General features: G+C 56.9%; 47 protein-coding genes (2 of these 47 running past the window's edge). 31 read left to right on the top strand and 16 right to left on the bottom strand.

Annotated features, from left to right (window positions below; translation table 11 throughout):
* Positions 1 to 1168, bottom strand: the beginning of a protein-coding gene (locus tag AAGD24_RS19785; RefSeq protein ID WP_273622700.1) for a YncE family protein. The gene continues 1751 nt to the left of window position 1, outside the view; 1168 of the gene's 2919 nt are visible here — the first part of the coding sequence; it begins with the start codon at positions 1166 to 1168; the stop codon falls past the left edge of the window.
* A 285-nt stretch (positions 1169 to 1453) separates the two neighbouring features.
* Between AAGD24_RS19785 and AAGD24_RS19780 the strand changes: the two genes are divergently transcribed.
* From AAGD24_RS19780 to ahpF, 4 genes are all read left to right on the top strand, one after another.
* On the top strand, positions 1454 to 2203 hold the full coding sequence (locus AAGD24_RS19780) for an NAD(P)H-dependent oxidoreductase (RefSeq protein ID WP_036211652.1): 750 nt from the start codon (positions 1454 to 1456) through the stop codon (positions 2201 to 2203).
* 66 nt (positions 2204 to 2269) lie between these two features.
* Complete coding sequence (locus AAGD24_RS19775) at positions 2270 to 3376, top strand: histone deacetylase (protein WP_036211650.1); 1107 nt, start codon at positions 2270 to 2272, stop codon at positions 3374 to 3376.
* A gap of 147 nt (positions 3377 to 3523) precedes the next feature.
* Positions 3524 to 4087, top strand: a complete 564-nt coding sequence (gene ahpC / locus AAGD24_RS19770) for an alkyl hydroperoxide reductase subunit C (protein WP_007153032.1) — start codon at positions 3524 to 3526, stop codon at positions 4085 to 4087.
* Between the two features lie 221 nt (positions 4088 to 4308).
* Entirely contained in the window at positions 4309 to 5901 is a 1593-nt protein-coding gene (gene ahpF / locus AAGD24_RS19765; RefSeq protein ID WP_136633369.1) for an alkyl hydroperoxide reductase subunit F, read from the top strand.
* Between the two features lie 124 nt (positions 5902 to 6025).
* On the opposite strand, the gene AAGD24_RS19760 is transcribed toward ahpF, so the two are convergent.
* Both AAGD24_RS19760 and AAGD24_RS19755 read right to left on the bottom strand, forming a co-directional pair.
* Positions 6026 to 7777 carry a hybrid sensor histidine kinase/response regulator gene (locus tag AAGD24_RS19760; RefSeq protein WP_228210604.1) on the bottom strand — a complete coding sequence of 584 codons (1752 nt, stop codon included), beginning with the start codon at positions 7775 to 7777 and terminating at the stop codon, positions 6026 to 6028.
* 20 nt (positions 7778 to 7797) lie between these two features.
* Positions 7798 to 8427: a response regulator transcription factor gene (locus AAGD24_RS19755; protein ID WP_075194613.1), complete on the bottom strand. Its 630-nt coding sequence runs from the start codon at positions 8425 to 8427 to the stop codon at positions 7798 to 7800.
* Between the two features lie 256 nt (positions 8428 to 8683).
* Between AAGD24_RS19755 and AAGD24_RS19750 the strand changes: the two genes are divergently transcribed.
* The 7 genes from AAGD24_RS19750 to AAGD24_RS19720 all read left to right on the top strand — a co-directional run bounded on the left by AAGD24_RS19750 (position 8684) and on the right by AAGD24_RS19720 (position 20123).
* The gene (locus AAGD24_RS19750; protein WP_091643988.1) at positions 8684 to 13852 is read left to right on the top strand and encodes a hypothetical protein; all 5169 of its coding nucleotides are present in this window, start codon (positions 8684 to 8686) and stop codon (positions 13850 to 13852) included.
* Positions 13853 to 14041: 189 nt separating this feature from the next.
* Entirely contained in the window at positions 14042 to 14650 is a 609-nt protein-coding gene (gene betI / locus AAGD24_RS19745; RefSeq protein WP_199446786.1) for a transcriptional regulator BetI, read from the top strand.
* A gap of 5 nt (positions 14651 to 14655) precedes the next feature.
* Positions 14656 to 16122, top strand: a complete 1467-nt coding sequence (gene betB / locus AAGD24_RS19740) for a betaine-aldehyde dehydrogenase (RefSeq protein ID WP_273622699.1) — start codon at positions 14656 to 14658, stop codon at positions 16120 to 16122.
* 21 nt (positions 16123 to 16143) lie between these two features.
* Positions 16144 to 17829 (top strand): choline dehydrogenase, encoded by a 1686-nt coding sequence (betA, locus tag AAGD24_RS19735; protein WP_036211638.1) that lies wholly within the window; start codon positions 16144 to 16146, stop codon positions 17827 to 17829.
* 226 nt (positions 17830 to 18055) lie between these two features.
* Complete coding sequence (locus tag AAGD24_RS19730) at positions 18056 to 19273, top strand: choline transporter (RefSeq protein WP_041332893.1); 1218 nt, start codon at positions 18056 to 18058, stop codon at positions 19271 to 19273.
* A 40-nt stretch (positions 19274 to 19313) separates the two neighbouring features.
* Positions 19314 to 19523: a hypothetical protein gene (locus AAGD24_RS19725; protein ID WP_041332895.1), complete on the top strand. Its 210-nt coding sequence runs from the start codon at positions 19314 to 19316 to the stop codon at positions 19521 to 19523.
* Positions 19524 to 19568: 45 nt separating this feature from the next.
* Complete coding sequence (locus tag AAGD24_RS19720; protein WP_273622697.1) at positions 19569 to 20123, top strand: YgjV family protein; 555 nt, start codon at positions 19569 to 19571, stop codon at positions 20121 to 20123.
* Here AAGD24_RS19720 and AAGD24_RS19715 read toward each other — a convergent pair.
* Together AAGD24_RS19715 and AAGD24_RS19710 are read right to left on the bottom strand one after the other, a co-directional pair.
* Positions 20118 to 21152 (bottom strand): histone deacetylase family protein, encoded by a 1035-nt coding sequence (locus tag AAGD24_RS19715; protein WP_273622696.1) that lies wholly within the window; start codon positions 21150 to 21152, stop codon positions 20118 to 20120. The genes AAGD24_RS19720 and AAGD24_RS19715 overlap by 6 nt on opposite strands.
* A 30-nt stretch (positions 21153 to 21182) precedes the next feature.
* Positions 21183 to 23042 (bottom strand): diguanylate cyclase, encoded by a 1860-nt coding sequence (locus tag AAGD24_RS19710; RefSeq protein WP_273622695.1) that lies wholly within the window; start codon positions 23040 to 23042, stop codon positions 21183 to 21185.
* Positions 23043 to 23099: 57 nt separating this feature from the next.
* Between AAGD24_RS19710 and AAGD24_RS19705 the strand changes: the two genes are divergently transcribed.
* Positions 23100 to 23660, top strand: a complete 561-nt coding sequence (locus tag AAGD24_RS19705; protein ID WP_041332903.1) for a TIGR00730 family Rossman fold protein — start codon at positions 23100 to 23102, stop codon at positions 23658 to 23660.
* Here the strand turns inward: AAGD24_RS19705 and AAGD24_RS19700 are convergent.
* The 3 genes from AAGD24_RS19700 to AAGD24_RS19690 all read right to left on the bottom strand — a co-directional run bounded on the left by AAGD24_RS19700 (position 23630) and on the right by AAGD24_RS19690 (position 28891).
* Positions 23630 to 24523, bottom strand: a complete 894-nt coding sequence (locus AAGD24_RS19700; protein ID WP_273622693.1) for a carbohydrate kinase family protein — start codon at positions 24521 to 24523, stop codon at positions 23630 to 23632. The genes AAGD24_RS19705 and AAGD24_RS19700 overlap by 31 nt on opposite strands.
* A 95-nt stretch (positions 24524 to 24618) precedes the next feature.
* Positions 24619 to 25524: a DNA-binding response regulator gene (locus AAGD24_RS19695; protein ID WP_273622692.1), complete on the bottom strand. Its 906-nt coding sequence runs from the start codon at positions 25522 to 25524 to the stop codon at positions 24619 to 24621.
* A complete protein-coding gene (locus tag AAGD24_RS19690; protein WP_007153044.1) occupies positions 25511 to 28891 on the bottom strand; it encodes an ATP-binding protein in 3381 nt (1126 codons plus the stop codon). Before AAGD24_RS19690 ends, AAGD24_RS19695 begins: the two co-directional genes overlap by 14 nt.
* A 382-nt stretch (positions 28892 to 29273) precedes the next feature.
* Between AAGD24_RS19690 and urtA the strand changes: the two genes are divergently transcribed.
* From urtA to AAGD24_RS19645, 9 genes are all read left to right on the top strand, one after another.
* Positions 29274 to 30473 (top strand): urea ABC transporter substrate-binding protein, encoded by a 1200-nt coding sequence (gene urtA / locus AAGD24_RS19685; protein WP_007153045.1) that lies wholly within the window; start codon positions 29274 to 29276, stop codon positions 30471 to 30473.
* Between the two features lie 82 nt (positions 30474 to 30555).
* Positions 30556 to 31482 (top strand): urea ABC transporter permease subunit UrtB, encoded by a 927-nt coding sequence (gene urtB, locus AAGD24_RS19680; protein ID WP_007153046.1) that lies wholly within the window; start codon positions 30556 to 30558, stop codon positions 31480 to 31482.
* 9 nt (positions 31483 to 31491) lie between these two features.
* Positions 31492 to 32691, top strand: coding sequence for an urea ABC transporter permease subunit UrtC (urtC, locus tag AAGD24_RS19675; RefSeq protein WP_127401980.1), 1200 nt, complete (start codon positions 31492 to 31494; stop codon positions 32689 to 32691).
* Positions 32691 to 33449 (top strand): urea ABC transporter ATP-binding protein UrtD, encoded by a 759-nt coding sequence (gene urtD / locus AAGD24_RS19670; RefSeq protein ID WP_007153048.1) that lies wholly within the window; start codon positions 32691 to 32693, stop codon positions 33447 to 33449. The genes urtC and urtD overlap by 1 nt, the downstream gene beginning before the upstream one ends.
* 2 nt (positions 33450 to 33451) lie before the next feature.
* On the top strand, positions 33452 to 34141 hold the full coding sequence (urtE, locus tag AAGD24_RS19665) for an urea ABC transporter ATP-binding subunit UrtE (protein WP_075194623.1): 690 nt from the start codon (positions 33452 to 33454) through the stop codon (positions 34139 to 34141).
* A gap of 14 nt (positions 34142 to 34155) precedes the next feature.
* The gene (locus AAGD24_RS19660; RefSeq protein ID WP_273622690.1) at positions 34156 to 35202 is read left to right on the top strand and encodes an aliphatic amidase; all 1047 of its coding nucleotides are present in this window, start codon (positions 34156 to 34158) and stop codon (positions 35200 to 35202) included.
* 15 nt (positions 35203 to 35217) lie between these two features.
* Positions 35218 to 36261 (top strand): AAA family ATPase, encoded by a 1044-nt coding sequence (locus tag AAGD24_RS19655; protein ID WP_379866104.1) that lies wholly within the window; start codon positions 35218 to 35220, stop codon positions 36259 to 36261.
* Positions 36262 to 36362: 101 nt separating this feature from the next.
* Positions 36363 to 37595: a formamidase gene (gene fmdA, locus AAGD24_RS19650; protein WP_379866102.1), complete on the top strand. Its 1233-nt coding sequence runs from the start codon at positions 36363 to 36365 to the stop codon at positions 37593 to 37595.
* Positions 37596 to 37600: 5 nt separating this feature from the next.
* A complete protein-coding gene (locus AAGD24_RS19645; protein ID WP_379866100.1) occupies positions 37601 to 37954 on the top strand; it encodes an FmdB family zinc ribbon protein in 354 nt (117 codons plus the stop codon).
* A 129-nt stretch (positions 37955 to 38083) separates the two neighbouring features.
* On the opposite strand, the gene AAGD24_RS19640 is transcribed toward AAGD24_RS19645, so the two are convergent.
* Positions 38084 to 38311 carry a site-specific integrase gene (locus AAGD24_RS19640; protein WP_256713522.1) on the bottom strand — a complete coding sequence of 76 codons (228 nt, stop codon included), beginning with the start codon at positions 38309 to 38311 and terminating at the stop codon, positions 38084 to 38086.
* Between the two features lie 206 nt (positions 38312 to 38517).
* On the opposite strand from AAGD24_RS19640, the gene AAGD24_RS19635 reads away from it, so the two are divergent.
* The 4 genes from AAGD24_RS19635 (at position 38518) to AAGD24_RS19620 (ending at position 42304) form a co-directional block, all read left to right on the top strand.
* Entirely contained in the window at positions 38518 to 38901 is a 384-nt protein-coding gene (locus tag AAGD24_RS19635) for a hypothetical protein (RefSeq protein WP_143743778.1), read from the top strand.
* A gap of 74 nt (positions 38902 to 38975) precedes the next feature.
* Positions 38976 to 39593, top strand: coding sequence for a flavin reductase family protein (locus AAGD24_RS19630; RefSeq protein WP_075194629.1), 618 nt, complete (start codon positions 38976 to 38978; stop codon positions 39591 to 39593).
* A 169-nt stretch (positions 39594 to 39762) separates the two neighbouring features.
* A complete protein-coding gene (locus AAGD24_RS19625; RefSeq protein WP_379866097.1) occupies positions 39763 to 41289 on the top strand; it encodes a flavin-containing monooxygenase in 1527 nt (508 codons plus the stop codon).
* 94 nt (positions 41290 to 41383) lie between these two features.
* Positions 41384 to 42304, top strand: a complete 921-nt coding sequence (locus tag AAGD24_RS19620) for a lysophospholipid acyltransferase family protein (protein WP_036211605.1) — start codon at positions 41384 to 41386, stop codon at positions 42302 to 42304.
* Between the two features lie 21 nt (positions 42305 to 42325).
* Here AAGD24_RS19620 and AAGD24_RS19615 read toward each other — a convergent pair whose 3' ends face one another.
* Together AAGD24_RS19615 and mltF are read right to left on the bottom strand one after the other, a co-directional pair.
* The gene (locus AAGD24_RS19615; protein ID WP_379866095.1) at positions 42326 to 43393 is read right to left on the bottom strand and encodes a transporter substrate-binding domain-containing protein; all 1068 of its coding nucleotides are present in this window, start codon (positions 43391 to 43393) and stop codon (positions 42326 to 42328) included.
* A 24-nt stretch (positions 43394 to 43417) separates the two neighbouring features.
* Entirely contained in the window at positions 43418 to 44794 is a 1377-nt protein-coding gene (gene mltF / locus AAGD24_RS19610; protein ID WP_379866093.1) for a membrane-bound lytic murein transglycosylase MltF, read from the bottom strand.
* A gap of 146 nt (positions 44795 to 44940) precedes the next feature.
* Between mltF and AAGD24_RS19605 the strand changes: the two genes are divergently transcribed.
* Complete coding sequence (locus AAGD24_RS19605) at positions 44941 to 45405, top strand: DUF302 domain-containing protein (RefSeq protein ID WP_041332914.1); 465 nt, start codon at positions 44941 to 44943, stop codon at positions 45403 to 45405.
* A 43-nt stretch (positions 45406 to 45448) separates the two neighbouring features.
* Here the strand turns inward: AAGD24_RS19605 and AAGD24_RS19600 are convergent, their stop codons facing one another.
* From AAGD24_RS19600 to AAGD24_RS19585, 4 genes are all read right to left on the bottom strand, one after another.
* Positions 45449 to 46765, bottom strand: coding sequence for a tetratricopeptide repeat protein (locus tag AAGD24_RS19600; RefSeq protein WP_379866092.1), 1317 nt, complete (start codon positions 46763 to 46765; stop codon positions 45449 to 45451).
* Between the two features lie 102 nt (positions 46766 to 46867).
* Positions 46868 to 47332 (bottom strand): hypothetical protein, encoded by a 465-nt coding sequence (locus AAGD24_RS19595; RefSeq protein WP_127401967.1) that lies wholly within the window; start codon positions 47330 to 47332, stop codon positions 46868 to 46870.
* Positions 47329 to 48015, bottom strand: a complete 687-nt coding sequence (locus tag AAGD24_RS19590; RefSeq protein ID WP_127401966.1) for an anti-sigma factor — start codon at positions 48013 to 48015, stop codon at positions 47329 to 47331. The genes AAGD24_RS19595 and AAGD24_RS19590 overlap by 4 nt, the downstream gene beginning before the upstream one ends.
* A 13-nt stretch (positions 48016 to 48028) precedes the next feature.
* Complete coding sequence (locus tag AAGD24_RS19585; protein WP_075194718.1) at positions 48029 to 48607, bottom strand: RNA polymerase sigma factor; 579 nt, start codon at positions 48605 to 48607, stop codon at positions 48029 to 48031.
* A 283-nt stretch (positions 48608 to 48890) separates the two neighbouring features.
* Here AAGD24_RS19585 and AAGD24_RS19580 point away from each other — a divergent pair, with 283 nt between their 5' ends.
* From AAGD24_RS19580 to AAGD24_RS19565, 4 genes are all read left to right on the top strand, one after another.
* Positions 48891 to 51857, top strand: coding sequence for a hypothetical protein (locus AAGD24_RS19580; protein ID WP_379866089.1), 2967 nt, complete (start codon positions 48891 to 48893; stop codon positions 51855 to 51857).
* Between the two features lie 130 nt (positions 51858 to 51987).
* Entirely contained in the window at positions 51988 to 53877 is a 1890-nt protein-coding gene (locus tag AAGD24_RS19575) for a DUF1302 domain-containing protein (protein ID WP_379866087.1), read from the top strand.
* 29 nt (positions 53878 to 53906) lie between these two features.
* The gene (locus AAGD24_RS19570) at positions 53907 to 55268 is read left to right on the top strand and encodes a DUF1329 domain-containing protein (RefSeq protein WP_127401963.1); all 1362 of its coding nucleotides are present in this window, start codon (positions 53907 to 53909) and stop codon (positions 55266 to 55268) included.
* A gap of 323 nt (positions 55269 to 55591) precedes the next feature.
* Positions 55592 to 56917 carry a DEAD/DEAH box helicase gene (locus AAGD24_RS19565; protein WP_036211594.1) on the top strand — a complete coding sequence of 442 codons (1326 nt, stop codon included), beginning with the start codon at positions 55592 to 55594 and terminating at the stop codon, positions 56915 to 56917.
* A gap of 53 nt (positions 56918 to 56970) precedes the next feature.
* Here the strand turns inward: AAGD24_RS19565 and AAGD24_RS19560 are convergent, their stop codons facing one another.
* Entirely contained in the window at positions 56971 to 57459 is a 489-nt protein-coding gene (locus AAGD24_RS19560; protein WP_127401962.1) for a helix-turn-helix domain-containing protein, read from the bottom strand.
* A 90-nt stretch (positions 57460 to 57549) separates the two neighbouring features.
* Here AAGD24_RS19560 and AAGD24_RS19555 point away from each other — a divergent pair, with 90 nt between their 5' ends.
* On the top strand, positions 57550 to 57671 hold the 5' end (the start) of the coding sequence (locus AAGD24_RS19555; RefSeq protein WP_041332930.1) for an NADH:flavin oxidoreductase. The gene runs 991 nt beyond the window's last position; 122 of the gene's 1113 nt are visible here — the first part of the coding sequence; the start codon lies at positions 57550 to 57552; its stop codon lies beyond the right edge, outside the window.

Raw genomic sequence — 57671 nt, 5'->3', positions numbered from 1 at the left:
TTTCCTGAAGTGTCCCGGTGGACATGACTATCTGGCTGATCTTTCCACCAGTGTAGCCCAGGTAAAGTCGCCCATGGGCTGGGGAATACGTCATCCACGTGGGTGGGTTCAGCAGGCCGATGCTGTCAACATAGGTTTGCGTTTCCGCCGACCAGATGTGAATGGCCAGTGTCTCCCGGTCGGCCAGATACAACAGGCCTTCCTGGCTGTCGAACTCGATGAAATCCGGGATGAAATCCGAAGTTTCCGGATTGGGGGGCTCGCCTGGCGATGGCGTGGCAAGACTGTCGAGGTCCAATACTTCAACACCGATCTGACTGCTGTTCTCGTAGAAAGCAAAGACAGCGTCACCGTAGCTGGCAATTTTCAGAGGTTGCTGGTTGAGGCCCATCTGAGCCACTTCCAGCATGGCGTTGTTGTATTGATGAACGGTATTGCCACGGAGCACCAGCAGGTCGCCCTGCCAGAAAGTCATATCGTCAAACGCGCCAGCAAGGCTGCCGGCGTAGGTCAGGTCGTTGGCGAAATAAAGGATGCCCTGATTGTCGAGTACGCGACTTTCATCCGGGAACAGGTAAAGTTGACTGGCACTGGGATAATCCCCGTGGGCGGGGCTGTCCATATCGCTCCCCATTGTGCCATCCGCATTGAGTGGGATTTTAACAATATCGGACGGTGAAGTGCCGTCTGACCGATAGTACAGCGCTGACTGTGCTGGTGATCCCACAGACCCGGTCCCCCTGTAGAAAACCGTTTTTTCTTCTATGAGTGTGTAATCTGACAGGTTCCGAGCCATGACCCGGTTGAAACCCTGTACCAGATAAAGGGCGTTTCCTACCGCATGGAGTGCCGTCATGTCTTCGCCGGTGTTGGCAATGAAAGTCGGTGTCTGCGAATCGAGATCTATTGCGTAGGCACTGCGCCGATAGGCCACATACAGATTGTTACCCTGAATTTCTGCGGCTGTTGGTACGTTATTGAGGGGAATATCCGACAACATGGATTGCGACACCATGTCGTAGCGGACGACTTTATTCGGGGCAGCGAAAGTGAAATAAATCACACCATCGTCCTGGTCGATATCAACCAGCGCAGCGTGAGAAACGGTCGAAAAAAAGCAAAAACACACCAGAAAGAACGCTTTCAGCGCCTTTGGAGAATGTCGCATACAACGTTCCCTGTTTAAGTGACTGGACAACGATACTGAACGCGGATCAGGCGTTCTTCACACACATCACGTGCGTCGTGCACGGTATGATATTAATTGATTAAGGATAGTTAATCATCCGCGGCATTAACTTGATAGGTGTCTCATTGGGGAAACCCCAGTCTGTTGATTCTCCACTGAAGGTTCTGTTCATTCATGCAAATACAGCTATCACATTTGTGGAATATCTGTTCGTTTTTGAAAGGGGTAGTCTGAATTCACTGAAACACGAAGGAGAATTCAGACATGAAGGTACTGATTGTACTGGCCCACCCGGAAAGGCGGTCATTCAGTGGGGGTTTGGTGGATGTGGCTACGGAAACCCTGAATCTGGCGGGGCACGAGGTAGAAATAGACGATCTCTATGGGGAAGGTTTTGATCCGGTGGAGCGTTCGTCGTGGTATGGCAAGCGTCAGGATGAGTGCTATTTTGCTCCGCTGACGGAGCAGCGGGCTCACTATGATGCCAATGCATTACCTCAAGACGTGCAGCGTGAGATAGCCAGGCTGAATTGGGCCGATCTGGTGATTTTCCAGTTTCCGCTATGGTGGCATTCTCAACCCGCCATATTGAAGGGCTGGTTTGATCGTGTGTTGGTCTATGGCGGACTTTACTCGGGAAGCATGCGCTATGATCGTGGCTATTTTCGCGGTAAACAGGCGATGTGTTCCGTGACCACAGGTTCGCCGGAGCAGGCGTTCATGCCATTTGGCCGCGCTGGCAATATGGTGGAATGGCTGTGGCCGGTTCATTCTTCACTGTATTACGTGGGCTATGACGTGCTGGCACCGCACATAAGCTATGGGGTGCAGGGTGGCGGCATCCGCTATCAGGAGGAAGGCGCGTTCCGGGACCATCTGGAGGCACTGAAAGACCAGTGGGCGCACCGGTTGTCGGGGATTGAACAGGACGCGCCAATTCCCTTTACTGGCTGGAATGACTGGGACGATGCCGGAGTGCTCAAACACTCGAATCCGACGCGTTGGCGGTTGTGAGCAACGTTGTGATTTGCCCTGAGAAGACTATGCTTGAGCTAAGGCCCGGCAGAGGAGAGCATCGCCTTGGCACAACAACGGGACGTCACGGTCTTTTACGATGAACGGGTATTGGCCCATCACCCCGATACCAACATGGATTTCCTGCCCGGCCGCCTGGACAAACGGGTACGTTCCATTCTTTCAGGCCTCAATGTGCAGTGGAAGTACCCCGAGCATCCAGGCCGTATTACCGCGATCATGGACTTGCTCGCCCGTGATCCCATTCCCGGTGTCCGGATCGAGCCTGGTAAGGCGGCAACGCCGGATCAGTTGAGCCGGGTTCATACGACTTCGTTCCTGGACGACATATTCTCATTGCGGGACGAAAGTGCGTGGCTGGATGTGGATACCACAGCCGTTTCACCGGGCAGTGTTGAAGCTGCCGAAGTGGCTGCAGGCACGGCCATTGCAGCCGTGGAAGCGGTGGTTGAGGGCCGAACGAACAGCGCCTTCGCAATGGTCAGGCCGCCTGGTCACCATGCTGAGCCAGTACGCGCAAGGGGGTTCTGCCTCTTCAATAATGTTGCCGTTGCGGCTGCACACGCGCAGGCGGAGCTGGGCTGTGAACGGGTATTGATCGTCGACTGGGACGCCCACCATGGCAATGGTACCCAGGACATCTTCTGGGCGGATCCGGACACCATGTTTTTTGATATTCACCGGGCCGCACCATTTTACCCAGGCAGTGGCGCGTTAACCGACGTAGGCGCCGGCCTGGGCGAGGGCACCACCATTAACGTGCCCATGCCCGGTGGCGCGGGCGATGTCGCTTACCTGAAAGCGCTGCGGGAGATACTGGTACCCGCCGCAGACTACTTCAAACCGGACCTGGTACTGGTTTCCGCCGGCTTTGATGCCCATTGGTACGACCTGGCGCTCAATGTGTCCTACGAAGGCTTCTCAGCCATGACGGGCATTGTGCAGGAAATTGCGGACAAGCACTGTAACGGCCGGCTGGTCATGGTGCTGGAGGGCGGTTACAATACCGAATCATTGTCTCATGGCGTGCACGCAGTGCTTCGGGCACTGGCCGGTGGCACGTTGGCGGAACCAAGGGTCTGCGGCATGGAAGAAGTGGACACTGCCATCGATTTTCATAAGGGCGCCTTCGAGCCCGATAACACGGATTAGTCCTTCTCTGCAGCCTTCCCAAAAATAAAATAGCGGTTTCCTATCGAACGGCTAAAAACAATCAATTTGAATGTTTTTGATCAAATCAATACTTTAGCCAACTCAAGTTAGCCAATGCCTAAACTCAACCAACGGGAGATATCTACTATGGGTATGATTAACAGCGAAATTAAACCGTTCAACGCCACCGCCTTTAAAGGCGGCGAGTTCGTTGAAATTTCTGAAGCCGACGTAAAAGGGAAGTGGTCTGTCTTCTTCTTCTACCCGGCCGACTTCACTTTCGTATGCCCGACCGAGCTGGGCGACGTTGCCGACAAGTATGAAGAGCTGCAGAAGCTGGGTGTGGAAGTATTCTCCGTATCCACCGATACGCACTTTACCCACAAGGCGTGGCACAGCAGCTCCGAGACTATCGGCAAGATCAACTACTTCATGGTAGGCGACCAGACCGGCACCATCACCAACAACTTTGGTGTGATGCGTGAAGGCCAGGGCCTGGCAGACCGCGCTACTTTCCTGATCGACCCGGATGGTGTTATCCAGGCCATGGAAATCACTGCCGAAGGTATCGGCCGTGACGCTGACGACCTGCTGCGCAAGGTAAAAGCGGCTCAGTACGTTCGTAACAACCCCGGCGAAGTTTGCCCGGCCAAGTGGAAAGAAGGCGAAGCGACTCTGACTCCGTCACTGGACCTGGTTGGCAAGATCTAAGGTTTCGGTAACAGTGAAACCTGTAAAAGGCCCGCTCTGCGGGCCTTTTTTGTTTCTATCCAATTGATTTACCGAGTCGAATAGCAAAGACCTATCAAATACTTTGGATCAATTAATTTGAGCTGTGGAAGGCCAGTCCGTATCGTTCTCCTATATTCGATTCACGACTCAAACCGAGTTCGCACATTCAGTTTTACGCTATCCAGAGGGGAAAAGAGAGCATGTTGGACGCCAGTATCAAGGAACAGTTGAACGCTTACATGGACAAGCTGCAGCAGCCGATCGAGCTGGTTGCCGCTTATGACGACAGCGAAAAGTCCCAGGAACTGAAGCAGTTGCTGGACGAGCTCGAGCCCATGTCTGACAAGATCAGCCTGCGCACGGAAGAGTCAGAGCAAGTACGTCGCCCGTCATTTGCCATTAATCGTGTTGGCAGCGACATCGGCGTGCGATTCGCCGGCATCCCCATGGGCCATGAATTTACCTCCCTTGTTCTGGCGCTGTTGCAGGTAGGTGGTCATCCGCCCAAGGCCAGCCAGGAAGTGATTGAACAGGTCAAAGACCTGGACGGCGACTTTGAGTTTGAAACCTACTTCTCGCTGTCGTGCCAGAACTGTCCGGACGTGGTCCAGGCGCTGAACCTGATGAGCGTCCTCAATCCAAGGGTCAAGCATACGGCGATCGACGGTGCCCTGTTCCAGGATGAAGTGGAGCAGCGTGAAGTCATGGCAGTGCCCAGCGTTTATCTCAATGGCAAGCCGTTTGGCCAGGGCCGCATGACTCTGGAGCAGATTATCGCGAAGGTCGACACTGGTGCAGAGGCTCGTGACGCTGAGAAGCTCCAGCAAAAAGACCCGTTCGAGGTGCTGGTCATTGGAGGTGGCCCGGCGGGTTCTTCAGCCGCTATCTATGCGGCGCGCAAGGGTATCTCTACCGGTATCGCCGCAGAACGCTTCGGTGGCCAGGTGGCGGACACCATGGGCATCGAGAACCTGATCTCTGTGCCCTACACCGAGGGCCCCAAGCTGGTGGCGGCCATGGAGCAGCACGTCAAGGAATATGATGTAGACATCATGAACCTGCAGCGCGCTGAAAAACTGATCCCGGCGGCCCGTAAGGGTGGCTACCACGAAGTGCGTCTGGCCAATGGCGCCTCTTTGAAGAGCCGCACGCTGGTTCTGTCCACCGGCGCTCGCTGGCGCCAGATGGGTGTTCCGGGCGAAGAGGAATACCGCAATAAAGGTGTGGCCTATTGCCCGCACTGCGACGGCCCCTTGTTCAAGGGCAAGCGTGTGGCGGTGATCGGCGGCGGTAACTCCGGCGTGGAAGCGGCCATCGACCTGGCGGGTATTGTTGGCCACGTGACTCTGATTGAGTTCGGCGCTGCCATGCGCGCAGACGATGTGCTGCAGAAGAAACTGCGCAGCCTGAAGAACGTGGAAATCATTACCTCGGGCCAGACCACTGAGATTACCGGCGAGAACGGCAAGGTGAACGGCCTTCAGTATACCGACCGCACAACCGGAGAGAGCCACCATGTATCGTTGGAAGGTGTGTTCGTCCAGATTGGCCTGGTGCCGAACACCGAGTGGCTGAAAGGTGACATCGAGCTGAGCCAGCATGGCGAGATCATTGTCGACGACCGGGGCGAAACCTCCATCCCGGGCGTGTTTGCGGCCGGTGACGCTACCACCGTGCCCTACAAGCAGATCGTGATCTCTATGGGTGAAGGCTCCAAGGCCGCCCTGAGCGCGTTCGACTTCCTGATTCGAAACTCCGTTGATGAGAGCGAGAGTGACGAAGCTGCGGCCTGAAGCTCCGCCTGAAATTCGGCGTGAAAACAGGTTCACACACGGCTGACCCCTAACCAGTTCGTGTTTTTCCGCCCCGTTGTCCGGTTTCCGGATAGCGGGGCTTTTTTATGGGCGTCCCGAAACGTCAGTTGTGAGCGTATAACTGATGTTGAACAAGGCTGCGCAACTCACTGGGATTAATGGGCTTCTGCACCAGCCGGTAACCACTGGATCTGGCCTGCTTCAGTTTATCCGGATCGGTGGTGCCGCTGATAAGCACGCCGGGGATATTGGTGCGAAAATGATCTCTCAACTGGCTAATGATTCCAATGCCGTCGGGTCCTTTAAGCAGGCTCAGGTCGGTCAGGATGAGATCCGGAGCGGTTTGTGATTCGGGCATTTTTTGAAGCATATCAACGAGTGATTCAGCCACAATCACGGTGAGACCCCAGCGGGATAGCAGTGTGTGCATGGCATCCAGAACGCTAGGGTCATCGTCGATGACAAGCACGAGTTTCTGCCTGTCGTGCGCGTGGGGATGGTTGGCATCGTGCTTGACATGATTCTCTGCCTGGGCCTCGCTTCCTAGAGGGCAGCGGATTTCGAATGTGGATCCGTACCCCACCCTGGATCGTAGTGAAAGCGGGAGGCCCAGCAATTCACACAACCTGCGTACGATGGCCAGGCCGAACCCGAGTCCTTTTTCCTGTTCCTGGCCTGCATTGTCCAGTTGCTGAAACTCGATGAACGCCGTTTCCTGCTTATCCGGCGGTATCCCTGAGCCGGTGTCGATCACCTGGATGAGGACGTGGTCTTTGCGTCGTCGGGAGGCAATGAGTACGCCACCGGTGTTGGTGTAGCGCAGAGCGTTTGTTATCAGGTTTCGCAGGATGCGCTCCAGCAGCGCGCGGTCGGAATAAACGACGGTTCTTGATGAATGCATACGCAGGCTAAGGTGCCTGTTCCTGGCTTCCTCCCGGTATTCGCGCTCTAATCCTTCGAGACACTCTGCAATGTCAAAGTGATAGGGTTCCGGCTGCACGGCGTTGGCGTCCAGTCTCGAAATATCAAGAATGCCGTCAAACTGTTTTCTCAGTATGCCCAGACAGGTATCCAGGCGTCGAAAAATCCGATTGCCTTCCTGTCGGTTGTGTTTTGGCGTATCTCTTAGTGCATCAATGTACAGCGAGATGGCGTGTAATGGCTGGCGCAGATCATGGCTTGCTGTAGCGAGGATTCGCGATTTGGCGAACACAGCCTCCTGTGCCTCTCTGGTCTTGTGTTGCAGCTCACGGGCGAGATCAGCGCTGGAATAGTGCAATCGCATTTCCGAGCGAACGGTGGCGTTGAGCTGCTTTGCGATGTTTATCGCCGTCAGCAAGGCCAGCACCATAAGGCACGCGAGTGCAAGGTAAGGCAGGCTGCCGACGAAGGCCAATCTCAGTATCAATGCGATCAGAATGGGGACGCCGTACACATAGTATAGCGGCAGCCAGTGCGTACCGGAGGTAATGGAACCGATGCCAAGCGTCACAGCAACGGTAATCATGAACACCTGGTGAGGAGCAGAATGTTCATCAAAAAACGCAAAAGTCGCAATTACCCAAAGCGAACCCATGAAGGCGGTGCTCAGAAGCAGCCCCACGTGCCACTTGCTGGCGCTCTTGTCTCGTGAGGCGTGTAACTGGTAGTGCCGGGATAACAGGTATTTCGCGTAAATGCCCGCCATTGCAGCCAAAAGCCAGCCAATCAAGAGCGTTGCTTCATTGCGGGGCCATAGAACGATCACGACCGTGAGTGGCACGATCGCGGTTACGATCGACCACCTGCGCAGACTTGGAAAATACGGAGAGAGCGACTCAAACGTAATGCGTTCCTCAATGTCCAGTGCAGACATAGCGGCCTGGCTCCTGCGGTTCAGCGTTCGATAAGATCCCGTGTTCTGGCGATATGAACGCAATCGGTGCGGTTGACCGCATTCAGCTCAAGTAGCAGGGAGCCCACATGGGCTTTGACGGTGTGTTCGGTCAGGAAAAGCGCGGTGGCAATCTGGCGATTGGAATAGCCCCTGGCCATCAGTTCCAGAACCTGGCGCTGGCGTCTGGTGATATTGCCGGCGAGCGGCGTCCGTCTTGGTTTCAGGGTATCGATCTGTTTCTGGATGCCGGGTGGAATGTAGGTGTCACCTGACAGTACGCAGGCCAGCGCGGCCAGCATTTTCTGGCTGCTGTAGCTCTTGGGAATAAACCCGAGGATGCCCATTTCCAATGCCGTCTTGATGGTTCGGGCGCATTCCTCGCCGGATACCACGACGACGGGATACCAGATCCCCTGCTCATGCATTCTCTGAATAATCGATAGGCCATTAAGTCCCGGCATCACAAGATCAATCAGTACCAGATCAAATGATTCGTCAGACTCGAGTTGCGCAATGGCCTGCTCGGCACGGCTTGCTTCGGTGATATCAGGCTGGGGATGAATTTTCTGGAGAACGTGCCAGATGCCGTCGATAAAGAGCTGGTGGTCGTCCACGACGAGTATCTTCATAGCAATCGCCTGATCTGGGCCATCGAAACTGAGCAGAAGTGTAGCAAATACGCTGGCAAATACCCCTATTCCGTTGAAATTAGCGCTTATGGCTAATGATTCGTTCGCGCTCCTTACGGATACTTGTTTAGTTACAAATTGTTAACAACAACCATAAACACGAAGGTATCGTTCAGTCTGTTGAGCTTGGTCTGCCGTAATTATGGCTGCATCAGCTCCGAACCATACCAGCGTACGCTGAACGGAACTCGGAGCGATGATGAACACCCCCACTGTGAATAGCGGCAACGGATCAATGCAGGCCGGGTATGCCCGGTCTGGCCCTGTTTTATCCCCTGGAGTCTGGAAGAAACTGTCCCGCCTGACGGTTCTGGCGTTTGTGCTCCTGCTCGGCGCCTGCGGTGGCAGCAGTAGCGATGATGACACAGATTCAGCAAGCCAGATTGAACCGAATGCCGAGGAGCTTCCACCGGTCAGCGACGTCAAATCGCTCAGCCAGCGGTATGTTGAGGTGACGTTTGAACGGGCGGCCTCCGAAGACGCGGCTGAAAACATAAAAAACTACAACGTTGTACTCTCCAACGGAAACTCTGCGCCGGTTGTTGCGGCAAACATGGCGGCAGATGGCAGAACGGTGCTTCTTGAGATTGCCCCCGCCCGGTCAGACCTCCAGTTGGTGCCCAACGGCACCCTGGAGTTCGATCTGGTGGGCGTGGATGATCCGGCAACGGTGTTCACCGGCAACGGCACAAATGAGCCGATCATTGAGTCCGTCGCCTCCCTGAGCGATACGGTGGTCGAGGTGCTGTTCAATGAGCCGGTGTCAGACAATGCGGGCTTTCTGGAAAACTACCGGATTGAAACGCCAGGGGGCGAAACGCTGGAGATTCTGGCGGCCACTATGGGCGCTTCCGGTGATAGCGTGATTCTGACCACCGGGCCGCAGGACGATGTGCCCTACACCGTCACGCTGACCGGCGTTTCTGGCAAGGTGAGCGCTCTACCACTGCTTGCGTCCGCCAGTAACCTGAATTTCTCAGGCCTTTCCCGCAATACGGCAGCGTCCACGGCTCCTGCAGTGACCAGCGCGCGCTCGTCTGGCAATACTGGTGTGGTGATTGACTTCAACAAGCCAATGGGAATAAGCGCCATCAACCCGGCCAACTATGCGATTGGCCAGGAAAACGTTAATCCTGAAGCCAGTGGCCTGACGGTTGTCTCTGCTGAATTCTCCGGCGCTGATCGCAGTGCCGTTGTGCTGACCACCCGTTCCCAGAATTCGCTGACCTATCGGGTGACCGTGGGCAACGTCCGGGATATTAACGGCCAGTCGTTCAGTGTCGCTAATGGCACCCTCGATGTGATTGTCGCCAACAGCACCACCTTCGCCGGCACGGGGCCGGACGCCGGTACGCTGGTTGATACCGACGGCGATGGCCTCTACGACAACGAAGAACAGAGCGGTTATACCGTAATCATTGAGATGGCCAACGGCGACATCGTAGAACGCCAGGTCACCAGTGACCCGGACGTGGCCGACACCGATGGCGACGGTGTCAGTGATGGCGCGGAACTGCAGTACGGCATGAACCCCCGCGCCACCGACACCGATGGCGACGGCCTCGATGATAACCTCGAACTCAACACTATTTTCAGCAACCCGTTTGCGCAGGACTCTGACAACGATGGCTTACAGGATGGCTTCGAACACTTCGACTTGAAGACATCGCCACTGCTTGCTGATACCGACGGCGACCAACTCTCTGACTATACCGAACTGTTTGAGTTGAACCGGAACCCACTGCTTGCGGACCTGCCCAAACTGCGCATTGATGTGGGGAATGTTCGACTGCAGATTGACGAGCGCTACAGCTACACGGACGAGACCGGCGAAGTGATCTCCCAGGAGTCAAGCTCCAATTCGACGCTGGCGACCAGCGAGAGCACTTCGTTTACAAGTTCAAGCAGTGATACCACGGAGTGGGGCGTCGAGGCGTCACTTCGGGCGGGACTTGGAAGTGGCAATTTCTTCGGCGGGAGTAGCAATAACTTAAGTGGTGGCGCTGAGCTGACGGTTACTGGCGGTTACAGTGCGTCCAGCACGGTGGCCACGGACGACGAGTCGGCGCAGGAAAGCCAGGAAGTTTACGAGAACTCCCTGGTCAAGGGGGCAGAGCTGTCCACTACCAATACGGTAGCGAGGGAAGTTGTCGGGGCCCGGATTGATGTTGATCTGTCGATTCTCAATCTTGGCAACGTTCCTTTTAACGTGAGCGATATTGAAATTACGGTGTTGCAACAAGTCGGTAGTAGGACCAACTTCCTGCCGGTCGCTACGCTGGTGTCGAACTCAGAGCTAATTTCAGGGACGCCACTGAGTGTTAGCCTGGGGGCGTTCAGCACCGAGCGCGGACCATTTTTGTTCGCCAGCCGTGAAGTGTTCCCGAACCTAGTTGAGGACATAATGCGCAAGCCGGACGGCTTGGTCTTTCGAGTGGCCAATTACCGGGTGACCGATGAACTGGGCCGTACCTATACCTTTATCAACCAAGTGGCCCGCGACCGCACCGCCCGTATCGCGCTAGATTTTGGTGATGCAGATTCAGCAACGGATTATCTGGTCGCAACCAGCGGTGTGTTGGATGATGGCGGGGTCTCCGGTGGCGGGTATCTGGGAGGTTATGCCCCAAATGGCGACGCGATCGGTTTGCCGATTGGTTATGTGCTGGAGGCTATCATGGACGTTCCGCGGCACGACACCACGCTTGACCGAATCGTTTCCGGTGTTAATGGTCTTCTTGACACCGATAACCCGACATCGGTGGGCGGCGACGACATCGTCACCCAGTTTAATGGAGAGGCGGTGGTTACTGTTGGTCCGAATGGGTGGTTGGACAGCCGACCTGCAGGTGATGATTTAATCCTCAACCCTGATGTCGCCAGCGGCATTGTTGCAGGTTTGAACAAACGCGCCGACAGTCTGGCTCAGGGGGACGATGTCCAGATTGTGCCCCGAGATACCACCGGTTTAAGTATCGGAACGCTGGTGATTGGTCCAGGAGCCAACGGCAGATTGGACACGGGGCGCTTCGGCGACGATCAAGTTGAGTTTGTGAGTGGCTATGAGACCAGTCGCACTTGTGCGGTTAGCTCCAACAAAGCGGGTGACGTGTGTCGGGTCGCTGCAGACTGCGGGTGCGAGGCAGGCGACTCAGACGTTCGGTGCCTGGTTCCGGTTGTGGAACCGGTCAATGCCTGTAGCGGACCGGAACAACTGGTGCGCATTAACACCATGCGCAATGGTGACTTGAACCGGGGCTGGGTCGTACTGACGGCTGAAAGCCTACCGCCTGCAGCGGATTTCAATGAAATTCTGGTGGAAGCGGGCAACGACCTGTTTCTGGCGTTTCTGCAAGACTTGGACGGGGATGGTCTGTTTGCCCGCAACGAGTTCCTGTCAGGATCCACGGACAGCGGAACGGACAACTACGTCAACGGTTCCTTTGGGGAAGGTTTTGATCCGGATGTGGCCGGAGGGTGCCCGCTGCCCGAGCCTTTCTGCGACGGCATCCCGGATTCCAGGGATACCGACCGGGATGGCCTGGGAGATTTCGCAGAAATCAATGTGGGCTGGAAGGTTGCAGTGGACGGCGGCAACCTGAGGCAAACCTTCTCATCACCGCGCTTTCGGGATACCGATGGCGACGGGTTGCTCGACCCCGTTGAGCAGGACTTGCGTCGTTACTGCGAGGCGAATGACTCCCGAACGGACGCTTTGTGTGCATTTTTACAACGAGACCCTGTGGTCATAGATCAGGCCATTGGCATTATTGCCGGCAGAAATGGTGTAGCAGAGAGCCAGGCGAGCGATACCGATGAGCAGTTGGTGCCGGTGGGGGCCATCGTGGCGTATGGTACGGCGGTGGTTGGTCCTGGTACGGATAACATTCTGACAACCAGCCTGGCGGGCGACGATCTTTACGAATCGATCAACAGCATCCCGCCGGCGACGGACCCGACTCAGCGGGATACCGACCGGGATGCCATTTCGGACTTCATCGAGCTTGAGGGCTTTGATGCTGGACTGGCGATCGTGGATGGTGGCAACGGAATTGCCGATTCGTTAAAGAATGGTGACGATATTCAGCGCGTGTTTTCAGGCAACCCTGTCTATCCGGAAAGTGTTGTTATTCTTCCGGGAAACAATCAGTTGATTGATAGTGTCACCAAAGGTGATGACAGAGTTCGCCCCGCTATTGAGGGCCTGGTCAGTGACCCGTTGCGACGGGATACTGATGCGGATACTTTTGTAGACGGCCTGGAGCTGGCGCTGGGGTCGAACCCGACCGAGTTTGACGGTTCTGACTTCATCGATTCCGATCTCGATGGTCTTTCAGATCGGGAAGAAGACACGCTGGGATGGGTGGTGAGCGTGAACGGAGCCATAGGCCGTCAGGTTAATTCGAGCCCGTCGCTGCCCGATACCGATTTCGACGGCTTGCCGGATGTGATTGAGCGGGACCTGCGGACCGACCCCAATAATCAGGATACTGATGGTGACGGACTGTCTGACTACGAGGAAGTGAATGACCTGAGAAAGTATGCCGAGCTTGGGCAACTCTATCCGGTTCTGGATTTCCCGAGCTCGACCGGGGGCCTGGGAACCAATCCGTTACTTTCCGACAGCGATTCGGATGGCTTGTCGGATAAAGCAGAAACGCAAGAGGGTTTTCTCCTGCTTATCCCTGGCCGCTCGACCGCAAGTACGTTTTACACCAACCCATTGCTGGCTGATACCGATCTTGATGGCGTGAACGATGGTGACGAGGTGAATCGCGGCGGATTGAATCCTGAGCCAACGGATCCGACAGATCCCGATACGGATGATGACAATCGTAATGACGGTCAGGAAAGGGCAGCGAGCAGCAATCCGTTTGTTCCCGATGCAGTGGTCACTCTTCGCTACACTTTCTTATCGTTGAATGCTGCTGGCAGTGACAACGAATGGGATTGGACATTTTATGCCCAGGGAGGCGGCGATCGTTATCCAGGTAGAGTTGTCGTAAACACAAGAGAATTCACCGATAACTCTTCTTTCGTGTTAGTGGAAGCACCGGCCTGCAATTACATTGAAGTCGGGAACCTTGCGACTCTCTACTTTAGCGGCAGTTATGCAGACCAGACGTTTGTGATGCAGGCGGGGGATGCCATTGTGTTAAACGGGACAGTCAGAGAGATCGACGGGAGCGGTGGATTTTGCCCTGCTGGAGCTCCTGTAGAGGTCGATGAGCTAGCTACTTTCGAAAAGGTTCTGACCTTTGAAGACATTGTTGGTAGTGCTGCAGGTCGAAACGGGACTATTACAACGGTTGCATTAACGGGTAGCGCGACGCCGAATGTTGGCTGGCAGGTGCTGGTCGAGTAGCAGTCAGTCCGAAGTCGAGAGCTTCTCGAAACAGACTGGCTACAAATTCCGCCCGTTGTCCAGCTTCTGGATAGCGGGTTTTTTGTGGACGTCTATTCCGTGCACATAGGCCAGGTTGAATGGTTCGATTACTTTCTGTACACTTTATTTTAATTGAACGTTCAATTAATAAAACGGACAGGAAGCGCGATGCCGATTGTTGGCGTGAAAGACACCCGAAAGCAGCAACTGATTGATGCCACCATGGCGTCTATTGCCGAGCTGGGGCTGCAGAACACCACCATCATCTCCATCAGCCGTCGTGCCGGCATGTCGTCCGGCATCATCAGCCACTATTTCGGTGGTAAGCAGGGGCTGATCGAAGCCGCGTTGCGTTATTTGCTGGACCAGTTGGGGAAGGAATTGCGGGAGCGGATGGCCCGCACCGATGGGTCGCCGGAACAACGCCTTCAGTGCATCGTCGAAGCCAATTTTTCCGAGTTCCAGCGCACCGATCTGGCGGCAAAGACCTGGCTCAGCTTCTGGGCCCGCTCCATGCACGAGCCGGGTTTGCAGCGCCTGCAGCAGATCAACAACGCCAGGCTGTACAGTAATCTGCGTTACTCCTTCGCCCAGCGTTTGCCAAAACAGGCCGCCACCGAAGCCGCCCGCCAGCTGGCGTCGATGATCGACGGCTTCTGGCTGCGAAGTGCCCTGAGCACCGATCCCCAGGAAGGCTTCTCGGCGGCGGAAACGCTGTGTAAACGATTTGCGTTGAACGCACTCGAATCCACCACGAATTCACACGATCAGGTTTGAACCCCATGACTGAATTGCCCCGTTATCAGAACTTTATCAACGGCCAGCCCATGGCCAATGCCTCCGGTGAAACCTTCCCGGTTGTGAATCCGGCCACGGGCGAAGTGATCTATGAAATGGAAATCGCCGATGAAGCTATCCAAAAGGCCGCGATAGACAGCGCCCAGGACGGCTTCAAGGTCTGGTCTGCGATGACCGGTGCCCAGCGTGGCCGTATTCTCCAGCGTGCCGTGGCGTTGCTGCGGGAGCGTAATGACGAACTGGCTGCCCTGGAAGTTCAGGACACCGGCAAACCCTGGCAGGAAGCCCAGGTCGTAGACGTGGTAACCGGTGCAGACACCCTGGAGTATTTTGCGGGGCTGGCGCCCTCGGTAGAGGGCAACCAGCAGGACCTTGGCGGGGATTTCTATTACACCCGTCGTGAGCCGCTGGGCGTGTGCGCTGGTATCGGTGCGTGGAACTACCCGCTGCAGATTGCCTGCTGGAAGTCCGCCCCGGCCCTGGCTACCGGCAACAGCATGATCTTCAAGCCCTCGGAGGAAACGCCAATGGGCGCCCTCAAGCTGGCGGAGATCTTTGTCGAAGCCGGCGTACCGGCCGGCGTGTTCAACGTGGTCCAGGGCGCGGGTGATGTCGGTGCCTGGCTGACCCACAGCCCCGATATCGCCAAGGTGTCGTTCACCGGGGAAGTCGGCACTGGCCGGAAGGTAATGACCGCGGCTGCCTCCACCCTGAAAGACGTCACCATGGAACTTGGTGGTAAATCACCGCTGATCGTTTTCGACGATGCAGACATCGATAACGCAGTGTCCGCAGCCATGCTGGGTAACTTCTATACCCAGGGCGAGGTCTGCACCAACGGGACGCGCGTGTTTGTGCATGAAGACATCTATTCGGAGTTCATGGACCGCCTGCTGGAGCGGACACTGAACAATATCCGTATGGGCGATCCCACCGATCCGGACACCAACTTTGGCGCATTGATCTCGCAGAAGCACCAGCAACTGGTGCTGGATTACATCGAGAAAGGCATTGCCGAGGGCGCCACCCTCAGCCACGGCGGTAAGGCCGCGAAGCCAGGCTCCGCGCCCGGCGGTTACTTCGTGGAGCCCACGATTTTCACCGATTGCACCGACGACATGACTATCTGCCGTGAGGAAATCTTCGGGCCGGTGATGTCGGTACTGACCTTCTCCGACGAGGAGGAAGTGATCGACCGGGCCAACAATACCGACACCGGCCTTGCTGCTGGCGTGTTCACCAACGATATCCGTCGCGCCCACCGGGTGATTCACCGCATCCAGGCTGGCATCTGCTGGATCAACAGCTACGGAGCATCGCCTGCGGAAATGCCGGTGGGTGGCTACAAGCTCTCCGGTGTTGGCCGCGAGAACGGCCGAGTCACACTCGACCACTACACCCAACTGAAGGCGGTGTACGTGGGCATGGAGGACATAGACAGCCCTTTTTAAGCGGGTTGTCAGGAGTTGCGTATGAAAGAAGTGAACTACGATTACATCATTGTCGGCGCGGGGTCTGCAGGCTGTGTGCTGGCCAACCGGCTTACCGAGGATGGCCGCCACCGGGTGCTGCTGCTGGAAACCGGCGGCAGCGACAAGAGCATCTTTATCCAGATGCCCACGGCGCTGTCCATCCCCATGAACACCAAAAAATACGCCTGGCAGTTTGAGACCGAGCCGGAACCCTACCTGGATAACCGCCGCATGCACTGCCCCCGGGGCAAGGTGCTGGGCGGCTCTTCCTCCATCAACGGCATGGTATACGTACGTGGCCATGCCCGTGATTTCGACGAGTGGCAGGAGCAGGGCGCCGAGGGCTGGGACTATCGCCACTGCCTGCCCTATTTCAAGAAGGCGGAAACCTGGGCCTTTGGCGCTGATGACTACCGTGGTGACCAGGGCCCGCTGGGCGTGAATAACGGCAACAACATGCAGAACCCGCTCTACAAGGCCTTTGTGGATGCGGGCGTGGATGCCGGTTATTTCGCCACCGACGACTACAACGGCGAGCGTCAGGAAGGTTTCGGCGCCATGCACATGACCGTCAAGAATGGTCGCCGCTGGTCTACTGCTAATGCTTACCTGCGCCCCGCCATGGCGCGGGACAATCTGACCGTGGTCACCCATGCGCTGGTGCACAAGGTGTTGCTGGAAGGCAAACAGGCCACCGGCGTGCGCTACGAGAAAGACGGCAAACTGGTGGACGTTACGGCATCAGAGGAAGTGATCCTGTCCGCGGGGTCTATCGGTTCGCCCCATCTGTTGCAGCTTTCCGGCATTGGCAACCGCGACGTACTGGAGCAGGCTGAGATCCCCGTCAATCACGAACTGGCGGGTGTGGGCGGCAACCTGCAGGATCACCTGGAGTTCTATTTCCAGTTCCGCTGCAAGCAGCCGGTCTCTCTCAATGGCAAGCTCGACTGGTGGAACAAGCTCAAGATCGGTGTTCGCTGGTTACTTAAGAAAGACGGCCTGGGTGCCACCAACCACTTTGAGTCCTGCGGATTTATCCGCTCCAAGGCGGGCGTCGAGTGGCCGGATCTGCAATATCACTTTTTGCCAGCGGCCATGCGCTACGACGGCAAGGAAGCCTTCGATGGCGACGGCTTCCAACTGCATATCGGCCACAACAAGCCCAAGAGCCGTGGTTCGGTAACTGTGCAGTCAGACGATCCGCGCCAGCCGCCGCGCATCCAGTTCAACTACCTGCAGCACGAGGATGACCGCGAAGGCTTTCGTGATTGCGTGCGCCTGACCCGTGAGATTGTCAGCCAGCCGGCGATGGACGCCTATCGAGGCTCCGAAATCCAGCCCGGCGTTGATGTGCAGAGTGACGAGGAAATAGACGCCTTTGTCCGCCAGGCGGTGGAAAGCGCCTATCACCCGTCCTGCACCTGCAAGATGGGTGTGGATGATCAGGCGGTGGTAGGGCCTGATACGCGGGTTCATGGCCTCACCGGCCTGCGGGTAGTGGACTCGTCCATCTTCCCCACTATTCCCAACGGCAACCTCAATGCTCCCACCATCATGGTGGCGGAGCGTGCCGCTGACCTCATTCGTGGCCTGGCGCCACTGAATCCGTCTGACGCCCCTGTGGCGATGGACGAGCAATGGCGAGATCGCCAGCGCCCCGGAGGGGCCGCGCGCGAGATCGCCTGATACCGTTCCCGGCGGCGCAATGGCCGCCGGTTGTTATGCAAACCATCAGGACTTACCTATCGTCGCTGCGGCGCGATAACCGTGTCGTTCTGAGCGCGCGATAGTTAAGTGTTGACCCGTCAACGCGGGGGTTTGTGTCCGATTCGAATGAACACGTGCTTCAAAGTAGAGGAGGAACACCCATGTTGTCCCATATAATAAGTAACGCCAGAAACTGGAGGTGTGTATGACACTCTGGTTATCCACAGGCCTGATTTTCACTTTCGCGGCTATCGCGCTGATCCTGTTCAAATGGTGGGACCTGAAAGTCATCGGCGTGACGCCGGTACGTACCTTCACGTTTATCGCCATTCTGTTTACCTCGGGCCTGGATGTCGGCCTGATCATGTTTCCGCTGACGGAATTTGCCGGTTACGGCAACCTGACGGAAAGTCCTGAGTACGGCTTCGCTAACCCACTGGCGATTGAGTTCGGGTTCTGGGCCTTTCTGATCTGGGGGTTCTACTTCCTTACCTGCTTCTACTTCTGTGTGATCGAGCCGCGGGTCAAGTTTTTCGACATACCGCTGGTGCGAGTGGTCAACAATGTGGTGATCATCGGCACCTGTGCCTTTACTGCGTTCCTGTTGTTGGTCAACCTGCCCTGGTATCTGCCGGAAATTGGTGACGGCGAAACCGTCGTGCCGACGTTCTACCTGATCGTCTTCGCGGCGATTGCGGCGGCGGTTTATTCCAGCAGTAAAATCAAGTATGTGCGCATACTCAGCCTGGGTTCCAGTTGGCTGTTTATCGCGCTGATTGCGGTAATGTGGGGCCGTGCCTTCCTGACGGGCAACGGCAGTGTCGGCGACTTCTTTGGCACGGCAGGGTTGATTGGTGAGTACTTCACCAACCTGCATCACTTCATGTTGCCGTTGAACGACTACCACGAGTTTTATCTGTTCTGGTGGTTCTCCTGGAGCATCATGATCGGCCAGTTCACTGCGCGCTTTGTCAGTGGCCTGCGCACCTGGCAGTTGATGATCGCGATGCTGGTGTTTCCGTCCATTGCCATCGGTACCTGGTTCTCGGTGCTCTACCATTACCACGCTGAAGGCCTGAACATCGCCAGCTATATCAACATAGCCATGATCACGGTGGGTATCCTGATGGTGATCAACTCACTGGACTCACTGATCCGGCTCTACACAGACAATCTCAACCTGACCGCAAGCCGGCTGGGACAGTGGAAGTATTATTTCGGCAACCTGATTGTGATGTGTGGTTTGACGCTGCTGTTCCAGCTCGACTTCCTGCGCATTCAGTGGGTGGGCGCTCTGGTGATTGCGCTGTACTTCGGCTGCTTCGTGTACATTGTCACGAAACGTCGCGCTGAGGTGATGGGCATTGAAGGTTCGCCCAAAGAGAATACACTCGACTTCAGGAAGATTGAGTTAGCGAGCTAGATAGCATCACACACCATCAGGGGAAACCCGGGAGGGCTTTATGTTTCTCGCCGAGAAATCGACCGGACACATGATTGAGGTGTTGGACACCAAAATGCTGATCGACCCCAACGAATCGACCGTTAAGGGCAGTCTGCATTTTGGCGAAGAAGCCCAGGACCCGGAGTTTTTCGACAAGGCCGGCCTGAATTTCCCCTCCGGGGAATCCCTGCCGCAGTGCTGGACGGACCCGGATTACCGCAGGCGGTGATCCGGGTTAACCGCAGCCATCAAATGCCAGGTCGGGCTGCCCGCGATGTTTGAGGGTATGAGCCTGACAGAGATGGCGGGCCAGGCGGTCAGCCTGATTGCACTGGGCTTCTGCATTGTCGGCTTTGCCAGCAAGCGGGATGACCGTTTGATGGTGCTGCTGATCTCCGCGAATGTGGCCTTTGCCCTTCAGTTTGCCCTGTTCGGCAGTTGGACGGCGGCGGTGCTGAGTTTGCTGGTGATCGGCCGTATCGTGCTGGCCAGGCGATATCTGGGCAACTGGAAAGTCATGCTGGCGGCGCTCGCGGTAAACCTGCTGGCAGCGGCTCTGACCTGGCGGACGCCCGTCGATTTCTTTGCCATTGGCGCGGCCATGTTCGGCACCGTCGGCATGTTTATGCTGCGCGGCATTCCCATGCGGCTGATGCTGGCCGCTGCTGCGATCTGCTGGATGTTGAACAACCTGCTGATTGGCTCTGTCGGCGGCACGCTGGCAGAGGGTATGGTGGTGGTGACCAATTTCATCACCATCTTCCGCCTGGCGAGAATGAAGCGCCGTTATCCGGAGGCCTTCGCCAAACTGAACGAGCCGGACTCATAGCCGGCCGCGTTCAAAACCCTTCAGTACGTTCACCACATTTACGCCGATGGCGTCCACGTCGTAGCCGCCTTCCATGGTGAACAGGGTAGGTAGATTCAGTGTCGCCAGCCGCTCCCCCATCAGCAGGTAGTCCGCAGACGTCAGCTTGAAGAAGGAAATCGGATCGTCCTCGAAGGTGTCTACTCCCAGAGCGATCACCAGTGCTTCGGGCTGGTATTCCGTAATGCGTTGGCAAGCGGTTTCCAGCCCTTCGCGCCAGACCTCGAAGGGCGTGCCGGGTGGATACACCAGGTTCTGGTTATAGCCGTTGCCTTCGCCTTCGCCGGTTTCATCCTCAAACCCCAGGAAGTGAGGGAACACCAGGTCCGGGTCGCCGTGCAGACTGATGGTCAGCACGTCGCTGCGCTGGTAAAAAATGGCCTGGGTACCGTTGCCATGATGGAAGTCGACATCCAGTATCGCCACGCGTTTGGCGCCCTGGTCCCGAAATGCCTGGGCGGAAATAGCCGCGTTATTGAAAAAGCAGTAGCCTCCGAGCAGATCGGCATGGGCGTGATGCCCAGGTGGGCGGCATAGTGCAAACGCGGCAGGCTCCCCGTTGGCCACCAGTGCCTGAGCCGTCAGTGCGACGTTTGCCGAGGCGCAGGCGGCGTCCCAGGTACCCTCGGTGATCGAGGTCTCGGCGGCAAAGCTGTAGTAACCCAGGCGGCCGTCGATGTCTTTTGGCACCCTTTCCCGCATCCCCCGGCCCGGCCAGACGGCGGGAATGGCCTCGCCGGGTTTATCCTCGGCTTCCCAATCCTTCCAGCAGGTCTGGAGGAAGTTGACGTAATCCGGGGTGTGCACGCGCAGAATCGGTTCCAGGCCGAAGTCGTCCGGTGGAAGAACGTCTCCCAGTTGTTCCTGCTTGACCCGGCCCAGTATGGTCTCCGCCCGGGACGGTTTCTCGTGAGGGGCGATCAATACGCCGCCGTCCAGCTCGGTCGTGGCGGTACGGCGATTGTGCAGCGGGGAAAAAACGGTTTTCATGGAAAACGATTCCGTTCTGGTTGTGGAAAGTCAGTCGTTGGCGGTTTTCTGGATACTGGAATAGAGGCAAACCCGGTTTCGTCCGCCAGCTTTGGCCTGATACAGAGCCCGGTCTGCGTAGAGCAGCAGGGTATCCAGATTATCCGACTTGTCTGGCCAGAAGGTGGCGACGCCGGCGCTGATGGCCAAAGTAAGGTGCCCACTCTCCAGCGGAAGCGGGTTGTTCTCGATGAAGCTTCTCAGGCGTTCGGCGACCTCTTCCGCGCCCGGTTCGTCGGTGTTCTCCAGAAGCACGGCAAATTCCTCTCCGCCCACACGGGCAACAATGTCGATATCCCTCAAGGCTTCCGTTGCCAGCTTGCTGAGATGGACCAGCGCCTTATCACCGACGCCGTGGCCATGGGTGTCGTTCACTTTTTTAAAGTGATCCGCATCGAACATAATGGCCGACAAAGGCGCCCCTGATCGAACTGCTTTTTTAACCGCTGTCCGACCCAGTTCGAAATAGTGTCTCCGGTTTTTCAGGCCGGTGAGTGCGTCGGTGCGCACGGTTTCCTCCAATTGGCGGATCAGTGTTTCTCGCTCCCTGCGCATGGCGTCCCGCTGGATGATTTCATCCTCCAGCAGGGTGTTGGTGTTCTCCAGTTCCCGTGTTCGTTCCTCGACACGATATTCCAGGGTTCTATTGAGCTCGTTCATTGCCCGGGTTTTCTCAGTCAGGTTCAGGATCAGGTTTCTGAGAGTGGACGATAGGGTTTTTACCTCCTCGTAGTCGTCTCTCTGCTTAATCAGAGTGGAGGGCTGATCCGGGTCCAGGTTTCGGGCTTCCTCGGTCATCTTGATTAAGGGCCGAGTGGTCCAGCGTGCAGCCAGGGATGCAAACAGGATCAGCAAAAGCGAGACAACAAAACCTGTGGCAATCAACGTATGGCGAAGGTTGTTGGCCGGGGCAAAAGCTTCTTCAGCGGGCTGTCGTACCAGCACTCGCCAGTTGAAGCTGGCGTATTCCTCACGATCACGCAGGCGGCTGAAGCCAATCAGATATTCTGTCTGTTCATCTGAAGCTCCGGCGGTCATCGAGTCCGTCACATAGCCGGAAGGGTTGCGGCTCGCCGCATCCGCCAGTGAATCCGGAATGGCCTGACCAATGCTGTCTGTTGGCCCGATCAGGATGGTGCCTTTGTGATCGGCCACGACGAGTTCTGCCTGCAGGCGCTCTTGCAGTGGGGCCAGCAAGGACTGGCCAATGGACGCCACCCAGTCCAGGTAGAGGTGTGCACCAAGAACGCCTATGAGCTCGCCGTTGTCCCGATACAGTGGTACAGCAACATCCACAAACCGAAGGGGAACAGAGGATGGGTTATCGAGTTTGGACTCCAGCAACACCGCGAGGTGAGCGTCTCCGAGAAAGGGCCCTTTGGAGGCTTCACGGAACCAGGGGCGCTCAGACACATTGGCGCCCTGAAGCAGGTTGTCCGTGCTCGTGATGACGGTACCTTCGGGTGATACCAGGCCGATCCAGGCATAGCTTGGGAAGGCGTCCTGAAGTGCATTGAGGAGAGCCGGTACGCTGACGGACTGGTCGTCCTCAATGGACTGACTGGCAATAGCGGCTGCAATGCTCAGATCGCTGTAACGCTCGTGGAGATCAATTTCGATCTTGTCCCTCAACTGCACCGCCACTTCCTGGAGGTTTTGGCTGGTGGACTTGCGTAATTCTTCAACAGCCAGATTGGAAGCCAACCAGGTGCCAATGGCGGTGGTGACGAGTATCAACCCACCGAATAGAAGAATCAGTCGGCTTTTGAGGGTGTTGAATGGCTTGATGGCAATGGCCCCATTGGTGCTTGTTATTCGTCCCAGTCGTTGACGCTGGCGCTCCCTGGCCACTATCTGACAGTATATTACTCATCCGATCAAACCACGAACGCGTTATAGGACTCCGTCATGAAAATCGCTGTCTTCTGTGGCTCCAGCCGGGGAAATGATGAACGTTTTGCCCAAGCCGCCGGAGTGTTTGGCCAGTATATGGCCAGCCAAGGTATGGATCTTGTATTTGGTGGTGGCAAGGTGGGCCTGATGGGCGTGGTTGCCGATGCCGTTCTGGCCGGCGGCCGGGAGGTATATGGCGTTATCCCCGAGTCCCTTCGCGACCGCGAGTTGGCCCATCAGGGCCTGACCCGCCTGGATGTGGTGAGCAGCATGCACGAGCGCAAGGCGCTGATGGCGGATATGGCCGACGCTTTTGTGGCGCTACCTGGCGGGCCGGGTACTATGGATGAAATTTTCGAGGCCTGGACCTGGGGCCAACTTGGATATCACAGCAAGCCCTGTGCGTTTTACAACGTGGATGGTTACTACAATGAGCTGCTGGCCTTCATCCGCACGATGTCTGGCGCGGGCTTCCTGAAACCTGAGTACGCCGAGATGGTGATCGTGAAAGACCAGCCCACCGAACTGGTATCCGCCCTGAAAAACTACCAGCCGCCCTCGCGTAAATGGTCATGAACTCGCTGAAGGCTCAGGTTTTCCGCTGCCAGGGACTGTGAGGTCACGCAGAGTGCGCCACAGACCGCCCCGAGGCGAAGGCAGGTCTTCAGGTTTTCACCGTTAAGGTGGCCACACAGAAAACCACTGAAGAAGGCGTCACCCGCACCATTGGTGTCCTGCACCTGACCGACCGGAAACGCGGGCTGTTCCAACCATTGCCCGTCCCGGCTAAGCAGGGTGGCACCGTCACTGCCATGGGTGCACACCACCAACTCCTTGCCATCATCGATCATCTTTTTCATGAAACTGCGATAGTCCGGCAGATTGTCGCTGGACAGGAAAATGACGTTCGCCGCATCGATAAACGGCTGATGATGTGGGTTTCGACCGTCGTAGTCATGCAGATCGGTCCACACCGGTTTGTTCGCGTTTTGTGCCAGGGCCAGCGCCGGCTTTGTGTAGCTCAGGATATTGATCACCACCAGTTCGCAGCCTGAGATTGCGGAGGTCACCGGTGCCCAATCAACGACACTTGGGTCAGCCGGAGGTTGGACAAACAGCGAAACCCGCCCGCCGTGAGGGTCCATCAGGTTTACGTGCTGTTCGGTCGGTGTGTCGGTGATTTCTGCAAGCAGCTCAATGCCAGGCTTATTCAGGGCGTGGCGCACCAGATCGGCCTCCGTGTCCTGTCCCAGCAGCGAATGCAGGACTACGCTGCGCCCCAGCGCTGCAAGGTTCAGCGCCTTGCCAGCACCGGTGCTGCCGACGGATCTGTAACTGCTCTTGGGCCACAGGGTTTGCGGTGTTGGGGTTGGCAGGGCATCGAGCTGGATGATGGTATCCAGCGATGCGCCGCCGATAATGACGATGGGTTTGTTCATGGGTTGGCCTCGGCAGGAAGATTAGCCCATCTTATCCGGTGTGGAACGGGTAGGGCTCCTCCCTGCGGCTACGCCCCTTTCGTTGCCTGTGGTGGTCAGGTTCGTGCCAGACATTTGATGGCGGCAGCCGCGGCCGACGTGCGGTTTTCCACGCCCAGTTTGCGAAATACCTGCTCCAGATGCTTGTTCACCGTGCGCGGGCTCATTTCCAGAATCTGTCCGATTTCGCGGTTGGTTTTGCCATTGGCTATCCACAACAGCACATCGGACTCCCGGCCGGTCAGGCTGAAGCGCGTCCGAAGAGCGCCCGTGGCCTCGCTGGGCTTCTGCACCTCTTGCAGTCGCAACAGGTATTCCCTTTCGTCGACCAGAGTGAGGAATTCCACCGCGTGGAGCTCGGGCAGGAAATCCAGAGTAAGGCTGTGGCCGTTCTCCGGATTGTGGCTCAACCAGGTGGCCAGGTTATTGGTCAGTAGCTCAAGGTTGTTGGAGCCGCCGCCAGTGAGCCGCTGATGAACCTGGGGGGTGGACCACAGAATGGCTCCGTGACGGTCCACGGCAAACAGGTTCTGTCCGGCGGTATCCAGTGCGGCCCGAGCGCTGTGTGCCATGCGGGCGTTTGTCAGATGTACCTGCATGCGGGCCATCAGTTCGGTGGTGTTAATGGGTTTGGTGATGTAGTCCACGCCGCCGCATTTGAGCCCCATCACCACGTGCTCAGTATCGCTGAGGCCGGTCATGAAAATGATAGGGGTATTTGCGAAGTCCGGATTCTGCTTCAGCCGACGGCAGGTTTCGAAGCCATCCATGTTGGGCATGATGGCGTCCATCAGCACAATGTCCGGGGTGATGTTCTGACTGATGGTCAGGGCCTGGCTGCCTTCCAGCGCAATCAATACCGTCATGCCGGCACTTTCCAGGGCGTCGTTGATCATGCGAATGCAGTCAACTGCATCGTCCACCACCATAACGACCGTCTTTCGGGCTTCAGGTGTGCTCATGTTCCGTCACCTTGATCAAATCGATGATTTTTTCGAACTGGAAGTCGTTGGTGAGCTTCACAAGTTCTTCTACAAACACCGGATCGGCCTCGCTCCGGTAACGGAGTCCGTGCAGTGCCTCAAGAAGTCCTTTTTTGTGGCCGATGGTGGCCAGCCCCACCAGCGCGGCGCGATGTTCAGCCGCGGGCAGAATCAGCGTTTCCGATTCGGGCGTAATGGTGGCTGCCAGCGGTTCCGGGCTTTTCTCGAAGCGCCAGTCGAGGGTAAGCAGCCGGGCGATGTGGTCCAGCAGCAGGTTCAAGCGCACCGGCTTGATGATGTAACCGTTGTGCAGGGTGGGTGATTCCGGCCGGTTGCGTCCTTCGCTGGCGTCGGCCGATACCATGACCACGGGCACCTGATGGTTGTTGCTTCGCAATTGCGTAAGGATATCCCAGCCGCTGTAACCGGGCATGGAGACATCGAGTAACACCAAGTCGGGATGGCTGTTGTCGATGGCATCCACCACCGCCAGGGAGTTGCCGATGTCGACAATCTCAAAACCCAGCGGAGCTAGCATGGCTCGGATCACCTGGCGGTGGGAGGACTCGTCATCCACCACCATGATCTTGCGTCGCGGGCCTTTGTAGCCATAAATGCGCCGGGCCGGAGATGTCATGGATTCCGGGCGGGGGGTATGCAGGCTGGACAGCATCAGGCTGACGCGGAAGGTACTGCCTTCCCCGGGCGTGCTCTCTACAGAGAGATCGCCGCCCATGATTTCGGTCAACAGCCGGGTGATGGTGAGCCCGAGCCCGGTGCCGGTGCGACTTTGTCCGGGGGTGCGTATACGCTCGAAAGGTCGGAATATGCGCTCGATGTTTTCTTCGGCGATACCTTCACCGGTGTCCTTTATCGTGAACTCAGCCACCTGGCTGCGATATTTCAGGGTTAACGAAATGCTGCCGTTGTCGGTGTATTTGAGCGCATTGGACAGCAGGTTGATGAGTATCTGCCGCAGGCGCTTTTCATCCGTGGTCACCAGTTCGGGTAAGCGGGTAGGGCCGTGGTAACTGAAAGCCAGCCCTTTCTCTTCCGCTTGCAGCCGGAACATGTGCACCAGTTGCTCCATCAGCAGGTCAATACGCACTTCGTCCCGGTGCAGGTCCAGCCGCCCGGCTTCGATCTTGGAGATGTCCAGCAGGCCTTCGATTAGGTCTGCCAGATACTCACCGCTGCGGCGTATGACACCCAGTGCGTCCTTGCGGTTGTCGGGGATAGCGGTGTCGTTCTCCATCAGCTGGGCGTAACCCAGGATTGCGTTCAGCGGTGAACGCAGCTCGTGGCTGATGCCAGTCAGGTAGCGGCTCTTTGCGCCGTTGGCCGCTTCTGCGTGCTCCTTGGCCTGTTGCAGGGCCTGATCCGTGCGCTCGTGGGCCACGATTTCCTCAGTCAGAAGACGGGTCTGTCGCTGGGACTCCTCCTCGGCCACCACGCGGCTTTCATGGGCCAGCACAAACAGCCAGCACACCACGCCGGTGATAATGATCAGCACGAAGAACACCTTCCACAGGGTGATCGACAGCAGCGCGGCTTCGGTGGGCGAGTTCACCGGTGTCTTGGCGTATATCAGTGCCAGAAGAAGCCCGGACAGACCGTTGATCAGGAACAACAACGTCAGGAAGTGGCCAATGCGCGAGTGTAGTTTTGAGAGCACTGACTCGGGAATAAACAGGCCAAAAAACTGCTGCAGCTGATGCCGATAACCTGCACCGGGTTTACAGAAATCGCCGCAGCGGGCATCAAGGGAGCAGCACAGCGAGCAGATATTGCCGGCATAGGCCGGGCAGCCAGTCACGTCTTCCGGCTCGAATTCGTGTTCGCAGATACAGCAGGCGACAAGTTGTCGGTCAGTGGCGATGGGCACGAATGGGCGTGCGGTATAGAAGCGCCCACGAGTACGCCAGGCAATGACGGGCGCGATCACCAATGCTGAACCCAGGGTAATGAAGTGTGACAGCGCCTGGGGTACGTCGCCAATGGCGCCACCGTGGCACACCATACCAATGACCGAGGCCAGTATCATGGCACCGACACCAACGGGGTTGATGTCGTACAGGTGTGCCCGCTTGAACTCGATGTGCTTCGGGCTGAAGCCCAGTGGTTTGTTGATCACCAGGTCGGCCACCAGGGAGCCCACCCACGCCACCGCTACGACGCCATAAAAGCCCAGAGTCTCTTCCAGGGCGCGATAAACACCCAACTCCATCACCAGCAAGGCAATGGTCACGTTGAAGACCAGCCACACCACACGGCCCGGATGGCTGTGCGTCAGACGTGAGAAAAAATTCGACCAGGCAATGGAGCCTGCATAGGCGTTAGTGACGTTGATCTTGACCTGGCAAAGAATGACAAAGATGCCCGCGATGGCCAGCGCCACTTCCGGAGACGACGAGAGATAGCCGAATGCCACCATGTACATGCGGGTTGGGTCGGAGGCATCCAGTGCCGACACGCCATGGTTCAGGGCCAGTACAGCCAGGAACGAGCCCGCCAGGATTTTCAACGCACCAATGACGATCCATCCAGGCCCACCGGCCATCACCGCCGTCCACCACCGCAAACGCTGCCCTTGCTCAGGCTCAGGCACAAAACGCAGGAAATCGACCTGTTCGCCAATCTGTGCAATCAACGAGAACACCACGGCCGACGCTGCCCCAAAAAGCAGCAGGTTGAACTCGCCGCCCTGATTGGGAGCAGTGCCCTCAAACTGCGTCCAGTCCGACACCGAGCCGGCGTCCATGTAGATGATGAAAACAAACGGCAGCAGCTGCAGCACAATCCATGCCGGTTGGGTCCAGAGCTGGAACTTGCTGATGGCGGTTATGCCGTGGGTGACCAGGGGGATAATCACCACCGAACAAATGAGATAACCGATTACCAACGGTATATCCAGCAGCAGCTCCAGCGCCATGGCCATGATCGCTGCTTCGATTGCGAAAAAGATAAACGTAAATGAGGCGTAGATCAGCGAGGTGATGGTGGAGCCGATGTAGCCGAAGCCGGCGCCTCGGGTAAGCAGGTCTATATCAACACCATAGCGAGCGGCGTAGTAGCTGATGGGTATAGCGGTCAGAAAAATGATCAGCGCTACGGCGCAGATGGCCGCGACTGCGTTGTTGAATCCGTAGTGGATAGTGATGGCCCCACCGATGGCTTCCAGCGCCAGAAAGGAAATCGCTCCCAGAGCCGTATTAGTAACGCGGGCGGCGGACCAGCGCCGAGCACTCTTTGCGGTAAACCGCAAGGCGTAGTCTTCGAGCGTCTGGTTAGCCACCCACTGATTGTAATTGCGCCTTACACGGAAAATGCTTTGTCGTGCGGCCATCGTTGTGTTGCCTGTGTCGCTGGATAAGGAGTGCCCGAAAATAAGTGCGGTTGCGTGGCGCGGTGCACCGGACCTGAAAACACCAACAATTTTCGTGCCATGGACAGGAACGCAAGAAAAAGCGGACACATTTAAATCGTGTACCCGCGTTTTAGCCTGTATTGCCGGAATCAGGAATGCGTCAAATGACGTAGTGTGCTGGGGTGATTGCCGAATGGGCTCCCTTAAAGGGCGCAAGCAGAATGTTTGATGTGGACGCTGTGCTTTCGATGAAAAGCGCGGTACCGGATTTCAAACACTGCGAGGAATCACCATGGGTACGACAGATAAAAACGCCAGCATACGATCGCCTGGCAAGAGGCCAGGGTTTAGAAAAAGTCTGATGACACTGGCGGCGTCCGTTATGCTGGCTACCTCCGCGCAAGCGGCGACACCCAGTACGGCAGAAGTCAATACAACCGATCTGGCGGTGACGGATGACACCGTTACGGTTGGTATACTGCACTCTATCACCGGCACCATGGCAATCAGTGAGATTGGCTCGGTGCAGGCGGAAAAGCTGGCGATTGAACAGATAAACGCGTCTGGTGGTGTTCTGGGTCGCCAGATAGAGTTTGTTCAGGAAGACGGCGCCAGCGACTGGCCGACGTTTGCCGAAAAGTCCCGCAAGCTTCTGCGTCAGGATAATGTGGCCGCGATCTTTGGCGCGTGGACCTCTGCGTCACGCAAGGCCATCCTGCCGGTGATCGAACAGTACAACGGCATGCTGTATTACCCCACCTTCTATGAAGGTCTTGAGCAGTCCCCGAACGTGGTTTACACCGGCCAGGAAGCGACCCAGCAGATTCTTGCGGGTATCGACTGGGCGGTAAAGGAAAAGGGCGCCAAGAGCTTTTACCTGCTCGGATCCGACTACATCTGGCCGCGAACCTCCAACAAGATCGCCCGCAAGCACATCGATAAGCTGGGCCTGAAAGTTGTGGGTGAAGAGTATTACCCACTGGGCCACACCCAGTTCAACTCGGTGATCAACAAGATCAAGCTCAAGAAGCCCGACGTGATCTTCGCGTCCGTGGTGGGCGGTTCCAACGTGGCCTTCTACAAGCAGATGAAAGCCGCCGGTGTTGATTTCACCGACGAGAAACCGCTGCTGCTGACGATCTCCGTAACCGAGGACGAAATCCGCGGTATCGGCGGCGACAACGTGGAAGGTATCTACGCCTCCATGAAGTACTTCCAGAGCCTGGACAACCCCAACAACAAGGAGTTTGTTGCGGCCTTCAAGGAAACCTACGGCGATGACATGGTGATCGGCGACGTTACCCAGGCCGCGTATCTCGGTCCCTGGTTGTGGAAAGCGGCGGTTGAAAAGGCCGGCTCTTTCGACATCGACAAGATTCGCGAAGAGTTCGCAGGCATCGAATTCACCAAGGCGCCGGAAGGTTACGTACGCATCCACGAAAACCATCACCTGTGGTCCAAGACCCGGATTGGCCAGGCCCAGCTTGATGGTCAGTACAAGGTGGTTCACGAAACAGAAGAGCTGATGGAGCCAGACCCGTTCCCGGAAGGTTACCAGTAAAACGGAATGGCCGGCGCCACCGCGCGCCGGCCTTCATCGCCTCCGCAACGCAAAGCATGTTGGTTTGAAGGGGAGAAGGGTCATGTTCGATGGCTACACCAGCAGTGAATTGATGTCGATATTTGCCATGCAGGGGTTTGCCGGGCTCTCCCTGTTTTCAGTGTTCGTACTGATGGCAATGGGCCTGGCCATCATTTTTGGTCAGATGGGCGTGATCAACATGGCCCATGGGGAATTCATGATCCTCGGTGCCTACACCACCTACCTGACGTCGAGTTTTTTCCAGTCCTACCTGCCCGGACTGTTTGGCGGTTACTTCTTCTTCGCCATCATCCTGGCCTTTTTGATATGCGCTGCCTTGGGAGCACTCGTTGAGTGGCTGATGATACGGCATCTCTACCACCGGCCACTCGATACCTTGCTGGCCACCTGGGGGTTGAGCCTGATCATGCAGCAGGCCTACCGCTCCATCTTTGGTGCCCGCGAAGTGGGCGTTGATCTTCCTGAATGGATGATGGGCGCCTTCCAGGTGACCGATTTGGTGGAACTGCCGATCAACGGCTTGTTCGTGATGATCATCGCGCTCTCCATTGCAGTCGCCGTTTACCTGCTCATGTACCGCTCCGGCTGGGGCAAGAACGTGCGGGCTGTGGTTCAGAACCGTCCTATGGCTGAGGCTGTTGGTATCAACAGTGCTGGTATCGACCGCGCAACCTTTGCCCTCGGCTGCGGTATCGCCGGGATTGCTGGCGCCGCGTTCACCATGATCGGTTCCACCGGGCCGTCGTCCGGGCAGGCCTACATTGTCGATACCTTCCTGGTGGTGGTCTTCGGCGGCGCCCAAAGCCTGATTGGCACCATTATTTCCGCCTTCGGCATTTCCCAGGCCCAGTCCACCATGGAGTTTTTCCTGAGTGGTTCCATGGCCAAGGTTCTCACCCTGCTGGTTGTCGTCGGCATTCTGATGCTGCGTCCAGAAGGACTCATGGCCCTCAAGGTCCGTCGCTAGGAGATTGTCATGAAGAGTTCATCCCCCCTGAAATGGTTCGGCTCCCGCGAGGGCCTGTATTACCTGGCGCTGGCGTGTCTGCTGGTTGTCATCCTGCCGCTGGCTCTGGACCCGTTCCGGCTGAACATGGTGGGTAAGTACCTGACATACGCCTTCGTGGCGATCGGACTGGTGATGTGCTGGGGTAAAGCCGGCATCCTCAGCCTGGGCCAGGGCGTGTTCTTCGGCCTGGGCGGATACTGCATGGCGATGTTCCTGAAGCTGGAAGCCTCCACGCCAGAGGCGACGGCGATCCAGTCCACCCCGGGCATTCCGGATTTCATGGACTGGAACCAGCTCACCGAGCTGCCGTGGTTCTGGGAACCGTTCCATAGCTTCTCGTTCACGTTGATCGCGGTTATTGGCGTGCCCGTTCTGCTGGCTTTCGTGATCGGTTTTGCAATGTTCACCCGCCGTGTAGGTGGCGTGTACTTTGCCATCATCACCCAGGCCATTGCCGCAATCCTGACCATCCTGATTATCGGACAACAGGGGTACACCGGTGGCGTAAACGGCATTACCGATCTGCAGACCCTGAAGGACTGGGATATCCGCACCGATGAGGCACGGACCGCCCTGTACTTCGTCTGTGTCGGAATGCTGTTCCTTTGCCTGTTCGTGGCACGGCTTGTCCAGAACCGGAAACTGGGCCGCATTCTCGTGGCGATGAATGCCCAGGAAATGCGGGTGCGCTTTTCAGGCTATGACGTGGCTGCCTTCAAGATTTTCGTGTTCTGCCTGGCGGCGGCCTTCGCTGGTATCGGCGGCGCAATGTTCACCCTGATTGTTGGCTTCATGTCGCCGTCCTTCATCGGCATTGTTGCCTCCATCGAGATGGTCATCTTCTGTGCGCTTGGAGGCCGGTTGTCCATTCTCGGAGCGGTTTACGGTGCCTTGTTGGTGAATGCCGCCAAAAGTGGCTTTTCCGAATCCTTCCCGGAACTCTGGCCTTTTGCCATGGGGGCTCTGTTTATTGGTGTGGTGCTGGCATTCCCGAACGGCCTGGCAGGACTTTACCGCAGCTATGTCATGCCCCTGGAAGAGCGCTTGTTCAAACGCAAAGCGCCTGTGGCTAACGCCACCGCCGAGCCTTCGGCCACCAAGCCTGGTGCTGAAAAGGCTGACGATTATGATCCGATGATCAATACCTACAGCCCGGAGAAATCCTGATGAGTGCAGCCAAAAGCAAAGGCACGGATTTTCTGCTGGCGGTTGAGGGCCTGACCGTATCATTCGACGGCTTCAAGGCCGTGGATGACCTGTCTTTCTACCTCGACCCCAAGGAAATCCGGGTCATTATCGGCCCCAATGGTGCTGGCAAAACCACCGTTCTCGATCTGATCTGCGGCAAAACCAAGGCGACTGCCGGTTCGATCAAGTTTGCCGGCAAGGAGCTGACCAAACTCAAGGAACACCAGATCGTTCATTCCGGTGTGGGCCGGAAGTTTCAGACACCATCGGTGTTTGAAGATCTGACTGTGTTTGAAAACCTCGAGGTGTCCTACCCGCAGGGCCACAGCGTGATGGGGGCGCTGGCCTTCAAGCGGGACCGGGCGGTAGTTGAGGCTGTGGAAGAGGTGGCAGAAACCATCTTCCTGACGGACGCCCTGAACGAACCGGCGGCCTCGCTCAGCCACGGTCAGAAACAGTGGCTGGAGATCGGCATGCTGCTGATCCAGAAGCCGGATCTGCTGATGCTGGATGAGCCGGTGGCCGGAATGTCGGTGGCCGAGCGCAAGAAAACCGCCGAACTGCTCCGGGTGATCACCCGGGACCATACGGTACTGGTGATCGAGCATGACATGCAGTTCGTTGGTGACATCGCCGACCGGGTGACCGTGATGCACCAGGGCAAGGTTCTTTCGGAAGGGTCCATTGAGCACGTGAAGTCGGACCCGAAAGTCATCGAAGTCTATCTGGGGCACTGAGCATGCTGAGCGTCAAACATCATTCGGTGGCCTATGGCCAAAGCACCATCATCGGGGACCTGAACCTTGAGGTGGGAAAAAACGAGATTGTGGCCGTGGTGGGCCGCAACGGCATGGGCAAGACCACGCTGATGAAATCCCTGGTAGGCATGACCCCCACCAAAGGCGGTGAGGTCAGCCTGGATGGTTCCAACATTTCCAACCTGAAGAGCTTCCAGCGGGTAAGGGCTGGCATTGGTTTTGTGCCTCAGGGCCGGATGATTTTTCCAACCCTTACGGTAAGGGAAAACATTGAAACGGCCCTGTCCGCCGTGGGTGAAAAGAAGGTACCGGAGGATCTGTACGAGATGTTTCCGGTACTGAAGGAAATGCAGAACAGGCGCGGCGGTAATCTGTCTGGTGGTCAGCAGCAACAGCTCGCCATTGCCCGCGCACTGGCCACGCGGCCCAAGGTGCTGCTGCTTGACGAACCCACCGAAGGCATTCAGCCCAATATCATCAAAGAGATCGCTCAGACACTACGGCGTATCCGCGATGAGCGCGGTTTGTCGATAGTTGTCTCTGAGCAGGTCCTGAGCTTTGTGATGGACGCGGCGGACCGGATTCTGGTGATCGAGAAGGGAACCATCGTGCACGAAGAGAACAGGGCTGAAGCAGACCAGGAAAAGATTGCCAGTTACCTGGCGGTTTAACGAGGAGCGAATTAATGAGACACGGTGATATTTCCAGCAGTAACGACACCGTCGGTGTGGCGGTGGTGAACTACAAGATGCCCCGGTTGCATACCAAAGCCGAGGTATTGGACAACGCCCGCCAGATTGCCAACATGATCAAGGGTATGAAAGTGGGCCTGCCCGGCATGGACCTCGTGGTGTTTCCGGAATACAGCACCATGGGCATCATGTACGACAATGACGAGATGATGGAAACGGCTGCCACGATTCCCGGCGACGAAACCGCCATCTTCTCTGCCGCCTGCCGTGAGGCCAATACCTGGGGTATCTTCTCACTAACCGGCGAACGGCATGAGGAGCACCCCAGTAAGGCACCCTATAACACCCTGATTCTCATCAACAATGAAGGTGAGATCGTCCAGAAATACCGCAAATGTATTCCCTGGTGCCCGATTGAAGGCTGGTATCCGGGGGACACCACTTACGTCAGCGAAGGCCCCAAGGGTATGAAGATCAGCCTGATCATCTGCGATGACGGCAACTACCCGGAAATATGGCGGGACTGTGCAATGAAAGGTGCCGAGCTGATCGTTCGCTGCCAGGGCTATATGTATCCGGCCAAGGAGCAGCAGGTGATGATGTCCAAGAGCATGGCGTGGGCCAACAACTGTTATGTGGCCGTGGCAAACGCCTCCGGTTTTGATGGGGTGTATTCCTACTTCGGCCACTCCGCCATTATCGGCTTTGATGGCCGCACTCTCGGAGAGTGTGGCGAGGAAGATATGGGAATTCAGTATGCCCAGCTTTCGATCAGTCAGATCCGCGACGCACGCCAGAATGACCAGTCACAAAACCACCTGTTCAAACTGCTGCACCGGGGCTACACCGGTGTTCACAACTCCGGCGATGGCGACAAAGGCGTAGCCGACTGCCCGTTCGAGTTCTATCGCACCTGGGTGATGGACGCTCAAAAGGCACAGGAAAACGTTGAAGCAATGACTCGCAAAACCGTGGGCACCGCTGAATGTCCGGTGGGTGAGCTGCCATTCGACGGTAAAGAAAAATCTGCAGGCGCTTAATGCCGGGAGTTGCTGATGCCGTTTATCAACGAACGGCTGGAAGCCAACCGGGAATCCATAAAACAGAACCGGGCTGCCTCAGGCCCGGTTCGTGCTTCCCGGTTTCGCTTTGAGCCAGATGTCGTCATGTCCCGCCTGCGGGAGAACATCGTTGGCCAGGACGATGCCCTGACAGCCATGGAATCCATGCTGGTGCGAGTGAAAGCCGACATCGGCGAAGAAAACCGTCCGCTCGCGGTGCATCTGTTCCTTGGGCCCACTGGTGTGGGGAAAACCGAAACCGTGCGGCTGATTGCAGAAGCCATTCATGGCAGCCGGGATGGCCTGTGCCGCATCGATATGAACACCTTGGCTCAGGAGCACTATACCGCCGCACTTACCGGCGCGCCGCCGGGCTACGTGGGCAGTAAGGAAGGCCACAGCCTGTTTGATCTGGACAAAGTACAGGGCTCGTTCAGCAAGCCCGGCATTGTGTTGTTTGATGAAATCGAGAAAGCCAGCCGGGAAGTCGTCCGCGCCCTGTTGAACGTTCTGGACACCGGCCGGCTGATGTTTCCCTCCGGTAACCGGGAAGTCGATTTCAGCAACACTCTGATATTCATGACCAGTAATGCCGGAGCTCTGGATGCTGAGGCGCACCAACAGCGTTATCAGAAAGGTTGGCGCCGCTGGCTCAGGTTGTCGGCCGGTGAGGGTGGGTACTTGCGCGATGTCGCTCTGCGTCGGCATTTCGACCCTGAATTCCTGAACCGTATTGATCAGATCCTTACCTTCAACAGCCTTGCTGATAACTGGCTCGAAGCACTGTTGGACATCGAGTTGGTGGGGCTCAACCGGCGGCTGGGCAAAAAACATGCAGTGCTGTCACTGTCAACTAAGCTTAGGAGCGAACTGTGCTGTGGCTACGATGCCCGTTATGGAGCCCGGGAGATGTTGCGGGCTTTTCGCCAGCGTCTGGAGCCCGCTGTAGCCAGAGCACTGTTGGCGCATCCTGACTGTCAGCGGTTTGAGGCCGATGCGCAGAATGGGGCGGTCACCGTGCACCAATACGTCGAATGACGTAGGTGTGGGGGGCATTTCGCGAATACCTCCGGGGCGCGGGATCTCGGATAGTAAAACCGTTACCTAATTGTACAAGCCAACACCAAGGAGCGCCCGTTATGGCTGAAACCATTATCAAGATTGATCTGAACAAGTCGGCTTACGAGAACGACAAAATCCACAACCGCTGGCACCCGGATATTCCGCTGGTGGCCACCGTTAAACCCGGTGACGACTTCATCGTGGAATGCTATGACTGGACCGGTGGCCAGATCAAAAATGACGACAGCGCAGACGATGTGCGCGATGTAGACCTCAGCCAGGTGCACTTCCTGTCTGGCCCGATCGGGGTGGAAGGCGCCGAGCCGGGTGACCTGCTGGAAGTGGATATTCTCGACATCGGCACCTTTGAAGAAAGCCAGTGGGGGTTCAACGGCTTCTTCTCCAAGCAGAACGGCGGAGGCTTCCTGACCGAACACTTTCCGGACGCCCAGAAGAGCATCTGGAATTTCAATGGAATGTTCACCAAATCGCGCCATATTCCCAACGTGGAATTTGCCGGCCTGATTCACCCGGGGCTGATAGGTTGCCTGCCCTCTAAAGACCTGCTGGATACCTGGAACAAACGTGAAGCAGGACTGGTAGCGACAGACCCGGAGCGGGTGCCGGAACTGGCCACCTTGCCCAACGGCGATACCGCCCACATGGGCCAGCTGAAAGGAGACGCCGCCAAAGCGGCCGGCGCTGAGGGCGCTCGCACCGTACCGCCCCGGGAACATGGTGGTAACTGCGATATCAAAGATCTTTCCCGCGGCTCCAAGGTTTACTTCCCGGTCTACGTGGATGGTGCGGGCCTGTCGGTTGGCGACCTGCACTTCAGCCAGGGCGATGGTGAAATCACCTTCTGTGGTGCCATCGAAATGGCTGGATGGATTCACCTGCGGGTGAACCTGATCAAGGATGGCGTTAAGAAATACGGCATCAGGAACCCGGTGTTCAAACCCAGCCCGATCAAACCCCGTTACGACGATTACGTGATCTTTGAAGGGATCTCGGTTGATGAAGACGGTGGCCAGCATTACCTGGACGTGCATGTGGCCTATCGCCAGGCCTGCCTGAATGCCATCGAATACATGACCAAGTTCGGCTACACCAAGGCCCAGGCCTACGCGATTCTTGGTTGCGCACCGGTAGAGGGCCACATCAGTGGCGTGGTGGATATTCCAAACGCCTGCGCCACGCTTTGGCTGCCCACAGGTATCTTTGATTTTGACATCAACCCATCCGCAGAGGGACCGAAGAAAATGACCAGTGGCGGAATGGACGTACCTCTGTCGAAAGACAAGGAGTAGTCACCATGCCCGTATATGACTACAAATGCCGGGAACACGGCTTGTTCAACACCCTGGCGACGATAGAAGACAGCGCAAAACCGGTGGCATGCCCCACTTGCCAGGTGCTTTCGCCACGAGTGATTGTGCTGCCCCCGGAAATCGCAAACATGGACCCAGCCAGGCGCGCGGCCCAGGACCGAAACGAAAAGTCCCGCCACGAACCGGTGTTCTCCACCGCCGATCGCCGGGAGCAGGACCCTGAGCACAGCCGCAGCTGCGGCTGTGGCTCGCCAAAACCCGGAAAGTCGATGCTGTTCTACACCGCGGACGGGAAGAAAATGTTCCCCTCCATGCGGCCCTGGATGATCAGCCACTAAGGCTGTAGCAAACCGAAAGTCACTGTCACGTGTTTGCCCCCACTTCGGGGGCTTTTTTCGAGCGAACGACCGTACCGATATCGCCTAACGGATTATCCAGGAGCTTGTTATACAAAATGACCAGGGAATTCAGGGCCTGGCTTTTTGTGTAGCTGCCGCAAAATTGCGATTCACCGCTAGCCAAGCCAGAAACTCAATAACATCCCGAGGACCCATGTCCCTGGGATGTTTCATGTTCTGGAAGCGAATGAAATAGCGGATCCAGTACCAGTACGTCTTTTCAGTCCGGATGCTGTAATGATCCACCCGAATGAGCGTACGGACCTGGTCACGCAGGCGGGGCTGCTTTCCTTGCATTCGAGAGGCTCCTTGCCAAAACGAACCGTATATTTAAACAGTGTTTTTGGTGGCGTATATCTCAGATCTCTAATGATTACATGGCATGGTGTATGTAGTGGGCTAAACGGTTGATTTATAAGTTTCTGCAATCACTGAGACGTCGATCTAACTGCTGTTAGGCCCTTATGAATCGAAACTTCGAAATAGTAGACGGAATCTACCTCGTGCAAGAAAGTCACGAGCTTGATTTGCATAATAATTTTGACTTCAAGGACTTAGATTACTCCGTGGAGGAGCGTTCGCTTGTATTACACTGGCAACGATCGAATGGGGGTTGGGTGAGCTTCGATACGCCCAAGGCATTAACCATCGAGTTCAGAGGAGTTAGCGAATTTCGATTTATGCCGCGAGATTCTGAAGCTCCCTTTACTGAAGACGATTGCATCAACTCCTTTGGATACTGGGTAGACGAGGATTGGGCGGAAGGTGTCATTATGGTTGAGCCCAAGCAAAAGGCTGAGCCTCAATGGCTTACAGCAATTGGTTTTATGTTTGGTGCAATTCTGGCTGTCCAGGCGGAGAGTGCCGATGCCAACGTCTTGGCCTAACAAGGCCTATTCCTACAACATTGCTCATTCGGTAACCTCCTTTTCCTACTTTTCACTGCATGAAGGAAACACGAATGCTTATAGACCTCGGGTCGATCGAAGCAAAGCACGTCCACCCCATCCTGACCCAGACCGTAGTTCCGCGTCCAGTGGCGTGGGTGTTGTCGCAGAACCCGGGGGATGACTACAATCTGGCGCCTTATTCGTTCTTTACTGTGGTTACCGGTAAGCCTCCAATTCTGATGGTGTCTGTGGGCAAAAAGCCCAGCGATGGCAGCTTCAAGGACACCAGGGTGAACATCGAAGCCCGCAAGCAGTTTGTGGTTCACATTGGGAGCCGCAGCCAGGCTCAGGCCATGACGGAGTCGTCCCGCCATCTGGACCACGGCCAGTCTGAACTGGACCGACTGGATATGAAGTTGGTGCAGGAAGAAGGCTGGCCGATGCCCCGGGTCGAGGGGTGCCTGGTGGCGTTTTACTGCGAGTTGCGAGAGGTCATTGAAATGGGTGACACGCCGCAGTCGCTGGTGTTTGGCAATATCAAGAAGGTGTTTGTGGACGATCAGGTTGCCAGCATTAACGATCAGGGGCGTTACGTTATTGATGCCAAAGGCATCGACCCTATTTCGCGGCTGGGTGGCAGCGAGTACGGCACCCTGGGCGATATTCTCAACGTGCCGCGCCCGGACTGAGGCAGACTGCAACAGGCTCAAACGAGCTGACAGAACTGACCGAAACGGCGCCGAATTCATCGCATGGGGCCAATTTCGGCGTTTTCCCTCCTGGGCTATTCTCATCCTGTTGGCGTGTGATCCGCGCTGAAATGTTGATAAAACAACGGCAGATGCCGACAGGGTGGTTATGAGCGAACAACATGTAGACGTACTGATTGTCGGCTCCGGCGTTTCCGGCATTGGCATGGCCTGTCACCTCAAACGAGAGTGCCCGGGTAAGTCTTTCACCATCATTGAGCGCCGTGAGTCCCTTGGAGGCACCTGGGATCTGTTCCGCTACCCGGGTATCCGTTCCGATTCCGACATGTACACCTTTGGCTACAACTTCCGCCCCTGGACCGGGGGCAAGGTGTTGGCGGATGGCCCGTCGATCAAGCAGTACGTTCACGATACCGCCAGGGAAAACAACGTTGAACAGCATATTCAGTATGGCCTGGCGGTTGTTTCCGCTGAGTGGTCAGGCGCAGACAAGTGCTGGACACTGACGGCCCGCAAGGAAGCCACCGGCGAAACCGCTACCTTTACCGCCAGCTTTCTGGTGGGCTGTACAGGGTATTACAACTACGATGCCGGCTATAAGCCTGACTTCCCTGGCGAGGCCGATTTTGGCGGCCAGATTGTGCATCCGCAGCACTGGCCTGAGGACCTGGACTATACCGGCAAACGTGTGGTGGTGATTGGCAGTGGTGCCACGGCCATCACCCTGGTGCCAACGATGGCGGAGGAAACCGCTCACATAACCATGTTGCAGCGTTCGCCCACCTATCTGATGCCGCTGCCATCCCGGGACGCCGTGGCGCTGGGCCTTCAGAAGGTTCTGCCCGCCAATGTCGCCTATCGGCTGACCCGTGCCCGTAACGTCAGCATTGCACGGCTGCTGTTCAATCGTTCCCGCAAGAACCCCAAGGCCATGCGGCGGTTGTTCCTGGCCATGGTACGCCGGCAACTGGATGGCAAGGTCGATATGCGCCATTTCTCACCCAGCTACAACCCCTGGGATCAGCGCCTGTGTGTGGTGAAGGACGGTGATCTGTTTGAGTCTATCAAGGCGGGCAAGGCGTCGGTGGAGACGGACCATATCGAACGCTTTACCAAAAACGGTATTCTGCTGAAATCCGGCAAGGAACTGGAGGCCGACATCATCATTCCGGCGACTGGGCTGGATATCCAGATGCTGGGTGGCATGGACCTGGTGGTGGATGGTCATCCGGTCACGCTGCGGGACAAGGTGATCTACAAGAACGTAATGGTGGAGGGCGTACCCAACGCCGGCATGATTTTCGGGTACACCAACATCTCCTGGACCCTGAAAGCCGATATCGCGGCTGAATACCTGTGCCGCCTGTTCAATCATATGGACAGCAAGGGGCAGAGCGTCTGTATACCCCGTGACACCGGCGACAGTCGCGCCGGAGACACCATGATGGGCGGCCTGGATTCCGGTTATATCCGCCGGGCTGACGACAAGTTGCCAAGGCAGGGAACCCATGGCCCCTGGAAGGTCAGCCAGAACTATCTGGAGGATGTGAAAACCCTCAGGTTTGAGCCTATCGAGGATGGTTACCTGGAGTTCGATGGTCGCCGGCCGGTTCAGCAATCCAAACCGAAACGCGGTTTCATGAGGCCGTTGCGTTCAGCGCTGTTTGGCTCTTGAAGGTGTGACACAGCTCGATCATTGATGAATGCAACTACAAATCTGCCGCAAAATATGGCAGTCTCATTGCCCGTTTTTGAACAGGCAATGATGTATGTCCGGCCGTAAGAATAAGAAGAATATGCCGTTGTGGCATCCGGTTCTCTGGCCTTCGTGGCTTCTGGTCTTCACGCTTTATCTGCTTGCCCTGCTGCCAATGTCGGCCAAACAGCGTTTTGGCCGGCGGCTGGGCTGTTTTCTGGAAGGCAAGCTGACGTCACGGGCCAAGGTGGCCAATACCAATATTGCGACCTGTTTTCCGGAGCTTGATGACGCCGCTCGTGAGCGATTGGTGCGGGATAACTTTGTGGCCTGTACCCGTGGTTTCCTGGAAAGTATTCACGCCTGGTGGCGGGATATGTCGGGCTTTTGCGAGGGCGCTGAGGTTCAGGGGCTGGAGCACCTGCGAGAAGCCCAGGCCAGAGGTAAAGGTGTGCTGTTAATCGGCGGGCACTACAGTATTTTCGACTTTGCGCTTCCTCTGATTGCCTGTCACCTGAAGAAACCGGGGTATATGTACCGCCCCAACAATAATCCGGTGATTGACCGGATGATTGAAAACGGTCGCCGGCGTCACTTCGGTATCCGCCCGTTCACCAAGCGTGAGTTGAGGCCGTTGGTGTCGTTCCTCAAAAAAGGCGGGGAAGTCTGGTTTGCCTGCGATCAGGACTTTGGCAAGAAAACCGAGCTGTTTGTGCCGTTTTTTGGCACCGAGGCCGGGTGTATTACCTCACCCAGCTACATTGCTCGAGTGTCCGGTGCCTCAGTCATCTGTGTGAGCCATCTGCGGATGCCTGATGGTCGTTACCGGGTGATATTCTCGCCAATCCAGGAGGGATTTGGTGTCTGCAAACAGAGTGATACGGAAACCTGGAGTCGCTACATCGAAGACACCGTTCGTGAACAGCCAGACCAGTACCTATGGCTGCACAAGCGCTTCAAAACCCGGCCCGAGGGGTGTGCCAAGGTCTATTGATGCCTCGGGCTGTTTTCAGGATTACTCGCGGCCCAGGTAGCGCCGGACAATGTCCTTCCAGCCTGATGATGCCGTGACCTCAAGAATCTGCTCGGACACCGGCCCACGCAATGGACTTTCGGACGGCAGGGCCAACCCATAGAGTTGCTGCTGGAAAATACCGGGCAGCAGGGTCAACCTCTTGTCCCCCAGTTGCAGGTTGCGGTATTGCAGCAGGGCCCTGTCGTAGACCACGGCATCGGTTTCACCATTGGCGACTGAGAGCATGGCGCTGGTCAGGTCTGGATAGAGTTGGTGCCGAATGCGCTGATCTTGCAGATACTGCTCGCTGGCGGTGTTAGCGATGGTGGCTACGTTGGCGCGGTTGAGGTCGTCGGGGCCCTGAATCTGATATTGCAGGTTGCTGACGGTGAGCGATGAGGTAATCGCTGCGGTAAAACTCGCCACCATGATCAACCCGGCAAACATCCACACTAACGCAACCATTCGGCCCGCCAGCGACACCGGAGCCTTGTCACCATAACCAACAGTGGTCATTGTCACAGCCGCCCACCAGAAGCTCGCTCCTATTCCCTGTACCGCGGTGCCACCAAACTGCTCCGGATTGCGCCGACGCTCAAACAGCCACAGCACAAATCCCACAGCCAGAAGCAAGCCACCCAGGGCGATAACCACGCTCATAAATTGCCAACTGATCAGCGCGCGAAGGCTGGCGAGGAGCCCCTGCTCCGGCGCCGGAGGTACGGCGATGGACAGGCCTGTCTGGTAGAAGGGGTGGGTGAAGTCGAATGCCGCTTCCCGTTCGGCGGTCATGGTGAGAGCTCCCACCGCCACGTCGACTTGTCCGCTTTCGACCTGCGTCAGTAGATCACTGAAGGAGAGAGGAACGAATGTGTATTCCCGGTTCAGGCCATCGGCAACCTGGCGCCACAGATCGATACTGATGCCTTCCCATTCGCCGCTGTCGGTTTCCATGACAAAGGGCGGGACAGTGGTGATGCCGACTTTGATCGGCTCCGGTTGCCCCGCCGCCTGACTGGTAAACAGCAGCAGGAGGGGCAGGGCAAGCCGTGAGATCCATCGTTTCATGGGTAAGTCCGTGTTGTCAGGAAGTTAGTCAAACGCTGAGCTGATCACATCACGGTAGTTCCGGATGCGCTGTACATAGTGTACCGGTTCGTAGCCACGGGCGTAGCCGTAGCGGGTACTCGGGTAGTAGCGCTTGTCGGCTTTCAGCGGCAGGACTTCTTTCATATCGTCCCAGGAGTCAGGGTTTTTGCCCAGCTCGCGCGCAAGCTGGCGGGCATCCAACAGGTGACCACGGCCAATGTTGTAACTGGCCAGGGCAAGGAAGGTGCGGTCTGGCTCAGGAATGGTTTCGGGTAACCGGCGATGGCGATCCGCCAGGTAGCGGGCACCGCCATCAATGGCCGCCACGGGGTCCAGACGGTCCATTACGCCAAGGGATTCGGCGGTGTTCCGGGTCAGCATCATGATGCCGCGAACGCCGGTGGGTGACACTGCGGCCGGGTCCCAGTGGGACTCCTGATAGGACAGCGCCGCCAGCAAGTCAGCCGGCATGCCGGTTGTGGTTTCTGCTTCGGCGAAGCGGTCAATAAAGTCGGGAAGCCGCTCATCTATCCGGCGGTTGAGGGCGCGCAGGTCGACGAAATCGAATTCGCCGATGTACGCGTAATAGCGGCTCTCGATATAGCCGATGGCTTCGTCACCGTCGGTGCTGTTCATCCATTCCCGGGTGGATCCCGCCAGATCGTCGGAACCGGCTGGCAGGTACCAGCCCAGGTTATTGCCCTGGGTGAGGTTCATGGCCACTTCCAGGTGGGGGAAGTGGCGGCGCATGACCTGAACGATGTTGGAGTCAGCGACGGTGCAGTCGATGTCCTGCTCAGCGACTTCAGAAAGCAGAACTTCGGTCGTTCTGCCGTCATCTTCGGTGAACGTGATACCTTTGTGTACGCCGGCGAGCTTGTTCAGCGTTTCCACGTAGCTGGAATCGGCGGTGACCGCAATGCTGACCTCAGGCATGCTTTCCGGTTTTCTGGGCATGGGTCGCATGTCGCGATGACACACCAGTTGCTCGGTGATTTCGGTGTGTGCGGGCCCGCGTGTGAACCGTTCTGTCCGTGATGGCAGGTGGGTCAGCCCGGCGGCAGCCAAGTGTGTGTTGCCAGCCTCCAGCGCCTGCAAGACCTCGGCGGTTGAATCGTGCATGGTCCAGTTGACGGTCCAGCCTTTGCTCTCGGCGAAGCGTGACACCAGGCTGAACTCTGGGCCAATGGGGTTCTGGTGGCGGTCGAGATAGTAGGTGGTGGCGCCGTTGCGAGTTGCCACCTCCAGTACGCCGGTCTCTTGCGGCGGCGCGAGTTGTTCGGCCGGTTTATGGGTGGATGCGGTTTCAGATTCGCCCTGGCTACAACCAGCCATGATGGCAATGAGCGGAAGCAGGGCTCCCTTCAGCGCATGAGTCATAAAGACCTCGTTTTTTGGATTTATAAAATTATAAGGGTTTCTACGTACTCTGTGTGGAAACGTATCACTTTGATTTTGAGCGGCCTGTGCAGGCCGGAGTTAACTGGCCTATGCTGGAGTGGTTCGAAATTCCAAGGAGATGCGTAATGAAAGTCTGGACCAGAATCCCGATCCTTGCAGCTTTGCTGATTCTGCCACTGGCCGCGATCGGTGCCGATGGGGCTGATGGAATGGTAACGACGCAAAGTAATTACAGCGTTGCGATGACGGCGGACAAGCTGGTCTCGACCCTTAAAAGCAAGGGTATGACGGTGATGAACCGCATTAACCACACGGAGGGTGCCAGCAAGGCGGGGCTGGAACTACGCCCAACCGAGGTGGTGATTTTTGGCAACCCGAAGGTAGGGACGCCCCTGATGCAATGTGCCCAGAGTGTGGCGATTGATTTGCCGCAGAAAGCGCTGATCTGGGAAGACAGTGAGGGAACGGTCTGGTTAGGCTATAACGACCCGGAGTATCTGAAACAGCGTCACGATATTGAAGGCTGTGATCAGATCATCAAAAAGATAGAGGGAGCACTGGCCGGTTTCGCAGAAGCGGCAACGGAATAACGTTTACTGATGCCCGGCAGTCACGTGTGCACGTGGGTTGGTATCAGAATCCGACGGCCAGGCTGGCGGTGACGGTGTGGCGATCGTAGCTGTAGCGATCGATATTGCTGTTGTTGTCGATACGGTCCAGATCCAGACTGAGAGATGTTCGACGAGAGAAACGATACGTGGTGCCAACGGACAGTGTATGACGCTTGTCTTCACGACGTATCGTTTGTCGGCCCTCGGGAACAATCAGTTGGTGTGGCGTACGATAGTAACTGAAGCGAAAGCCCGCCCCGGCTTCAACACTCAGTTGGTCAGTCAGGTCGTACTCAATGCCTGCATCAAGGCCATGTCGCTCGGGCGACACACTGAAGAACTCCTCTCCGGTATCCAGATTGTCCCGGTCATTGTAGTCAGCCCGGTATTTGAGTTCCGCTGTCCAGTTCCCGGGCCGGAGACGGTAATGGGCATCAAGCCGGTACATCTGGCCCCGATAGGCATCGAATCCAGGTAACGGAAAAATCTGGGTGGCCTCTGCTCTAACCAGGCATCGCGCGCCGGGGCCTGGGCAGTCGAGGGTGGTTATGCCGGTCATCAGGCGAGCGCGACGTTCCCTTGATCGCCGATCCCGCCATATATAGTCGCCGCCAAGGCCTACGCTGATCACTCCCGGTGCGGTTTTCTGAACCCATTTTGCACCCGCCTGAATCACCTGCAGGTCAAACGTGTGCTCGGAAGGGTACTGACGCGAATAGAACTTGATGTCCGAACGCAGTCCCGCCGAAGAGTCGCCATAGAGGTAATAGGAGGCAGCCGCCAGAGTTTCCATAAAGCCGCTGTCGAGCTTTCGGGGGGCGGTATCCGGGAACAGCGCAACGTTGTCTTCATAGCCACCCCCGATGGAAACCAGGCCAGCCCAACGTTTTCTGGGTGAGGCAGCATGCATCGTTGGATCGAGGCGTTCAAGTTGACGGGTGGCGAGCGATATCAGGTTGTCGTCAGGATCGGACGCAAGCACGTTCTGGAACGCTTTTGTTGCGGCGTCCTGATTTTCACGGGCCAGGGCGGTCAACCCGATGTTGTAGTAGGCAAGCGCTTTCTGACGGGTGGGGATAAGGGTCCGGAAGGTTTGCTCCGCCTCCTCGTAAAGCCCGAGTTTGTAATAGACAACGCCCAGGTTGTAATTGAGTGAGCGGGAGCTCAACCCCTTCGAGACGGCGGACTCAAGTAAGCGGCGAGCTTCATCCAGGTCACCGGCGTTAAACGCCTGGATACCCGCACGGAAGAGCGTCTTAGCCTCGGTCGTATGCTCCTGAGCATGGGCGGTTGACAGCGCGAGACACAACACCAGTGCGATGGTCAGAAGACGGCGCAAATACTCTCTCCGGAATAGTCTGAACTCGGACTCAGAGTATAACAGCCATTGGACGGGCGAGCGCCAGTCCTGAAGGGATCAGGTGTGACGTCTGTATCTAATCTACTGCTGTCCGGTTTCCTCCAGATTCAGGCCACTGTCGTTTAACAGGTCCAGATCGGTATCGCCGGTGCCTGGCAGGTCCAGTCCAGGGTCTTCGATGCCTGGCAGGTCCAGTTCTGGCTCGTCTTGGATGATCTCGCCAGGCAGTTCGATGCCGAGCGCGTCACGAGACTCCCGTGACTGTTCGGAGAGAGTGCTCTCGATATCCAGCATGTCTTCCCGGGTATCGGAAGCGAAGTCGCCGGAATCCGTCTGCATATCACCGAACCCGTTTGCGCCGGCGGGCGCGTCCACGGACTCCGGAAGCTCAAGTTGTTGCACAAAGGAATCGTCCAGCTCCTGATCGTCCGCGACCATTCTCATGGTCACATCAAGATCGTCCTGAGCCCAGGACAGAGCCGGTGTAGCAAGCAGAAGGCCGAGCATGGCCGGAGCAAGCCAGCGCATATGGATATGTCTTTTCATGATGAAGGCTCCGTGTTTCCTGGAATGGCGGTGCTGAACGTTTTGCGCCGGGTTCCATCGTCCAGGTGCGCAACCAGTTTGCCGGAACCAGGGAACAGTACGTTGATGGGCAACGCCAGTACGTTATCGCCTTGCTTGAGATCCACCGTCCAGCTGATGGTCTGGCGCCCCGGGAAGGGTGCCAGTTCTGCGTTGGGCGGCAGTTCCAGGGTCAGGGTGACGTTGTCCATCGCCTTGCGGGAATTGAACGCCAGCCTGACGGTTTTCAGTTCCGCTCCACTTTCGGGTTCAGCAACGGTTTCTGTTGCTGTCTGCCCGGTAGCATCTGCATCTGCGATGTCTTCGGGCAATCCCGTATCTGCCGGGCCGACCTGCATACCGATGAAGATACCGAGTGCCAGCACGGCGGCAATTGATGAAGCCCAGAGTGACGTTTTGCGTAACGTGGAATTCCGAGGTGTCTCGCCAGCGAGTGCCATTGCACGAACGCGGGATTCGAAATCGTCGTCGGGCTCTGGAACGGTCTGGGCCATGATGCCTTTTTGCAGGCGTTGTTCATCCTCCCAAAGTTCTGAGCAACTGGCACACGTCGATGCGTGAGCTTGGAGGGCTTCCTGTTCATGCAGCGGAAGATCGCCGCGAACCAGGCTGTCGACCTCCTGATGGAACTGACGACACGTCATGGCATTCACCTCTTCACCCTTCACGTTGTTGCTTTTCGAAAGGTTCCATTTGTTTTTTCAACCGTTCCCGCATAAACGCTCTGCTGCGATGCAGGCGTGATTTTATCGTACCGACAGGCACATCCAGAACCGTTGCAATGTCCTCCTGGCGCCAGCCATCCGCGTCGTGAAGCAGTAACAGGGTTCGTTGGTCTGGTGGCAGGGTATTCAGTAACCGCTTGACGGTTTCGCCAATGCGCGTTTGGTCGATACCGGCGGACGCATCCGGGCTTGCCTCGCCGAGGGATTCTATGAAGGCGGTCTGGCTCTCCGCAGCGACCAGTGTACTGACGCTGATTTCTCTTTGGCTGGATTGTTTTCGGGTGAGGTCAACAAAGTGCCGGTACAACACACGGTTGAGCCATGGCTGGGGTTGCTGCACGTTTTCCAGTTCGTCCAGCCGGGGGTACATCTTGACCACGACATCCTGCACCAGATCCTCTGCGTCCTGTTTCTGGCCAGTCAGGCGGTAGGCGAAAATATACATGCCTTTCATGTAAGGCAGAATCAGCCGGTCAAATCGCTTTGACGACGACGAACGAAATGGGAGCAAAGCCAATCTGATTCCCTCGGTCTGTGGTTGGCACGGTTTGGCGGGTGCCCCGTCCTCAGGCCATTCTTGTAGGTGTTCGGATGTCAGATTCTGAACATACCATCATTATTGCCTTTTGTTCGAGACAAATTTCTCGCTACAAGAACCAGTTAGCCCTTCCTTTTGCGATTTCTCGTCTATTCGGGAAAATTTTTTTGGAACCACCGCAATTAGACTTCCGTGTTAGGCCGAAAGACACAGGACGAGTCTCGAACTACAAAAAAACGTACAGAGGTAAACAAGTATGTTCATGCGCCAAACGCGACTGATGTCGATGGTCATTTTGTCGGTCAGCCTGACGGGTTGTTTTGAAAGCAGCAGCCAGACTACAAAGAATGCGGACCCAGACTACGACATTACCAATCCGGCCGTGGAGCGGGGAACTCACCCATTATTTGACCCGTTGACCACCCAATTCCCGATTCCAAGCGATTCCCTTTTCTATCTCAGTGAGGTTGACGACGGCACCATGCTGAACGGCAGCGATCCTGCCAACCCAGTGACCACGGGCATTGGATTTCTCGATGGAAATTCAGTACTGGCACCCATTGATATCAAGATCAGTGGCAGCCTGGACAGCCAGCAGACCCTTGATGCACGTGACTTTATCTCCGTGGAGGGCGAGGTTGTCCCCAATCCGGATCAGAATGTGTTCCTGATTCCCCTGGAATATGCCGGTGGCGATAGCCTCCGTCAAACCTCCGGAGAGGTCGCCGGAATTTCATCGGCGATTCAGTACCGGCGGGCACTGGCACTTGAGGAAAGCGGTAATACCGCCGAAGCGGATGCGATTTTCGATGCCTTGGTTGAGGACAGACTTCGGGTTGAGCTGCTGGATATCGATGGTGGCCAGAACAATATGATCCGGATTCTGCCGGTCAAGCCACTGGCTGAGAAAACCCGGTACGCCCTGGCCATCACCGACGACATTGTAGACACCAACGGCGACCCGCTCGTTGGCGCTCCGACCTACCAGTCGGTGGCGGACCCGGAAGCGGTGCTTTCCAATGTTGCGTTCGAGCCATTCCGCGAGGCGTTGTTACCTGCCCGCCGACTCGCTTCCGACTATTTTGAGTTCAAGCAGGCGTTTTCCATCGCTGGATTCCCAAAGACGTTCGATGACGTTGTGTTTTCCACAACGATCACCACAACGGCGGTAGACGACGTGCTGCTGGCAAATACAGCCCCGGTGACGTTCTTCCGCAACAGCCTGGGTATTGCTGCCCGACAGGAAGGGCTCCAGCAGTTGATCTCCGGATTCTACAACCTGACTCAACAGCCGCTGGAGGGGGCCGCGACGGCGGAACAGCAGAACATCAACGATGAAATCCATGCAACGCTGACGGACACAGATTTCCGCCTCTACGACGCCGAGCTCGCCGGCCTGCTCAGTGATGCCCGGGACGCTGGCATGGTCGTTCAATATCAGGACCTTGTCAGCAATGATCAGGCGGACCGCAGGGTCGCCTATGCTTTGCAGGCCGCAACAGCGATGGCCGTCGATACTGTCGCCGACAACGAGGGTGAAGCGCAGGCGCTTGCAACCGCCGCTGACAACCTTATTGATGCCCCGAAGCCGCGAACAGTAAGAATGTTCAACCAGCGCGACGGTGGTGAGATAAATCCGGCGTTGGCTCAGGAAGTTCAGGGCACTCCTCTTAATATCCATGTCTATGAGGGCGAGATTACCCTGCCGTATTTTCAGGGCGTGCCGGAGGCGACGGATGGTTCAGCTGTACGCTCGGCCAGTTGGCTCCCGGCGGACTTCAGCGCCGAGGAGTCACTCGATCAGGCGCCCTCGGATCGCGTGACCTACCGCTTCCCGTTTGCTGAAAAGTCCAGTGAAACAACGGTTCCCATTGTGGTTGCCGCGCCCGACACCAACCAGGCCTTGATTGCCCCGCAGACCCCGGCAAATGGTTTTCCGGTGATCATCTATCAGCATGCCGTGACCACCGACCGTTCGGCGATCCTCCCTCTGGCGACAGCCGCTGGGTTGTCCTGCGCAGACCCTGGCAATACCTTTGACTGCTTCGTCACCATCGGTATCGATCAGCCGCTGCACGGTATTTTCGGAGAGGGCGTGGTTGGTCTTAATCCCATCACCACTCAGGATGGTGCTTCGGCGGACGCCGTCGAGCGTCACTTTGGCTTCGCCGCTGACGCGGATCTTAATCCGGTACCGGCGGGTGAACTGCAGGAGCCCGAATCGGGAAGTCTGTACCTGAATTTCACTAACTACGCCAACACCCGTGACAACATGCGCCAGGGCACCCTCGACCTGCTTAACGTGAACGCCTCGTTGCAGGCGATCGAGGACGCCATCAACGCGTGTCAGGCCGCCGGCGATTGTGCCCAGGGCCTGAGCATTGATCCGAGCCGGGTCTATTTCATGAGCCATTCGCTCAGTGGTATGGGTGGCGCGGCCTTCCCACCGGTTAACAATGCAGCGAGTGCTGCGGGCAACTCCAATCTCAGCCCGGTTCTGGCCTCGAATCTGCTGAACACCGGCGGTCAGTTCACACGTCTGTTCGAAAACTCGCAGTCACTGGCACCACAGCTTCTTCCCGTGCTGGACGCCGCCTCTGACGGCGTGCTGGCGCAGGGACGTACGGAACTCAACATCTACTTCAATGTGTTCCAGTCGCAGCTGGATTCGGCAGACCCTGTCGCCTATGCCGGCTTTTATCAGAACACCAACACGTTGCTGACTGAAATCGTTGGTGTTGATGATGACCCTGAGCGCCCAACTGACGACACGATTCCCAATGCCGCGGATGATCAGCTTTACGCCATGGGGCCCCTTGAAACCACGGTTCCGGAAACCGGATTTGTGATCAGTAGTGAGCGCGCACCTCTGGCGGGTACGGATCCCCTGGCTGCGGGTATGGGCGCTGAGTCAACGCCGCTGGCAAGTGGCCTCCCAGCTATAACCCGCTATCTGGAAGGGTCACATGGCAACCCCGTGTCTGCCGGTCAGAAAGCGGCGGATGCCTTTTCTTCACGTGCGGTTTTCGACGAGATGATCGCGCAGATGCTGGAGCTGTTCAGTGATGGCACCGTTTCTGTCAGCAACCCCTGTGTCGTAAAGGATGCCGATACCTCAGGTACGGACTGCTCCGCCGAGGGCAACACCGATCCAGGCAGTGAGCCGGACGGCGGCGGAGATGGTGGGGGTGATGGTGGCCTGATTGGTGGCGGCCTGATCTAGAAACCCAACGGCCAGACAACCAGCGCTTCGGAGATCCCGGAGCGCCCGTTCCCGATAAACACGTGTATGTCGATGGCGATTCTCTCCATCAATGGGGAAGCTTTGCCTGAAAAACTGGAGCTACAGACCAATGACAACAAAAAACCGAGACCGTAAACGCCTGGCGCTGGCTATCGGCGCAATCGTATCCACAGCCCCGGCGATGGCATTCGATTTCGACATCTACGAGATCGACGCCTCGCTCTCAACGACCCTGACGGCAGGGATTGCCTATCGGTTGGAAAATCAGGACAAAGATCTGATCTCCCAGGGCAACCTGGGCCCGGAATTCGCATTCAGTAACACGGGCGCCTCGTCCAACAACTTCGACGACGGCAACCTGAACTTTGAAAAGAACGAGCCGTATTCCCAGATCCTGCGTGGCCGTAGTGAACTGTTCCTGGACTACACCCCCGACAGTGACACGCTGACACGGGTCGGGGCGCTGGTGCGAGGCACTTATTATTACGACCACGAACTGAAGGATAACCGTCGCGCCAAGGACCCGGTCGGCCAGCGACGTGAATTGAATGATGAGGCCAAAGATAACGCCTCCGGTGTGGATCTTCTCGACGCCTACGTGTTTACGGACTGGTACTTCGGAGATACGCCGGTGTCGATCCGTTACGGCCGTCAGGTGGTGAACTGGGGGGAAAGCACGTTCATCCTGGGCGGTATCAACGCGGTTAATCCGATCGATGTTCCCGCGTTTCGTGCTCCCGGCGCGGAGCTGAAAGACGTATTGTTACCAGTGGAGATGTTGTATACGTCGGTTGGCCTGACGCCTGAAATCACCATGGAGGCGTTTGTTCAGACCGACTGGGAAAGCTTCAGGATTGACGATTGTGGCACCTATTTTTCCTCCGCCGACGTGGCGGCCGATGGCTGTGGCCCGGTATTACTGGCGGGCCAGGTGCCGGACTCCCAGGCGCTGGAAGAGGGATTCGTGTCTCCGCGCCTGGGCGATCGCGAGCCCGGGGACAAGGATCAGTTCGGTGCCGCGTTGCGTTGGTATCTGACCGACCTGGGGGCCGAGCTGGGGTTCTACTACACCCGTTATCACAGCCGTCTTCCGTACATCAGTGGTGTGGTCAACAACCCCTCGGACCCATCGGCAAACCAGAAAAGCGACCCCAACCTGCCCAACTCCAGGTTTCCCAGCTATTTCATCGAGTATCCGGAAGACATTGATCTCTATGGCATCAGTATCAACACCACCCTGCCAACGGGCACTTCGCTGGGGGCGGAATACAGCTTCCGGCCAAACCTTCCCATCCAGTGGAACACGTTTGAGCTGATCTACGGAGGCTTGCAACAGCGTGGTCCGGATGGACAGGTAGTGAGCAAGCTGGAGCAACGCCAGCGTGAGAAGGATCCCAATTTCAACTATGCCGGTAAGGCTGTTGATGGCTACGACCGTTACAACGTTTCCCAGGCCCAGGCCACATTCATTCACTTCATTGACCGGGTAATGGGCGCCGCCCGTTTCATCATTGTTGGTGAGGTTGGTGCCACCTATATCCACGATCTGCCCAGCACCTCGGAAGCCCGCTACGGGCGATCGGGCATCTACGGTGTGGGGCCGGTGCCGCTGGAGGGTGACAACTTTACCGGTGACTACTGCAGCCAGGGCACAGACAGTGACCCGCGTTTGAACATCAACCCCAGCAACTGTGGAGGTGGTGGGTTTACCACGTCCTTCTCCTGGGGCTATCGCACGCTGTTTGTCTGGGACTATCCGGATGCCGTCGCTGGCGTCAACTTGCGCCCCCGGCTCTTTTTCTCTCACGACGTGAAGGGCTACGCACCAGATCCTGGTGGCAACTTCCAGGAAGGCAACAAGTCACTGGGCCTGGCCGTCGAAGCCACCTATCAAAACGCCTACAAAGCCAATCTGAGCTACACCAACTATTTCGGGGGTGATTACAACGTCATCAATGACCGGGATTTCGTGTCGGCCTCAGTGTCCTATTCATTTTGAACCATTGTCTGAAAACCGAGGAGTAATCCATGATTAACCGAAAAAACCTGCTTTACAGTGCATTAGCGTGCTCGATGCTGTATTCCGCATCAGCCGGCGCAGCAGTGTCGGCCCAGGAGGCCGCCAAACTGGGAGATACGCTCACGCCGATGGGCGCCGAGAAGTCCGGTAATGGCGATGAAATTCCTGCCTGGGACGGGGGGCTGCTTCAGGCACCGGGTGCCTACCAGGGCGACGGCCGATACGTGGATCCGTTTCCCAATGACAAAGAGCTGTTTCGTATTGACCAGAGCAACGTTGACCAGTACGCGGACAACCTGACGCCCGGCCAGATTGCGATGATCAGGACGTACGACGACTATTTTATGCCGGTCTACCAGACCCGGAGAACGGCGACCTATCCTGCCGACGTGCTGGAGAAAACCAAAGCCAATGCCACCGAAGTGGAGTTGGTGGAAAGCGGGAACGGTCTCAAGAACTACAAAACAGCGACCCCGTTTCCGATCCCCCAAAATGGCCTTGAGGTGATTTTCAACCATATCACCCGCTACCGCGGCGGTTCCTTTACCCGCAATGTGGCACAGGTAACACCACAGCCAAACGGCGATTTCAGCCCGGTCAGGTTCACCGAATCGTTTACCGAGCGGGTGGCGCTGGAGGATTTCGATCCAAGCGAAGATCCCAACGTGATGTTCTATTTCAAGCAGGCCATCACCGCTCCGTCTCGCCTCGCCGGTAACGTACTGCTGGTGCATGAGACCATCAACCAGGTTAAGGAGCCCCGCCGCGCATGGTTGTACAACTCCGGGCAGCGTCGTGTTCGCCGTGCTCCCAATGTGGCCTACGATGGGCCGGGTACCGCCGCAGATGGTCAGCGCACGTCTGACAACCTGGACCTCTACAATGGCGCGCCAGACCGTTACAACTGGGAACTCAAGGGCAAGAAAGAGCTGTACATTCCGTACAATTCCTATCGCCTGACCGACGAGAGCCTGAGCTATGACGACATCATAAAGCCCGGCCATGTCGACCAGGGCCTCACGCGTTATGAGCTGCACCGGGTATGGCATGTAACAGCGACACTCAAGGATGGTGAGCGGCATGTCTACGGCAAACGGGACTTCTACATTGATGAGGATACCTGGCAGATTGCAGCGGTGGATCACTACGACGGCCGTGGCAACCTGTGGCGTGTTGCCGAAGCGCACGCGATGCAGATATACGATGCCAACATTCCGGCCTATGCCTTTGAAACCCTGTATGACCTGTTGTCAGGGCGCTATCTGGTGATGGGGCTGACCAACGAGGAAGACGAGCCTTACCAGTATGGTACCGAGCGTCGCTCCCGTGAATACACGCCGGCTGCGTTACGCCGGGACGGCGTGCGTTAATCGTTAATGGCGGACCGATAACCCTGCCTGGCCTGGCAGGGTTATCCCCGACGGGGGACCACATCAAAGATCCCTGCCCGGTAAAGTTCCTTATAGCTATTCCCGAATCACTCTGTTAGTGTGCCCAGCATCCTGCCTCTAGGGATTTCCGCAATTCAAGGCTTCAAGCCCGTGCGAACCATCCATACGACCTGTCAGAGGACGTCACCCCGTTAACGGTGTGTGGCCGTAGTCGTCTTTTATTCCATGAATCTTCATGGCATCTGCCCGCATTCGCCGAGATCGGTGTTCGTGGAGGCAGACTAATCAAGAGTTGATCCACTATGAGTTTTTCTTCACTCGGTTTGTCCGAGCAACTGGTCCGTGCCACTGCCGACCAGGGTTACGAAACCCCATCACCCATCCAGGCCAAGGCCATCCCCGCCGTTTTATCCGGCAGGGATGTGATGGCGGCTGCCCAGACGGGTACCGGTAAAACCGCAGGGTTCACCCTGCCATTGCTGCAGCGCCTGGCGGAAAACCCCCGCACTGGCAAAGGCCCGCGTGTACTGATCCTGGCGCCTACCCGCGAGCTGGCGGCCCAGGTACATGACAGTGTGGCCCTTTACAGCCGATACATGCCGACCAAGTCCGCCGTGGTGTTTGGTGGCGTAAAAATCAATCCGCAGATGATGAAGCTGCGTAAGGGCCTGGACGTGCTGGTGGCCACACCCGGCCGTCTGATGGACCTGTATCAGCAGAATGCAGTTCGCTTCAACGAAGTGGAAATCCTGGTGCTGGACGAAGCCGACCGCATGCTGGACATGGGCTTTATCCGTGACATCCGCAAGATTCTTGCGCTGTTGCCCGCCAAGCGCCAGAACCTGTTGTTCTCCGCCACCTTCTCCAATGAAATCCGCACCCTGGCCGAAGGCCTTCTGGATAACCCGGTGCAGGTGGAAGTGGCAGCCCGAAACACCGCTGCGGAAAGCATCAAGCAGTCGGTCTATCCGGTTGATCAGAGCCAGAAAACCGCCTTGCTGAGCAAGCTCGTGCGAGACAATGGCTGGGAGCAGGTGCTGGTGTTCACCCGTACCAAACACGGTGCCAACCGCCTGACCCAGAAGCTGGAGCGTGACGGTATTACCGCTGCTGCGATCCATGGCAACAAGTCACAGGGTGCTCGTACCCGCGCCCTGGCTGATTTCAAACAGGGTGAAGTGCGTGTACTGGTCGCAACCGACATCGCAGCCCGTGGCCTGGACATCAAACAGCTGCCCCAGGTGGTGAACTTCGAATTGCCGAACGTGCCGGAAGACTACGTTCACCGCATTGGCCGTACTGGTCGTGCCGGTGAAAGCGGCCATGCACTGTCGCTGGTCAGCGCCGATGAGGGCAAGATGCTTGCCGGGATTGAGAGGCTGATCAAGAAGCAGTTGCCGCGCAAATCTGTTGAGGGCTTCGAGCCCCAGAACAACCTGCCATTGAAGCCAAAAGCCAAGGCAGACCCCAGCCGGGCCCGTGGTCGCGGCGGTAACGGTGGTGGCAATGGTAAGCCCGGCGGAAATGGCCGTAGTTTTGGCGGCAAGCCGGGTGGTCGCAGTGGCGGCCGTAGCCAGAATGGCAACGGTGGTCAGGCAAGGCGCTCACCCCAGCGCGAAAACGCGTAGTCCTGCCTACTCCACAGAAAACGGGGCCCCAGGGCCCCGTTTTGGGTATTGGCTCAGGCTGACTTTTTGCCGTCCGGTGTCTTTTCCTCGAGGCCGGTGTCGGCGCCTTCCGGCACAAACACATCACGTACGGTCAGCGGCTTGCCGTCGGCATCCTGAACTTCAACCGGTAAAATGGCACGCCCGGTTTCGCGGTCCCTCAGGTCCAGCGGTGTTTGATCTGGCGCCGGATTCCATTTGTCGCCCCACTGGCGAAGGGCGATCACAATCGGAAACAGGTCCCGGCCTTTTTCGGTCAGTCGGTACTCGAATCGTGAGCCGTGTTCGCCCACATCCACCTTCTTCAATACCTCGTTGTCCACCAGCCTCGCTAACCGGTCGCAGAGAATGTTGCGGGCAATACCCAGCTCTTGCTGGAAGTCCACAAAGCGGCGGGTGCCATACATTGCGTGCAGCACTACCAGCAGGGACCACCAGTCACCCACCTCGTCAAGGGCGCGGGCGACGGAGCAATTGGAGTCATCAAAACGTTTTCTGGCCATGTTTCGGAGTGTACCTAATAGGGTTGCATTTTAAAACCAGATTCAATATGGTTGCTTAAAGAAACCAGATTAGTAAGGTTGCGATCTACCATGAGCATGAATCTTGGCCCTTTGTTTGAACCCTTTGAACTCCACAACCTGACCCTGCGCAATCGCGTGGCGATGGCTCCGATGACCCGCAATTTCTCGCCGGGCAACGCCCCGAGCCAGGA

This window comes from Marinobacter sp. M5B (genome assembly GCF_042604615.1).
Lineage (GTDB): Bacteria > Pseudomonadota > Gammaproteobacteria > Pseudomonadales > Oleiphilaceae > Marinobacter > Marinobacter salarius.
Note: the sequence above shows the minus strand (reverse complement) of the source record. Positions and strands in the feature narration are given on the sequence as shown.

What these genes read in the sequence shown, in the direction of transcription:
- AAGD24_RS19780 (WP_036211652.1), top strand. Translation starts at nt 1,454, where the DNA reads ATGAAGGTACTGATTGTACTGGCCCACCCGGAAAGGCGGTCATTCAGT.
- ahpC (WP_007153032.1), top strand. Translation starts at nt 3,524, where the DNA reads ATGGGTATGATTAACAGCGAAATTAAACCGTTCAACGCCACCGCCTTT.
- ahpF (WP_136633369.1), top strand. Translation starts at nt 4,309, where the DNA reads ATGTTGGACGCCAGTATCAAGGAACAGTTGAACGCTTACATGGACAAG.
- AAGD24_RS19760 (WP_228210604.1), bottom strand. Translation starts at nt 7,777, where the DNA reads ATGTCTGCACTGGACATTGAGGAACGCATTACGTTTGAGTCGCTCTCT.
- AAGD24_RS19755 (WP_075194613.1), bottom strand. Translation starts at nt 8,427, where the DNA reads ATGAAGATACTCGTCGTGGACGACCACCAGCTCTTTATCGACGGCATC.
- AAGD24_RS19750 (WP_091643988.1), top strand. Translation starts at nt 8,684, where the DNA reads ATGATGAACACCCCCACTGTGAATAGCGGCAACGGATCAATGCAGGCC.
- betI (WP_199446786.1), top strand. Translation starts at nt 14,042, where the DNA reads ATGCCGATTGTTGGCGTGAAAGACACCCGAAAGCAGCAACTGATTGAT.
- betB (WP_273622699.1), top strand. Translation starts at nt 14,656, where the DNA reads ATGACTGAATTGCCCCGTTATCAGAACTTTATCAACGGCCAGCCCATG.
- betA (WP_036211638.1), top strand. Translation starts at nt 16,144, where the DNA reads ATGAAAGAAGTGAACTACGATTACATCATTGTCGGCGCGGGGTCTGCA.
- AAGD24_RS19730 (WP_041332893.1), top strand. Translation starts at nt 18,056, where the DNA reads ATGACACTCTGGTTATCCACAGGCCTGATTTTCACTTTCGCGGCTATC.
- AAGD24_RS19725 (WP_041332895.1), top strand. Translation starts at nt 19,314, where the DNA reads ATGTTTCTCGCCGAGAAATCGACCGGACACATGATTGAGGTGTTGGAC.
- AAGD24_RS19720 (WP_273622697.1), top strand. Translation starts at nt 19,569, where the DNA reads ATGTTTGAGGGTATGAGCCTGACAGAGATGGCGGGCCAGGCGGTCAGC.
- AAGD24_RS19715 (WP_273622696.1), bottom strand. Translation starts at nt 21,152, where the DNA reads ATGAAAACCGTTTTTTCCCCGCTGCACAATCGCCGTACCGCCACGACC.
- AAGD24_RS19705 (WP_041332903.1), top strand. Translation starts at nt 23,100, where the DNA reads ATGAAAATCGCTGTCTTCTGTGGCTCCAGCCGGGGAAATGATGAACGT.
- AAGD24_RS19700 (WP_273622693.1), bottom strand. Translation starts at nt 24,523, where the DNA reads ATGAACAAACCCATCGTCATTATCGGCGGCGCATCGCTGGATACCATC.
- AAGD24_RS19695 (WP_273622692.1), bottom strand. Translation starts at nt 25,524, where the DNA reads ATGAGCACACCTGAAGCCCGAAAGACGGTCGTTATGGTGGTGGACGAT.
- AAGD24_RS19690 (WP_007153044.1), bottom strand. Translation starts at nt 28,891, where the DNA reads ATGGCCGCACGACAAAGCATTTTCCGTGTAAGGCGCAATTACAATCAG.
- urtA (WP_007153045.1), top strand. Translation starts at nt 29,274, where the DNA reads ATGACACTGGCGGCGTCCGTTATGCTGGCTACCTCCGCGCAAGCGGCG.
- urtB (WP_007153046.1), top strand. Translation starts at nt 30,556, where the DNA reads ATGTTCGATGGCTACACCAGCAGTGAATTGATGTCGATATTTGCCATG.
- urtC (WP_127401980.1), top strand. Translation starts at nt 31,492, where the DNA reads ATGAAGAGTTCATCCCCCCTGAAATGGTTCGGCTCCCGCGAGGGCCTG.
- urtD (WP_007153048.1), top strand. Translation starts at nt 32,691, where the DNA reads ATGAGTGCAGCCAAAAGCAAAGGCACGGATTTTCTGCTGGCGGTTGAG.
- urtE (WP_075194623.1), top strand. Translation starts at nt 33,452, where the DNA reads ATGCTGAGCGTCAAACATCATTCGGTGGCCTATGGCCAAAGCACCATC.
- AAGD24_RS19660 (WP_273622690.1), top strand. Translation starts at nt 34,156, where the DNA reads ATGAGACACGGTGATATTTCCAGCAGTAACGACACCGTCGGTGTGGCG.
- AAGD24_RS19655 (WP_379866104.1), top strand. Translation starts at nt 35,218, where the DNA reads ATGCCGTTTATCAACGAACGGCTGGAAGCCAACCGGGAATCCATAAAA.
- fmdA (WP_379866102.1), top strand. Translation starts at nt 36,363, where the DNA reads ATGGCTGAAACCATTATCAAGATTGATCTGAACAAGTCGGCTTACGAG.
- AAGD24_RS19645 (WP_379866100.1), top strand. Translation starts at nt 37,601, where the DNA reads ATGCCCGTATATGACTACAAATGCCGGGAACACGGCTTGTTCAACACC.
- AAGD24_RS19640 (WP_256713522.1), bottom strand. Translation starts at nt 38,311, where the DNA reads ATGCAAGGAAAGCAGCCCCGCCTGCGTGACCAGGTCCGTACGCTCATT.
- AAGD24_RS19630 (WP_075194629.1), top strand. Translation starts at nt 38,976, where the DNA reads ATGCTTATAGACCTCGGGTCGATCGAAGCAAAGCACGTCCACCCCATC.
- AAGD24_RS19625 (WP_379866097.1), top strand. Translation starts at nt 39,763, where the DNA reads ATGAGCGAACAACATGTAGACGTACTGATTGTCGGCTCCGGCGTTTCC.
- AAGD24_RS19620 (WP_036211605.1), top strand. Translation starts at nt 41,384, where the DNA reads ATGTCCGGCCGTAAGAATAAGAAGAATATGCCGTTGTGGCATCCGGTT.
- AAGD24_RS19615 (WP_379866095.1), bottom strand. Translation starts at nt 43,393, where the DNA reads ATGAAACGATGGATCTCACGGCTTGCCCTGCCCCTCCTGCTGCTGTTT.
- mltF (WP_379866093.1), bottom strand. Translation starts at nt 44,794, where the DNA reads ATGACTCATGCGCTGAAGGGAGCCCTGCTTCCGCTCATTGCCATCATG.
- AAGD24_RS19605 (WP_041332914.1), top strand. Translation starts at nt 44,941, where the DNA reads ATGAAAGTCTGGACCAGAATCCCGATCCTTGCAGCTTTGCTGATTCTG.
- AAGD24_RS19595 (WP_127401967.1), bottom strand. Translation starts at nt 47,332, where the DNA reads ATGAAAAGACATATCCATATGCGCTGGCTTGCTCCGGCCATGCTCGGC.
- AAGD24_RS19590 (WP_127401966.1), bottom strand. Translation starts at nt 48,015, where the DNA reads ATGACGTGTCGTCAGTTCCATCAGGAGGTCGACAGCCTGGTTCGCGGC.
- AAGD24_RS19580 (WP_379866089.1), top strand. Translation starts at nt 48,891, where the DNA reads ATGTTCATGCGCCAAACGCGACTGATGTCGATGGTCATTTTGTCGGTC.
- AAGD24_RS19575 (WP_379866087.1), top strand. Translation starts at nt 51,988, where the DNA reads ATGACAACAAAAAACCGAGACCGTAAACGCCTGGCGCTGGCTATCGGC.
- AAGD24_RS19570 (WP_127401963.1), top strand. Translation starts at nt 53,907, where the DNA reads ATGATTAACCGAAAAAACCTGCTTTACAGTGCATTAGCGTGCTCGATG.
- AAGD24_RS19565 (WP_036211594.1), top strand. Translation starts at nt 55,592, where the DNA reads ATGAGTTTTTCTTCACTCGGTTTGTCCGAGCAACTGGTCCGTGCCACT.
- AAGD24_RS19560 (WP_127401962.1), bottom strand. Translation starts at nt 57,459, where the DNA reads ATGGCCAGAAAACGTTTTGATGACTCCAATTGCTCCGTCGCCCGCGCC.